Genomic DNA, 56,225 nt, shown 5'->3' with positions numbered 1-56,225 from the left:
CGTCCTTGCCCCGGATGTCGTCGAAGAAGACGACCAGGGCGCCTTCGGAGCGGACCGCGACACCCATCTCCTCCAGGAGGCGGGCGGTCTCGGGCATGCCGTCGTTGTACGCCGACTCGCCGACGATCTCGTCGTCCCGGATCTCCATGTCCAGCTTCTCGAAGACCGAGTAGAAGTAGACCTTCGACTCGTCCACGAACCGCTGCCACAGGTCCAGCGTCTCCTTGTCGCCGGACTGGAGGGCGACCACCCGCTTCCGCGCCCGCTCCTTGAAGGCCTCGTCCGCGTCGAAGACGGCCCGGGACGCCTTGTACACCCGGTTCAGGTTCGACATGGCCTGCTCGCCGTCCGTGTCGGTCTCCGCGGACAGCTCGTCCGGGTTCTCGATCAGGTGCTGGATCAGCATGCCGAACTGGGTGCCCCAGTCGCCGATGTGGTGCCGGCCGATCGTCCGCTCGCCGGTGAAGTCGAGCATGCCGCGCAGGGCGTCGCCGATCACCGCGGACCGCAGGTGGCCGACGTGCATCTCCTTGGCGACGTTCGGCTGCGCGTAGTCGATCACCGTGACGCCCGGCTCCGCCTTGGCGGGTACGCCGAGCCGGTCGCCGTCCGCGTACCGCGCGGCCAGGTTCGCGGTGATCGCCTTGTCGGAGAGGGTGATGTTCAGGAAGCCGGGGCCGGAGACCTCGACGTCCTGGATCAGGTCCGCGCCGGTGGTGATGTGGGAGACGACCTGCGTCGCCAGCTCCCGCGGGTTCGCCTTGGCCTTCTTGGCGGCGGCGAGGATGCCGTTCGCCTGGTAGTCGGCCCGGTCGCTGCGTCGCAGCAGCGGGTCGACGGAGGCCTCCGGCAGGGTTGCCGAGAGGGCGTCGGTGAGCTGCTGGTTGACGGAGGCGCTGAGGGACGTGACCGGGGCCATGGGGTGGGAGCCGTTTCTCCTCGGGGAGCTTGGTAGACGGCTCCAGTATTTCACGGGGGGTAAAGGGGTTTTTGCGGCTACGAGCTCGGGGGGCCCGGTGCGTGGCCGGGTGCGGCGCCGTGTGCGCTGGTCGCGCAGTTCCCCGCGCCCCCAAACGGCGGCTGCGCCGCCGAGCGGTCGCGCAGTTCCCCGCGCCCCCGAGCGGCGGCTGCGCCCCCGAGCGGCGGCTGCGTCGCCGGTCCGAGGGCGGGCTGGTAACCCGTTTTCGTGGATTCGGCCTCGGCTGGGAGAATGGAGCGGTCAGCCGTGCGACCGTACCGGCTGCCCCGTGCCAGAAAGAAGGACGTGCCGATCGTGGCTCAGAGCACCGAGACCACCGACTGGGTCTCCCGTTTCGCGGATGAGGTCATCGAGGAGTCGGAGCGTCGGGCCCCGGGCAAACCGGTCGTCGTCGCGTCCGGGCTGTCGCCGTCGGGCCCCATCCACCTCGGCAACCTGCGCGAGGTCATGACCCCGCACCTGGTCGCCGACGAGGTCCGGCGGCGCGGGCACCAGGTCCGGCACCTGATCTCCTGGGACGACTACGACCGCTACCGCAAGGTGCCCGCCGGTATCGCCGGGGTCGACGAGAGCTGGGCCGAGCACATCGGCAAGCCGCTGACCTCCGTGCCCGCGCCGAAGGGCTCCGCGTTCCCGAACTGGGCCGAGCACTTCAAGGCCGCGATGGTCGAGTCGCTGGCCGAGCTCGGCGTGGAGTTCGACGGGATCAGCCAGACCGCGCAGTACACGTCCGGTGTGTACCGGGAGCAGATCCTGCACGCCATGAAGCACCGGGGTGACATCGACGCGATCCTGGAGCAGTACCGGACGAAGAAGGCCCCCAAGAAGCCTCAGCAGAAGGCCGTCGACGAGGCCGAACTGGAGGCCGAGGAGGGCTCGGGCGCGGCGAGCGAGGACGACGGCTCGTCCGGCTCCGCCGGCTACTTCCCCTACAAGCCGTACTGCGGCGGGTGCGGGAAGGACCTGACGACCGTCACCGCCTACGACGACGACACCACCGAGCTGACGTACACCTGCAACGAGTGCGGCTTCTCCGAGACCGTCCGGCTCAGCGAGTTCAACCGCGGCAAGCTGGTCTGGAAGGTCGACTGGCCCATGCGGTGGGCCTACGAGGGCGTGATCTTCGAGCCCAGCGGGGTCGACCACTCCTCCCCGGGGTCGAGCTTCCAGGTCGGCGGGCAGATCGTCGGGATCTTCGGCGGGAAGCAGCCCATCGGGCCGATGTACGCCTTCGTCGGCATCAGCGGCATGGCCAAGATGTCCTCGTCCCGGGGCGGCGTACCCACCCCCGCCGACGCGCTGAAGATCATGGAACCGCAGATCCTGCGCTGGCTGTACGCCCGGCGCCGGCCCAACCAGTCCTTCAAGATCGCCTTCGACCAGGAGATCCAGCGCCTCTACGACGAGTGGGACAAGCTGGACGGCAAGGTCGCGGACGGGTCCGCGCTGCCCGGTGACATCGCCGCGCACGCGCGTGCCGTCCGCACGGTCGGCGGCGACCTGCCCCGGACGCCGCGCCCGCTGCCGTACCGGACCCTCGCCTCCGTCGCCGACATCACCGCCGGACACGAGGACCAGGCGCTGCGCATCCTCAGCGAACTGGACCCCGCCAACCCACTGGGATCGCTGGACGAGGCCCGCCCGCGGTACGACAGGGCCGAGGCCTGGATCAACACCCAGGTGCCCGCCGACCAGCGCACCATCGTCCGCGACGAACCCGACGCCGAACTGCTGAAGTCCCTCGACGAGGCGTCCCAGCAGTCGGTACGACTGCTGCTCGACGGCCTCGCCGAGCACTGGTCGCTCGACGGGCTCACCCACCTCGTCTACGGCGTGCCCAAGGTCCAGGCCGGGTTCTCCGCCGACGCCACGCCGAAGGAGCTGCCGCCGGAGATCAAGACGGCCCAGCGGACGTTCTTCGCGCTGCTCTACCACCTGCTGGTCGGGCGGGACACCGGGCCCCGGCTGCCCACGCTGCTGCTGGCCGTGGGGCAGGAGCGGGTGCGGGCCCTCCTCGGGGCGTGACACCGACGCAGGCATGAAGAAAGGGGCCCTCCGCCGAGGAGGGCCCCTTTCTTTCACGCCCCGCGGGGCCTACGCGATGTGGTCTTCCTGGAGCTCGGCCGTGTGCCGGTTCGTGAAGCGGTTGACCATGCGCTCCGCGTCTCGCTGCGCCAGCGTCATGCCGAAGGTCGCCTCCACGTCACCCCTGAACTGGCTGGAGCTGGGGTAACCGCCGTCGATCGACTTCTTGAAGACCAGGTAGAAGTCGTCCTCGTTCGGCTCCGGCGGGCCACCGCCCTCACCGAGCTCACGGGTGCGGCCCGGGCCGGAGGGAATCGGGAAGCTCCCCGTCGTCTCCGACGGGGACTCCTCCGGCAGAGGCTCCTGCTGCCCCTGCGGCACCTGCTCCGGCGGGAACTGCTGCTGCAACTGCGCCTGCTCGTACTCCCGCAGCTGACGCTGGTACTGCTCCTGCTCCTGCTGGTACTGCCAGGCCGCGTACTGCTCCTCCGAGTACTGCGGCTCGTACGTCGGGTCGTAGTCGCCGTGGTACTCGATCTGCTGCGGGTTCCTGGCGTGCAGCCAGGGGTTGACCTCCGGGTCGGGCTGCGGCGGCTCCGAGGCGTACCCCGGCTGCTCGGGCGGGGGGCCGGGGACCAGCTCCGGGCGCTGCCCGGCGGGAGGCGCCGCCTGCTGGGGGACGGGCGCCACCGCGGCGGCACGACCGGGCGCGGCCGGCTCGGCGGCCGGCAGCAGCGCCGGGAGATCGATGCCCGCCGCCGCCAGGCCGTCCGGGGCCGTGTCCGCCAGCGGCACGCCGTACTTGGCCAGCCGCAGCGGCATCAGGGACTCCACCGGAGCCTTCCTGCGCCAGGCCCGCCCGAAGCGGGACCTCAGCCGCGCCTGATAGACGAGACGTTCCTGCTCCAGCTTGATCACCTGGTCGTAGGAGCGCAGCTCCCACAGCTTCATCCGGCGCCACAGGAGGAAGGTCGGCACCGGGGAGAGCAGCCAGCGGGTGAGGCGCACCCCCTCCATGTGCTTGTCCGCCGTGATGTCCGCGATCCGGCCGATCGCATGCCGGGCGGCCTCGACCGCCACCACGAACAGCACCGGGATCACCGCGTGCATGCCCACACCCAGCGGGTCCGGCCACGCCGCCGCGCCGTTGAAGGCGATCGTCGCGATGGTCAGCAGCCAGGCCGTCTGCCGCAGCAGCGGGAAGGGGATGCGGATCCAGGTCAGCAGCAGGTCAAGGGCGAGCAGGACGCAGATACCCGCGTCGATACCGATCGGGAACACATAGGCGAAGTTCCCGAAACCCTTCTTGATGGCCAGCTCACGGACGGCCGCGTACGAGCCGGCGAAGCCGATGCCGGCGATGATCATCGCGCCGGTCACGACCACGCCGATGAGAACGCGGTGCATCCGAGTCAGCTGCATTGGCGCGGCCACCGGTACTCCCCTCCCCTTGCGTGTTGTTGCGCGCAACAGGGTGGCACATCAGTGCGGCGCACGTGTGGCCGGTCAGCCCTTCTTGGCTGACGACTTGGAGGGCGACGCGGACGGCGAGGCCGACCGGGAGGCCGACTTCGAAGGCGTCGCCGCAGGTGAACTCGGCGCAGAACCAGAGCCGTTGGCGGCCCCCACGGACACCACGGCCTCCTTCGCCGCCTTCTCCGCAGCCTTCGTCAGAGAGTCCGCGTCGGGCGCCTTCCCGCCCGCCAGACCCGCACCGTTGTAGTCGAGGGTGACGACGACGTTCGCGACACGGGCCACGACCGTCTGCTGCTTGAAGGCGCCCTCCTTCTTCTTCAGGTCGTAGCGCATGGCCGTCGCCTGGTCACCGGCCCCGGAAACCGGCTCCGACTTGGTGTTCTTGGCACCCGCCACCGACTGCGCACCCTGCACCTGGCTCGTGTAGTACGCCTCCGCCTGCTTCTCCCCCGAACCACGGCCGGCGTCCGAGTCGAACCGAAGGAAGGAGATGTTGAGCCAGCGGAACTGGGAACCCTTCACCCCGTTGCTGTCCAGACTGCTCCAGGAGCAGCTGCCCCGCGTGGCCACGTCGTCCGACGCGCCCTCCTTGCCCGACTTCACACCCTTCGGCACGAGCGCGGTGAGCGTCTCCTTCGACAGCACCGCACACGGCTTCGGCAGCTTCGCGTACTTGGCCGCCTGAACCGTCGGGGAAATGGCCGCGGAACTGCCGGGGCCCGCGGACCCCGCGGCGGAACCCGAACCGCCGCCCGTCCCCTGCGCGGCGGCGTCCGAGTCCGAGGAACAGGCCGTCGCGAACAGTGCCACGGCGGGGACGGCGGCCGCACAGACGAGGCCCCGGCGCAGGCGCCCCGCCCGTCGCTGTACGTTCCGCCCGTTCCGGGCGCGCTGGTCGTCTGACTGGACTGCTACTCGCTGCATGGTTCCTTCACTCACACGTTCGGGGTTCCTGCGGTCGGATCGGGTCCGAGGGGCCACGGTACGCGGTGAGGAAGCTGTGCGGTTTCGGTTCGCGCCCTTTGCAGGCGAGGTGCGCAGGGCGTGCCGGAGCCCTCAGCCGTTGAGGGCCTCGGCCAGCTGCCCGGCCAGATTCTGCGCCCTGTCCTGCATTTCCTTGCTGTCCGGCACGGTCCCGGTGGCCATCGGCTGCTCCTCGTACACGATGGTCACCACGACGTTGGACGTGCGGAACACCACAGTCACCGTCCGCTGTTCGGCGGTCGAACCCGAGCCGCTGAGCTGGTCGTCGAGATACGCCTCGTCGCCGAGATCGGCGAGAGTGCGCGGCTGCAGACCGGCCGGGGTGGTCGAGGGCGAGCCGGAGACCGAGGTGGAAGCGGAGGCGGACGCCGAGGTGGAGGAGGACGGGTCGGCGGCTCCGGTCGGCGACGCGGAGTCCGACGCGGACGCGGAGTCCGACGGTGACACGGAGTCCGACGGCGACGGCGACCCCGTCTCGGCCGGGCTCGGGGGCGCGGACTCGGGGATGTCCGCCGCCGACTTCAGCTGCGTGTAGATCGTCTGCGCCTCGCTGTCGTCGCTGACCGCGTTGTCGTACGACACCACGCGCTCGAAATCGACGGACAGCCGGTCCGTGGCGTCGCTGGACTCGATCTTCCAGTGGCAGCCGACCTTGCGGTCCGTGTCGTAGGTGAGCGCGGCCTCGCCCGCGTACGCCTTCTCGTGCTGCTCCTCGTCGGTGATCTGCGCGATGCCCGGGAGCAGGGAGTCGAGGGTGTCGTGGCTGACCGCGCCGCAGGCCTCCGGGAGGGTGCGGTACTTGCCGGGCTGGGCGGCGACGGTGGAGGTGCTGGTGTCCGCGTTCTTGTCGGTGGCGTCGTCGCCACCGCTGGAACCGCTCGTGCAGCCGGCCAGCAGGGCCGCGAGAAGGGCGGCGATGCCGGTTACGTACGCCTTCCGCTGCACGGTCAGGCTCCTTCCGTTCACTGGTCCGCTCGGTCCTGCTCCAGTGTCCCCGCTGGTTAATCGCTTGCCGCAGCGGGGCGCCCCCTGGAGACAATGTCTATCGCACGCACTGCTGTGAACGCCGGTCCTCTGTCTGGTTTCCGGGCCTCTGGCGCCGCATTTGCGTTTTGTTGAAATTAAGCTTTTTGTCCTTTTGATGTGCTGTCCGTGGGGGATGAGGAAGACATGTCGTACGTCGAGATCCCGGGCGCGAAGGTGCCGATCCGGATGTGGACCGATCCGGCGACCGTCGAGGACGTGGCGCTCCAGCAGCTGCGCAACGTCGCGACCCTGCCGTGGATCAAGGGCCTCGCGGTGATGCCGGACGTCCACTACGGCAAGGGCGCGACGGTCGGGTCGGTCATCGCCATGCGGGGTGCGGTGTGCCCGGCGGCGGTGGGGGTCGACATCGGCTGCGGGATGTCCGCGGTGAAGACGTCCCTCACGGCGAACGACCTGCCGGGCGACCTGTCGCGGCTCCGGTCGAAGATCGAGCAGGCGATTCCGGTGGGGCGGGGGATGCACGCGGATCCGGTGGAGCCGGGGGACTTCCACGGGCTGGCTGCTGCCGGGTGGGGGGAGTTCTGGGGGCGGTTCGATGGGGTGGCGGATGCGGTCAAATTCCGTCAGGAACGGGCCCATCAGCAGATGGGAACGCTCGGAAGCGGCAACCACTTCGTCGAGGTGTGCACAGACACGACCGGTGCGGTGTGGTTGATGCTGCACTCCGGTTCCCGGAACATCGGCAAGGAACTCGCCGAACACCACATCGGCGTGGCCCAGAAGCTCCCGCACAACCAGGGCCTCGTCGACCGTGACCTCGCCGTCTTCGTCGCGGACACCCCGCAGATGGCGGCGTACCGCAACGACCTCTTCTGGGCGCAGGAGTACGCGAAGTACAACCGCACGCTGATGATGGCGCTCCTCAAGGACGTGATCCGCAAGGAGTTCAAGAAGGCCAAGCCGGCCTTCGAGGCGGAGATCAGCGCCCACCACAACTACGTCGCCGAGGAGCGCTACGAGGGGATGGACCTGTTGGTCACCCGCAAGGGCGCGATCCGGGCGGGGAGCGGGGAGTTCGGGATCATCCCGGGGTCCATGGGCACCGGCTCGTACATCGTGAAGGGCCTCGGCAACCCGCTGTCCTTCAACTCGGCCTCGCACGGCGCCGGCCGGCGGATGAGCCGCAACGCGGCCAAGCGCCGGTTCTCGACCCGGGACCTGGAGGAGCAGACACGGGGCGTGGAGTGCCGCAAGGACTCCGGTGTCGTGGACGAGATCCCGGGCGCGTACAAGTCGATCGACCAGGTCATCGAGCAGCAGCGGGACCTCGTCGAGGTCGTCGCGAAGCTCAAGCAGGTCGTCTGCGTCAAGGGGTGACCGCGCGGTCCGTCACTTCGCGTGCCGGACCGCGTAGATCATGACGAATGCGATGACGTGGATGCCGAAGAGGAAGTAGGCCAGGAAGTACCAGACCTGGCGCTCGTTCTTGGTCTCCTGCTGCAGGCGGGCCTTTTCCCGGTCCGTCTCCAGGGCCTTCGCGGCGTCCTCGTCCGGCATCACAGTTCCCGGTGGACCTTGGTGTTGGAGGCCTGCGCGCGGGGGCGGACGACCAGGAGGTCGATGTTGACGTGGCTGGGGCGGGTCACCGTCCAGGCGATGGTGTCGGCGACGTCGTCCGCGGTGAGGGGCTCGGCGACGCCCTGGTAGACCTTGGCCGCCTTCTCCTCGTCGCCGCCGAAGCGGGTCAGCGCGAACTCGTCGGTCTTGACCATGCCGGGGGCGATCTCGATGACCCGGACCGGCCTGCCGACGATCTCCAGGCGGAGGGTCTCGGCGAGGACGTGGGCGCCGTGCTTGGCGGCGACGTAGCCGGCGCCGCCCTCGTAGGTGCCGTGGCCGGCGGTGGAGGAGACCACGACCACCGTGCCGTCGCCGCTCGCCTCCAGCCGGGGGAGCAGCGCCTGGGTGAGGTTCAGGGTGCCGATGACGTTCGTCTCGTACATCGTGCGCCAGTCGGCCGGGTCGCCGGTGGCGACCGGGTCGGCGCCGAGGGCTCCGCCGGCGTTGTTGACGAGGACGGCGACCGTCTTGAAGGCCGTAGCGAACTCGTCGACGGCCGCCCGGTCCGTCACGTCGAGGGCGTAGGCGGTGGCCTGGTGGCCCGCGTCGTTGATCTCCTTGGCCAGGGCCTCGATGCGGTCCTCCCGGCGGGCGGTGAGGACGACGCGGTAGCCGGCCTCGGCGAGCCGGCGGGCGGTGGCGGCGCCGATGCCGCTGCTGGCGCCGGTGACTACCGCGATGCGGGACGGGGCCATGGGGGTGTGCTCCTCAGCGGGGTGCGGTGTGCGGGTTCGTCTGTGGCAAGGATAGGCGGGGGGTGGTTTCGGCTGTTCGGCGGCTGCGGGCCGGTGGGGGTTGCTCGCGCGGTGTGCCCACGCCTCTGCGGGGCGCTCGTCCCACGTCAGTTTCTGGGGGCCCACATGATCACGGCCATTCCCGCCAGGCAGATCGCCGCGCCCGTGATGTCCCAGCGGTCCGGGCGGTAGCCGTCCGCCACCACGCCCCACAGGATCGAGCCCGCGACGAAGATGCCGCCGTACGCGGCGAGGATGCGGCCGAAGTGGGCGTCGGGCTGGAAGGTGGCGACGAAGCCGTAGGCGCCGAGCGAGAGGATGCCGCCGGCGATCCAGAGCCAGCCGCGGTGTTCGCGCAGGCCCTGCCAGACCAGCCAGGCGCCGCCGATCTCGAAGAACGCGGCCACGACGAACAGGGCGGCGGAGCGGAGGATCAGCATGCGTGCAGCGTGTCACGTCCGGCGGCTGTCACCTGATGGGGGGCGCCTGTGGCGGGGGCGGGGTGGCATACATCCGTACGAGTGCGAACCGACGGACGGACGGGACGGGTGGCATGGCGATGCGTCGTGGTGGGCCGGCGGTGGCCGGTGCGGTGGCGGTGGCGGTGGGTGTGCTGGTCGTGGGGGGCGGTGGCAGCGCCTGGGCCGGGAGTGCGGATCTGGAGGTGCACGGGTCCGCGGTGCTGAACGGGGACCTGGTGGAGGTCCGGGTGACTCCGCGCAACCACGGGCCGGACGGTGTGACCGGGGCCAGCGTGCGGCTGGCCTCGTCGGCGCCGCTGGCGGACTCGCTGGAGCTGCCGGGCGGATGTGCGCGCACGGGTGACCGGGAGGTGGTGTGCGACACCGGGCCGCTGGCGGTCGAGGTGCCCGGCGAGCAGCTGGTGGTTCCGGTGCGGCTGCGGGAGCGGCCGGCGGAGGTGACGCTGTCGGTGGACGTGGTGTGGGGCGGGGGAGCGGTGGACCAGGACCGTACGAACGACAAGCAGCGGGTGCTGGTGCTGGCGACGGGGGATCCGTACGCGTTCTGACCTGGACGCCCTGGGCCGGGGTGACGTCGTCGGACGCCGGGTCGCCGTCTTCGAGTGACCCCCGGGCCGGCGGCGATCCGGCTCATGGCAGCGCTGCCACGAGCTCCTGGGCGAGGGGGCCGGAGGAGGCGGGGTTCTGCCCGGTGAAGAGGTTGCGGTCGACGACCGTGTACGGCTCCCAGGCCGGGCCCCGCGAGTACTCGGTGGGCAGCTTCTTCAGCTCGTCCTCCAGCAACCACTTGGCCCTGTCGGCGAAACCGACACCGGCCTCCTCCTCGTTGCAGAATCCCGTCAGCCGGTAGTTCGCGAAGGGCGTGCCGCCGTTCGCGTCACGGGTGGCGAGGATGGCGGCGGGGGCGTGGCAGACGATGCCGAGCGGGCGGCCGGAGGCGAGTGCCTCCCGCAGCAGCGCGCCGGAGTCGGGGTCGGCCGAGAGGTCCTCCATCGGTCCGTGGCCGCCGGGGTAGTAGATCGCGTCGTAGTCCTCCAGGCGGATGTCCGGGAGGGGGACGGCATAGCGCAGTTCCTCCGCCTCCTCGATGACGGCCTCCTCCTGCAGGGCGTTCTCCTCGCCGCCCGCCATCCGGGGCCGCAGGCTCATCGTGTCCACAACGGGTACGACGCCGTGCGGAGTTGCCACGGTGACGTCGTGTCCGGCGCTGGTGAACACGCTGTAGGGAGCCACGAACTCCTCGGCCCAGTAGCCGGTGGGATGCCGGTGCCCGTCCTTGAGGGTCCAGTAACTCGCTCCGGTCACGACACACAGAATCCTGGCCATGGGAACGCTCCTCCGGGACTTGTGCCGATGTGCCCATCAAGTCTGAGCGGGTGTTCCGGAGGCCGCAACCGGTGGCCGCCGTACGAGAAATGCGCCCGACGTGTTTCCTTGAAGTACGGCAAACCGATGGTTTCGGAGGACTGCCATGATCAAGCCCTATGGTCCTTACGACTTCCTGCCGCCCATCAGGACCTTCTCAGTGACCTCGGAGTCCGTGGCCGACGGTGGGGAACTGGCCCGCGAGCAGGTGAGCGGAATTCTCGGCGCCGGTGGGTTGGACGTCTCGCCGCAGCTGAGCTGGACCGGTTTTCCCGGGGAGACGCGGAGTTTCACGGTGGCGATGTTCGACCCCGACGTGCCCACCGCCTCGGGGTTCTGGCACTGGGCCGTGGCCAATCTGCCCGCGTCCGTGACCGGACTTCCGGCCGGGGCGGGAGACGGACGGCGGTTGCCCGGCGCGGCGGTCACGCTGGCCAACGACGCCGGCCACCGGAGGTACCTCGGTCCGGCGCCGCCGCCGGGCAACGGCCCGGACCGGTACTTCTTCGTGGTGCATGCCGTGGATGCCGAGGAACTGGAGCTGTCGGAGTCGTCGACCCCTGCCTACCTCGACTTCCTCCTGTTCAGCCACGCGATCGCGCGGGCGACGATGTACGGCACCTTCGAGCGGGCCTAGGCGCGGCCCGGAGCCGGGCGTGGCGGCCGGGGGCCGGGGACCGCGCTATTTCCACATGTAGTCCTCGGCGGCGTTGACGATCAGGTCCTTCACGGCCTGGGGGTGGGAGACGAGGGAGACGTGCGAGGAGTCGATCTCCACCGTCTTCCGGGCGTGGGCCCGTTTGGCCTCGAATCTCTCCAGGCTCGGGTTGATGGCCCGGTCCTGCCTGCCGACGAGGGCGTACACGGGTTTGGTCCGCCAGGCGGCGCCGGTGAGCTTGTCCGCGAAGGCCGACATGGCGACGGGACGCTGGGTGACTGCCATGACGGCGGTCTGGCCGGCGGGCAGGTCCGCGGCGAAGACCTGGCGCAGCTGGTCCGGCTGTATGTAGACGTCGGTGCCGGTGGTGCCGTCGGCGTTGCGGAAGGGCACCTGCTTGAGGGCCTTGGTGAGCGGGGCGGGGGCGAACTTGGCGGCGAGGACGGCCTGTGACTCGCCCGCGTCGGGCATGATCGCGTTGATGTAGACGAGGGCCTTGACGTTGGGGTTCCCGACGGCGGCCTGGGAGATGACCTCACCGCCGTAGGAGTGGCCGACCAGGATGATCGGCCCGGTGACGGACTTCAGGAAGCTCGCGAGGTAGGCCGAGTCCTGGGCGACACCGCGCAGCGGGTTGGCCGGTGCGTCCACCGTGTAGCCGTTCTGCTGGAGGCGCTGCACGACGCCGTTCCAGCTCGAGGCGTCGGCGAAGGCGCCGTGCACGAGCACGATGGTGGGCTTCTGCCGGCCGGGATCTCCGCTCGGACCGCCGGCCAGTGCCGTCGTGGGGGCGAAGGTGGCGGTGGTTCCCGACAGTGCCAGGAGGGCGGCGCCCCAGCGGACGGCGTTGACGGTGCGGCGGGATTCGCGCGGTATTCGCATGCTGCTCCGGTCCTTCGGTGCGAGGCGTCGGCGACGCCCGGGATTCCAGCGTCGAGGACCCCTGTCGGCGTGTCCTCGTGCGCGGGCCGTCCGGGTGAACGGGGCCCGCACCCCGGGGCACCCGCGCCCCGGGCAACCCGCGCTCAAGAAGGCCCGGGCTCCGGGAGGCCCGCGGTCCGCCCCCCCTGCGGTGATCAGGTCGAGCCGGCCGCGGTCCCGGGCAGTTCGGAGCCGTCGACCAGGCTCACGGCGGAGAAGTCCATGCCCGCATGCGCGTCGCAGGTGAACTCGCCGAGGGTGGGGCGGGTTGCCGCCGGTGCAGACGCCGGTGCCGTCGCCGGAGGCGCAGGGGGCCGCCGCCGTGCCGTCGGTGCAGCCGGTACGGTCCCGGATGCTGCCGTCCCAGGCCCCCGCAGGGTCGTGGTCAGGGTGCAGGGGGGCGGGGGAATAGGTGGCGGCGAAGTCTCGTTCTGCGGGTATAGTTGAATCGTAAACAACCTGGAGGGTGAGCGAGCATGCAGTTCGGGATCTTCACGGTCGGCGACGTCACGCCGGACCCCACCACGGGGCGGACGCCGAGCGAGCGGGAGCGCATCAAGGCGATGGTCGCGATCGCGCTGAAGGCCGAGGAGGTCGGCCTGGACGTCTTCGCGACCGGTGAGCACCACAACCCGCCGTTCGTGCCGTCGTCGCCGACCACCATGCTCGGTTACGTCGCCGCGCAGACGGAGAAGCTGATCCTCTCCACCTCCACCACCCTCATCACCACCAACGACCCGGTGAAGATCGCCGAGGACTACGCGATGCTCCAGCACCTGGCCGACGGTCGGGTGGACCTGATGATGGGCCGCGGCAACACCGGGCCGGTCTACCCCTGGTTCGGGCAGGACATCCGCGAGGGCATCAACCTCGCCATCGAGAACTACGCCCTGCTGCGCCGGCTGTGGCGCGAGGACGTCGTCGACTGGGAGGGCAAGTTCCGCACCCCGCTGCAGGGCTTCACCTCCACCCCGCGGCCGATGGACGACGTGCCGCCGTTCGTCTGGCACGGCTCGATCCGCTCGCCCGAGATAGCGGAGCAGGCCGCCTACTACGGTGACGGCTTCTTCCACAACCACATCTTCTGGCCCGCCGACCACACCAAGCGGATGGTCGAGTTCTACCGGAAGCGGTTCGCGCACTACGGGCACGGCACGCCCGAGCAGGCGATCGTCGGCCTCGGCGGCCAGGTGTTCATGCGGAAGAACTCGCAGGACGCGGTGCGGGAGTTCCGGCCGTACTTCGACAACGCGCCGGTCTACGGGCACGGGCCGTCCCTGGAGGACTTCACCGACCAGACCCCGCTGACGGTGGGCTCGCCGCAGCAGGTGATCGAGAAGACGCTGGGCTTCCGCGAGTACGCGGGCGACTACCAGCGCCAGCTGTTCCTGATGGACCACGCGGGGCTGCCGCTGAAGACGGTCCTGGAGCAGCTCGACGTACTCGGCGAGGAGGTCGTGCCGGTGCTCCGCAAGGAGTTCGCGAAGGGCCGCCCGGCGGACGTCCCGGAGGCGCCGACACACGCGTCGCTGCTGGCCGCCGCCGCGCAGGAGAAGAAGGCCGACAAGGCTTCGGACAAGAAGGAGGTCGGGGCATGAAGCTCGTCGTCGTCTCGGCGGGGCTGAGCGTGCCGTCGTCCACGCGGCTGCTGGCCGACCGGCTGGCGGCCGCCGTCGGCCGGCAGGCCGAGGCCGGGGTCGAGCTGGAGGTGGTGGAGCTGCGCGACCTCGCGGTCGAGATCGCGCACAACTTCACCAACGGGTTCGCCGGGCGCAAGCTCGCGGCGGCCCTGGAGGCGGTGACCGAGGCGGACGGCCTGATCGCGGTCACGCCGGTGTTCACCGCCTCCTACAGCGGGCTGTTCAAGTCGTTCTTCGACGTGCTCGACAAGGACGCGCTCGCGGGCAAGCCGGTGCTGATCGCGGCGACCGGGGGTACGGCACGGCACTCGCTGGTGCTGGAGCACGCGCTGCGGCCGATGTTCGCGTACCTGCGGGCGGTGGTCGTGCCGACGGGCGTGTACGCGGCGTCGGAGGACTGGGGCGCGGAGGGCCTGGAGGGGCGGATCGAGCGGGCGGCGGGGGAGCTGGCGGGGCTGATGCAGGGGCTTCGCCGGGCCGAGCGCGAGGAGCCCGAGGCGCTGCCGGTCGTGCCGTTCGCGGAGCAGCTGGCGAGGTTGGCCGCGAGCTGAGGGGGGCGGAACGGGGGGTTTCACCCGCCCGCGTTGGCGGGGTGCCTCCCCCACGCTCGGCTTCGCTCGCGCGGGGGACCCCCCAGGCCCTTGAGGCACTGGGGGAGGCACGACTGCCCGCAGCTATGTAGCTGAGGTGACTGCAGCGCCCCGTAAGGGGCGCGGGGAACTGCGCGAGAACCCCCACCCACCCGCAGCCGAAATCCGGCGCCCGGTTGCCTCTGCGACGGTGAGAGGCAGGTAAAAAGGGTGATCGTAGGCCCGCTCACCACGGCAGAACCGCCGGAGGCCTTGGCAGACTGGGGAGGTGCCCCAGACTGTGCTGCTCGCCGAAGACGACCGCGCCATCCGCCACGCCCTGGAGCGGGCCCTCACCCTGGAGGGTTATGAGGTGACTGCGGTCGCGGACGGTGTGGAGGCCTTGGCGCACGCCCACCGCACCAGCCCCGACGTCCTCGTCCTGGACGTGATGATGCCCGGCATCGACGGCCTCCAGGTCTGCCGCGTCCTGCGGGCGGAAGGCGACCGCACCCCCATCCTCATGCTGACCGCGCTGGTGGAGACCGCCGACCGGATCGCAGGACTGGACGCCGGCGCCGACGACTACGTGGTCAAGCCCTTCGACGTCGAAGAGGTCTTCGCCCGGCTGCGGGCCCTGCTGCGCCGGACCCTGCCCGTCACCACCGGCGCCGGCGCCGGCAGCAGTGGCGGTGGCGGTGGCGGTGTCGTCGCCGAGCCCGGCCGGGAACCGCAGGTCTCCGACCGGCAGGTCGAGGCGGCCGGCCTGCGGATGGACCTCCAGGCCCGCCGGGCCTGGCGCGGCCAGCGCGAGCTGGAGCTGACCCGCACCGAGTTCGAACTGCTCGAACTGCTGGCCCGCAACGCGGGCATCGTCCTCGACCACTCCACGATCTACGACCGCATCTGGGGCTACGACTTCGGCCCCGGTTCCAAGAACCTCGCCGTCTACGTCGGCTACCTCCGCCGCAAGCTCGACGAGCCGGGCGCCCCGCAGCTGATCCACACCGTCCGGGGCGTGGGTTACGTGCTGCGGGAGGACTGAGTGGGCCCTCTCCGGCGGCTGGAGCGGCTCACGCGGGTCCTGGCCCGGCGCCGGCCGGGCCTGGTCTCCCTGCGGACCACGTTCGTGGTCTCCTTCGCGGCGGTCACCGCCGCCGTCACGATCGTCGTGGGCATCCTGTCGTACAACGCCGCCGCCCGGCTGGTCCGCGTCGACCAGCAGTCGGTGTTCACGCAGGTCGTCTCCGACGTCCAGGACGAGGTCAAGCAGCACAAGATGGTGCCGGCGGACTTCTCCTCCTCCCAGCCCGGCCACGACCTGGTCCGGCCCGCGCGCACCGACGTCCAGGTGCTCGGCGCGCGGGGCGAGATCGTCGACCACGGCACTCCGGTGCTGCCGGTCACCGCCGCGGACCGGGCGGCCGCCACCGCCGCGGAGGCCGGGAAGACGGTCCAGCACAAGGACGTCCAGGCCGGCGAGGACCTGTTCCGGATCGCCACGGTCGCGCTCGGCGGCGGGCGGGGCGCGGTCCAGGTGGCGCAGGAGTTCAGCGACACCGAGGACCTGCTGCAGGCGCTCCAGCAGCGGACCCTGCTGCTGATGTCGGCCGTGGTGGTGGCCGCCGGGCTGTTCGGCTGGTGGCTGGCGCGGCGCATCACCCGCCGGCTGGTGATCCTCACCTCGGCCGCGGAGAACGTGGCCCGCACCCGGCAGCTCGGCATCCAGGTGCCGGTGACCGGGCTGGACGAGGTGGGCAGGCTGGGCCGCGCCTTCGACCGGATGCTGGGCCGCCTCGCCCAGTCGGAGGAGGACCAGCGGCGCCTGGTCCAGGACGCGGGGCACGAGCTGCGCACCCCGCTGACCTCGCTCCGTACGAACATCTCCCTGCTCCGCCGGATCGACGAACTTCCGCCCGCGACCCGTGACGAGCTCGTCGCCGACCTCGGCCAGGAGGCGCGCGAGCTGACCGACCTGGTCAACGAGCTGGTCGACCTCGCGGCCGGGCAGTCCGACAACGAGCCCCCGCAGCACGTGGACCTGGCCGACATCGCGGAGGACGTGGCGGGGCTGGCCCGGCGCCGTACCGGGCGCGATATCGTCGTGCGCGCGGCCGGCGACACCACGACCGACGGCCGGCCCGGCATGCTCCAGCGGGCCGTCTCCAACCTCGTCGAGAACGCCGCCAAGTTCGACCGGGACGGCAAGGCCCCCATCGAGATCACCGTCACCGGGCCCGCCCGGCCGGGCACGGTCCGCGTGGAGGTCCTCGACCGCGGCCCCGGTATCGCCGAGGGCGACCTGATCCGCATCTTCGACCGCTTCTACCGAGCCGCCGACGCCCGCTCCCTCCCCGGCTCCGGCCTCGGCCTCTCCATCGTCCGCGAGGTCGCCATGGCCCACGGCGGCGCCCCCTTCGCCTTCCGCAGGGAGGGCGGCGGCGCGGTGATCGGGTTCACGGTGGGCGGGGGGTTCTCGGGCGGCACACCGCGCGGCTGAGCGGCCCGGCGGGGAGCCGGCAGCGCTCCGGCCGACGGCGTGTCCCGGTCACCGGCGCGACCTCCACCAACGACTGCGTGTACGGCGGGGCGAACCCCACCAGCCGCGTCGATCCCGACGGCCACTGGGAGTGGCCTGCGTTCCTCCGCCCGGCGGTATCGATGAGCTCCGACGTACTGAGCGGGATCGACGGCGCGCTCAGTTCGGGCGCGGGCGCCGTCGCCGAGGGCGCGGAGGTGTTGAGCGGGGCCGTCGCGGAAGGCGCGGAGGTGGTGGCCGGGGCCGCCGCGGCCGTGGGCGCCGGCGAGGTGCTGCTCGTGGTCGGCGGTGTCGTGGTGGTCGTCGCCGCGTCCGCCATCCTCTACGACGCCGCCACCGGGACCGCGACCTTCGACCCGTCCGCCATCCGCACGCCCGCGGTGCCGCCGCCGCCGACCACCACGGTGCCGCCGCAGCCGTCGCACCCCACCAAGCCGGTCGTCACCGGCACCAAGCAGCAGACCCACACGACGAGTTGGCAGACCACCACCAAGTGGTACGACGACACGTACCTCTACACCCGCACCGACTACTACAGCTACACCACCACCCAGCAGTGGACGTACTACGACAACGGGACCCACGCCTACCGCTGGTGGCGCAGACCCACACGCCACCGCTGGGTCACCGAGCGCCAGCCCCTGTTCGACGTCGACAACCCGATCGTGGTCCCCACCACGGCCCCGGCCAAGCCGACCGCCCCCACCATCACGGCCGTCGCCGACGACAAGGCCACCTGCGGCACCCGCGGGGCGAGCGGCAACAGCTGCGCGGCAGGCAGCCGCAACACCGGCCTCCCACCGGGCGTCACTCCGGACACGGCCACCGGCAACAACGGCGGCGGCATCCCGCCCGGCTCGTCGGCGTCGCAGTGCATGCCGGATCCGGCGAACGGTTCCGAAGACGGTGACGAGCGGGAGGCCCGGGGGGTCCGGCAAGGCGACGTCGAGCGCACCCTCGAGAACTCGCTGGACAAGACCACCTACCTGTACGACGCCGCGGCGAAGTACGGCATCAATCTGCGCGGCTCCGGCCAGGACATCGGCATCATCTTCGACCCGGACCTCAACATCGGCATCATCTTCGACCCGGACCTCAACATCGGCACCAACGGAGTCACGAGAGCCGCGGACGGCGGGAACCTGATCCGTGTCGGTCCGGACGGAGTCTTCGACGACGCGACCGCGGCCAATACGATCGCCCATGAGCTGCGCCACGCCCGCTACTTCCTGAAGCACGGGACGTTCGAGGGCGAGGAGCACGGAGACGGCGACTCGCTGGACGACTGCACGCCGTACGGTTCGGGCAATGCCCTGGAGGACTGGATCAAAGGCAACAGATGAACGAGCCGACGGCATGGCGGGAGACGGACTCCGAGGAGCACCCCGTCTGGCGGAAAGTGTTCAACGAGGACTGGACCGGCTCGGACCTCGTCGGCCCGTGTCCCGTGTGCGGCGCCCGTGCGCTGCATCGCTGGTACCTGCTGGAGGACAACGAGGCGAAGGTCTTCCGGGGGATCCGGTTCAGCGGCCGCGGACGACTGTGGGAATGGTGCTCGGTGTGCCGGACCTTCGAGCACTACCCCGACGGCCACGTCCCCGAGTGGTGGATCTCTCCTTACGACGTCCAGCCAGAGTCACTCCGGTACGACCCGGCTCCCGTCGAGGAGGCACGCATGGCCGCACGGTGACGGCGCACCGGCCGCAGCGCGAAGCGGTATGTCGGGGGATCAGGTCGCTGACGGTACCTGGCGGCCTTGGCAGTCCAGAGGATGCCCCGGTTCTCCAGTCCCTCATGAATCGGTTGAATCAGTGCGTCCATCCGGTCCCGGCGCAGATCGTCGGCGTACGGCTGCGCCGTGGCCGCCGCAGCGCTGTCCTCGGCCTCGTCACGACCCCCAGGGCACCGTGAGGAACCCCTCCGCCCGCGCACTCGCCAGACCGATCCTCGGGAGGTCGCTGGTCTTCGTGAAGAGGATGTAGCGCGGTTCCCACACCGGGCGGTACTTGGCGTTGGCGCGGTAGAGGGACTCGATCTGCCACCAGCGGGAGAAGAACGTCAGGGTCGAGTGCCACAGGCGCAGGACCGGGCCCGCGCCGAGGCGGGAGCCGCGTTCGAAGACCGAGCGGAACATCGCGAAGTTGAGGGAGACGCGGTCGACCTTCAACTCGGTGGCGCCAAGGAGGAGTTCGACGACCATGAACTCCATCAGGCCGTTCTCGGAGCCGCGGTCGCGGCGCATCAGGTCCAGGGAGAGGCCCTGCTCGCCCCAGGGGACGAAGCTGAGGAGGGCGCGGGGGGTGTCGTTCGCGTCCCGGCATTCGAGCATGACGCAGCGGCCGTCCGCCGGGTCGCCGAGGCGGCCGAGGGCCATAGAGAAGCCGCGCTCGGTGGCGCCGTCGCGCCAGTGGTCGGCCTTCTCCAGGAGCGTGGCCATCTCGTCGGCCGGGATGTCCTCGTGGCGGCGGATGCGCACCGTGTAACCGGCGCGGCGGACCCGGTTGTGGGCCTGGCGGACGACGCGCATCGCGCGGCCCTCCAGGGTGAAGTCGGCGATGTCGACGATGGCCTCGTCGCCGAGTTCCAGGGCGTCCAGGCCGTGCCGGGCGTAGACGGTGCCCGCCTCCTCGCTCGCGCCCATGACGGCGGGTGTCCACGCGTGGCGCCGGGCCTCCGTCAGCCACGCGTCGATCGCGCCGGGCCAGGCCTCCGGGTCGCCGATCGGGTCGCCGGAGGCGAGGCTGACGCCGCCGACGACGCGGTAGGTGACCGCCGACTTGCCGGTGGGGGAGAAGATCGCCATCTTGTCGCGGCGCAGGGCGAAGTAGCCGAGGGAGTCGCGGGCGCCGTGCTTGTCCAGCAGGGCGCGCAGCCGGGACTCGTCCTCGGGGCTGAGCAGGCGGCGGCCGCGCGGGGAGCGGAAGCCGGCGTAGAGGACCAGGCAGAAGGCGGCGGCGAGGAGGATGTTGATGACGATGTCGGTCCAGCGCGGGGCGTGGACCGCGGTGACGTGGTCGGCGAGCGGGCCGACGCTGACGCCCCGCAGCAGGGTGTAGGCGATCTCGTCGGGGAGGGTGGCGCCGGGCAGCTTGTTCGTGGCGTGCACGAGCAGCGTGCCCAGGCCACCGGTCACCAGGACGCCGCCGACGCCCACCGCCAGCGCCGTCTTCGGGTTCGACGGGTCGCCCACCGCGCTGAACTCCCGGCGGCTGACCAGCAGCGCGGCCACGAAGAGGCCGGTGACGGCCGCCGAGACCCAGTTGAAGGCGTGGGCGCGGTACTCGTGCTGGGTGAGGGCGAGGACGTAGAGGACGAAGAGCGGGGCGGACAGCAGCAGGTTGACCACCCAGGCCGCGCGCTTGCGGCGGCGCATCACCAGGACGAAGAAGATGGCGAGGGCGGCCGAGACCAGGCCCGCCGTGGCCAGGTACGGGGTGAAGAACTGGCCGGAGTGGTGCGCGTGCTCCCGGTGCAGGTGCAGAGTGATGCGGCCGTTGTTGTGCTCGTCGACCTCCTGGCGGAAGGGGAGCGACATCACCGCCATTATGTTCAGTACGGCGATCACGCGCAGGTACCAGACGGTGAAGTCGGCGGCCCGCCTGCTCAGTGCGCCGCCGGAGGCGCCGGTGGGGGCGCGCAGGGCGGCGGAGACGCGGGACGGGATCAGGGTCGACAGCTGTGCGGGCATGGGGTCCGGTCACCTTGGGGACGGGGAGCGGGTTGGCGGAGGGTTGACCCTACAGTCTGTAGGGTATCTGTGGGGGACGCGGGAGCGGTCCACCGTCGTACGGAATACGGTGTGAAAGGGCGTCCTGCTCTTACGGACGTGCAGGGGCCTGCGCCCGTTCCCGCTCCGCCCGCCTCCGGGCGGCCAGCATCCACGCCAGGTTGCCGATCGCCGCACCCGCCGCCACCGCGGCCACGATCACCCCACCGGTCGCCAGCCCGTCGCTGAACAGGTGCGGGCGCCGGTCGAGGGCCTGCAGGCCGAAGCCGGACAGCTCGTACACGCCCACCGCCGCGACCAGCAGGCTGGCCACCAGTACCGCCACCGTGGGGGCGAGGCTGCGCCGCGCCTCCTGTGCGTCCGTGCCCTGCATGAGTACCCCCGTGAGCTGACGAGCCGCAGTGGCCGATGGGGAACCTACAATACGTAGGGTCCGGATAGCCTCAGGACGTGCGTCGTGAACGCGGCGGTACGGGGGGCGGTGGCGGCCGGCGCGACCGAGGTGCTCGTCAACGACGCCCACGGGCCGATGCGGAACCTGCTCCCCGAACACCTGCACCCCGCCGCCCGCCTGGTGCGCGGCAAGCCGAAGCAGATGATGATGCTGGAGGGGCTCACCGCGGAGCACGAAGCGGCGATATGTGTCGGATACCACTCCCGGGCCGGTGCCCTGGGTGTGCTGAGTCACAGCTTCATGGGGCACGAGATCGAGGACATCTGGCTGGACGGGAGGGCCGTCGGCGAGATCGGTCTCGCGCACGCCACAGCCGCGGCCGTCGGTGTTCCGGTCGTGGCCCTCACGGGTGACGACGCGGCGTGCGCCGAGATGACGGCCTGGGACGAATCGGTGGTCACCGTGCCCGTGAAGTACGCCCGGGACCGGTTCGCCGCCGAGCTGCGCCCGGCGGAGGAGGCCCGCCGGGCGATCGAGGAGGCGGTCCTGGCGGCCCTGACGCCCGTGCCGAAGCGGCCCGCCGCGCCCGAGGACGAGTCGGTCCTCGCCGTGCGCTGGCAGTCCGCCTCCGTCCCCGCCGTCCTCCTCGGCATCCCCGGCGTCACGGCATTGGACAGCCGTACCGTCCAGGCCCGTGGCCCGCTTCCCGCCCTCTACCGCCAGTTCGGCGTCTGGATGCGGGTCGCCTCCTCGCTCACCAACCAGCCGCCGTACTGCTGACCCTCCGCGGCGGGCTCAGCCGAACCGGCCGGCCACGTAGTCGGCCGTGCGCTGGTCCTGCGGGGAGTTGAAGACGGCCTCCGTGTCGCCATGCTCCACGATTCCGCCCGGGGTGCCCTGCTCCGCGAGGAAGAACGCGCACTGCTGGGAGACGCGCGCCGCCTGCTGCATGTTGTGGGTGACGATCACGATCGTCACCTGGCCGGCCAGGTCCTGGATGGTCTCCTCGACGCGGCGCGTGGAGGTGGGGTCCAGGGCCGAGCACGGCTCGTCCATGAGGAGGACCCGGGGACGGACCGCGAGGGCCCGCGCGATGCACAGGCGCTGCTGCTGGCCGCCGGACAGGGCGCCGCCGGGCTGGCGGAGCCGGTCGCGGACCTCCTTCCACAGGCCGGCGCGGGTCAGGGACTCCTCGACCAGCACGTCCTTCTCCCGGCGGTTCGCCTTCGTGCCGGTCAGCTTCAGGCCCGCCACCACGTTGTCGTAGATCGACATCGCCGGGAACGGGTTCGGCTTCTGGAAGACCATGCCGATCCTGCGGCGGGCGTCGGTCAGCCGCCAGGACGGGTCGTAGATGTCCTCGCCCTCGAAGAGCACCTCGCCGCCGAACTGCGCCGACGGGATCAGCTCGTGCATCCGGTTGAGGGTGCGCAGGAACGTCGACTTGCCGCAGCCGGACGGGCCGATCAGCGCGGTCACCTCGCCCGCGGGCATGGTCAGCGACACCTGGCTGAGCACCTGGTGGGAGCCGAACCAGGCCGAGACGGCACGGGCTTCGAGCGTGGCGGGTGCGGGGCCGTCCACCACGGCGGTGGCGGTGGCGGTGGGGAGTACGGCGGTGTCGGTCAGGTCGGCGGTCACGGCAGTCTCGGTCGTCTCGGTCGTCTCGGTCACTTCGGATATCTGGGTTGCTTCAGACACTTCACTCACCTCGGTCACAGCAGGTTCGGCAGCAGTTCGGTGGTCCGCGTCGCGACCTGGAGGCCGAGCACCGCGACGACCGGGGCGAAGACGATCCACGTCTGGTGGCGGCCCCAGCGGTGCCAGGTCCAGACGGCGGCCACGGCGGTGAGGAGCAGCGCCTGCAGCCACATCACCAGCGGCCACGGCACCCCGGAGGGGCGGGCCAGCGGTTCCTCGGAGCTCGGCAGGGTGCCGGCCCGGATCACGGCCGACGGGGTCTGGAACGGCGCGGAGACCAGGTCGGCGTCGACGCGCAGGACCCCGGAGGGCATGTACCTGGCACCGGTGGCGGTGATGAGGACGATCCGGCTCTTGCCCGGGGCCAGCGCCGTCGGAGCCGGGTCGCCGGCCCGCCGTACGTCGATGACCTGGAACTTCGCCTTGCCCTGGCCGGTGGTGACGGAGAACGTGTCACCGGTGGCGAGCTGGGAGAGCTTGCCGAACGGGCCGCCGTACGCCGCCGCCCGGCCCATCAGCACGCTGGTGCCGGCCTGGCCGGGCATCGGGGTGTCCCGACGGTGACCGGGGCCGTCCGTCATCACGGAGGAGTCGGTGCCCTCCAGGACGACCTGGCTCAGGCCCAGCTTCGGTATGTCGACGAGCGCGACCGGCGTGCCGGGCGCCAGCAGCCTGCCGTCCTGCCCGGTCTGCGCCACCGGAGCGGTGCCGAGCGCGAGTTGCTCGCGCAGCTGGTCGAAGTCGGCGTGCTGGGCGGAGTGTTCCTGGGCGCCGCTGAACACCAGCAGCTGGGCGGTGATGCCGAGCAGCAGGGCGGCGAGGCTGAGCAGTCCGCCGCGCGAGAGGTGGCGGACGAAGGTGAGGCTGCGGACGGGCCTGCGGGGCACGGCCGGAGCCAGAGCTTTGGGTGTCGGTACGGCGACGGTCATGGCGGCCCGCCTCCTTCGAGGTATCGGTGAGGGGCCGCCGGAAGCCTTACGAGGCTTCCGGCGGGCCCGTCAGACGGTCACTTGCTGGTGATGGTGAAGTTGGCGCCGGCCTTCGAGTTCACGGTCGAGGAACCGACGTAGAAGGCGTGCAGGGTGTGCTTGCCCTTGGCCAGCTTCGGCAGGGTGACGGTGACCTTGCCGCTGCTCAGGGTGCCGGTCGCGATGACCTTGGAGCCCTGGTAGATGCGGACGGTGCCGGTCGGGGTGGTGCCGGTCGCGGTGACCTTGACGGTGACCTTGGCCTTGGCGGTGTGGCTCACCGAGGTCGGGTGCGAGGTGGAGACCGACGCCGTCGCCTTGGTGATCTTCAGGGAGACGGTCGTCGAGGACGCGTTCAGGCTGGAGCTGCCCGCGTAGGAGACCGACAGGGAGTGCGTGGCGACCTTGAGGTGGTTCGACAGGCCGATGGTGACCTTGCTGGACGCGTCGAGGGTGCCGGTGCCGACGACGGTGGTGCCGTCCTTGACGGTGACCTTGCCGGTCGGCGTGACACCGTGCGAGCCGGTGACGGTGACGGCGACCTTGGGGGTCTTGCCGTAGGCGGTGGTGGCGGCGGTGGCGGCCGTCTTGCTGGTGTACTTGACCGCGCCGGTCGAGGTGGCCTCCGCGCCCGTGCCGCTGAGGTTGTTGGCGGTGACCGTGGCGGTGTAGGTGCCGTTGGCCAGGCCGGTGAAGGAGTACGACGTGGCGGAGGCCGCGAGGTCCTTGGAGGCGACGACGGCGCCGTCCGTGTCCTTCAGCGTGACGCGGTAGTCGGTGACCGGCAGGGCCGGGACGATGCTGCTCGGGGTCCAGCTCAGCTTCAGGCTCGCGTCACCCGCGGTGGTCTTCAGGGTGGGCGCGGCGGGCACGCTCGTGTCGATGCCCGAACCCTCCAGGCCACCCTGCTTGACGTGCTTGTTGGAGAGGTTGATGAAGCCCTTGTAGGGCTCGTTGACGAAACCGAAGGAGGCGATGACCTTCTCGGAGTCGTCGGAGGCCAGGGCGGCGGTGTGGCTGCCGCTGGTGACGAAGATGTCGTACAGGTCCTGGTCGAAGAAGATGCTGGTGGTGTCGAGCTCGCGGGTCGGGATGACGTTGTAGACGTCGCGGCCGAAGGTGGCGTTCTCGTAGTAGTCGGTGACGGGCTTGAGCTTGCCGTTGACCGTCGTCACCGGGCTGGTGCCGCCGGTGTCGCCGTCGAACTGGATCGCAGCCAGGTGACCGCCGTTGGTCACGGAGGTCTTGGTGTAGTCGGGGGCGACGCCGTTGTTCTGGGCGATCCAGCTGCCGACCGAGAACGGGGTGACGGCGCCGTCCTCGGTGAGCGCGGCGTTGCCCTGGTTCTCCTGGACGACCTGGACGCTCGAGGTGAGCTGGTCGTCCGTCAGGCCGATCGCGTTGAGGAAGAAGTTGCGGGTGCCCGAGTTCTTCTGCGGGATCTTCGGGTGCACGGTCTGGCCGTTCACCGTGGTGAGCGTGCCGTTGTAGATGTCGTGCAGCTGCTTCACCGTCAGCGTGTCCAGCCCGGAGCCGCGCACCGCCACGCCGATGGCGTCCCGCGCCATGGGGACGAAGGTGAGCGCGGTGCCCGAGCCGGAGGGGGCGCCGGAGGAGCGGCCGAAGTCGATCTGGTTCGTGATGGCGACACCGGTACTGTCCGGCCACGACTCGCCGGTCAGCGACTTGGTCAGGGCCTTGCGGCCGGCGCCGGAGCCGTTCGGGCGCGCGAAGGAGGGGCCACCCGTGCGGGTGGTGATCTTCGACGTCGTGGAGCCGGTGCCGGGCTCGATCGCGTCGTAGGAGGCGATGCGGGCACCGGAGGTCGCCTTCACGGCGGTGGTGGCGTAGCTGATGCCGTTGACGGTGTCGCCGGCGAGGGCGTTGAGGACGTCCTGGGTGGTGTCCGAGCCGACGCCGACCAGCTGGCGGAAGGCACCGGCGTCCGGGTCGGCGACCGCCGGGGTGGCGAGGGCGAGGCCGCCGGCCACCACGGCCGCGGCGACGAACGCCGCCGAAGAGCGCAGATTGCGCATCGAGAGTCTCCTGACGAGAGCTTGCTAGCTGGGTGTTGCCAGAGGATCTGGCAGGGTGGTACCGGCCGTCCGCCCCGACTGCCTTTCGGGGCGGGCGGCCGTCTGCGGGAGCACCGGGTGGCGCTCCGGTCTGTGGGGAGCGCCGGGGGCGCCCGGGGGTTAGGGGAGCAGTCGCCGCAGTCGGCGCGACAGCTCCGGCAGTTCGGGTACGACGGTCACGCTCCGCCCGCCGGGCAGCGGGAGGCGCAGCGGCAGCCGCAGCCGGTTGCCGCCCGCGAAGGGCGCACCCACCCCGGCGACCGCCCCGAGCGCGGCCCCGACCGGGACGGCGTACCGCAGCGGGTTGGCCGGGTCGGCCGGGGTGTTGCCGGCCGCGGTGGTCTGCAGGGCCTTGCCGCCGTCGAACGACGCCGACGCGCTGGGCGAGGCGCTCGCGCCCGCGCCTCCGGCGCCCGTACCGGCGCCGCCACTCGTGCCGCCGTCGGCCCCGGTGGCGCCGGAGGGGCCGCCGCCCGAGGTGTCGGTGCCGCCACCGTCGGCCGAGCCGCCGGAAGCGTCGGCGGTCGGCCCGGTGTAGTGGAGCAGCGCCTGGACCGCCTTGAGGGTCTGGGTACGGAGCTTCTGGGACAGCGGCGCGTACCCGGCCGGCAGGCGGCCCGGGTCGGCGCCGCTGACCTGCCCGGTGCCGGCCGCGTACTGCAGCAGGGCCGCGTAGTCCTGGCGGGCGGCGGACTTGATCTTGGCCGGCCGGACGGCCGCGTAGACCAGCTGGGCCAGCGGGTAGGCGTCCTTCGCCGTGGCGCCGGACGGGGTGATCTCGGCGACGTTCTTGCCGGCGGCGCTGTTCGCGGCGGCGGTCAGGGAGGCGGTGGTCGGCGCCACGAACTTCCCGTCGGCGTTGCGGAGACTGGCCGTCTGCAGGCCGTAGCGGGCCGCCGAGGCCGCGTCCGCGATCGTGATGACGAAGCGGGAACCGACCGTCTGCGGGCCGGTGCTCTTGTAGGCCGGCGGGCTGGCGAGCGAGTCCCAGCTCGACTTCCACAGGGTGTCGGCACGCCGGGCGTGCAGGGCGCCGGCGTGCATGTCCTCGACGTACGGGTGGAAGTCGGTCATGCACTGCTTCTGCGTGGCGCCGCTGCCGGGCGGGATCGTGCACCACGGGTCGCTCTTCGGGTACTCGTCGAGGTTCGACGGGTCGAAGGCGAAGCCCGTCGGGTTCAGGTCGGCGTTGGTGCTGTAGTACGGGTTGACCCGCATCCCGTCGTCGTCGGGGACGCCGGCGAGGAACTGCCGGGCGTCCTTGTCGGCGAAGATCCACTGCCAGACGGCGCGGGCGGTGTCGGAGTGGCCGAGCGCGGTCATCAGGTCGGTGTCGGTGGACGGCGTCTCGGAGACCGAGAAGTACGCGAACTCCGGGTTGAGCGCGACGAACTCGGGGTCGCTCGCCAGACCCGCCGGGTTGTTCCTCGCCCAGCCGTAGCCCTTGGCGGCGGTGCCGCTGATCACGGCTCCCCAGGGCGAGCTGCGGTACGACTCGGTGAGCAGCTTGGCGACCAGGCGGGGTGTCAGCTTGATCGACGCGACCTTGGTGCCGGCGAGTCTGTCGACCGACTCCGGTGCGCCGGCCTTCGGTCTGCGCTCGATGGTGAAGCCGATCACGGCACCGGAGAGGGCGACCGGCGCGTACGTCGTGGTGTCCGAGGGAGCGGCCGAGCTCGCGTCGGCCCCCAGCGCGCGAGTGGTGAAGGCGAGTCCGGAGGAGCCGTCGTTGCTGAGCCGGGACCGGGCGTCGGGCTCGCCGAGCTCGGTGTAGCCGAAGACCTTGCCGGACGAGCACAGCCGGGCCTGCCAGCTGGTCATCGCGTCGGCGACCAGCTCGCTGCCGACGGTGGGACGTTCGTCGGCACCGAGGGCGCAGTTGGTGCCCACGCTGTTGAAGTCCAGCTTGATCGCGACCCGGTTCGCCCAGTTGGTGGAGGAGACCGGGGAGCCCGCGTTGACCTGGCTCTTGTCCGCGTACGGCTTGCCGTCCAGGTCCAGGTGGCCCTGCGGGACGATCACCAGCCAGCATGAGCGGGGCTTGGTGACGCCGCCGGTGGTGACGGGCTCGCCGCAGCCGAGGTGGGGCGCCTCGTTGGCGGTCTGCACCTCGAAGTACTCCTGGCCCGTGCCGTTGGCGCTGGTGCGGGCGAAATCGATCTCGTTGGTGGTGTTGTAGTTGAAGAACTGGTTGTTCTGGCTGTTGGTGGTGACGGTGGTGCCGTCGACCGACTTGAAGGGGACCTCGCCCGGCGCGTTCGGGTTGGCCGCGCCGTACCGGTTGTCCTGGCCGTAGTTGGTGGGGTCGGCGCTGTAGAAGACCTGGCGGGTGTCGTCGTAGGCGTTGCCGGGCCAGCTGGTGCGGTCGGTGGTCGGGGAGCCGCCGTACTGGCACTGGGTGCGCGCCGGACCCGGGTTGGACGGGACCGTGCCGTCGTCGTCGCCCCAGCACTGCATGATCTGCACGAAGTCGGTGTTGAACTGGGTACCCGCGAACGTGGTCGGGGTGCCGCCGGTCCAGCTGACCGTGACGGCCTGGCTGGTGAGCTCCTTGGTCTGCGAGACCGTGAACTTCATGTCCTTGAACTCGCCGCGCCCGGAGACGGTCACGGCGGAGTCGGTGGCCGCGGCGGCCGTGGGAGCGGTCTGGGCGACCGCGAGTCCGGCGAGGGCGCCGACCGTGGCGCCCGCGAGCAGGCGTATCAGCGCGTTGCGTACACGGGTGCGTCTCATCGCGAACTCCCGTCCTCGGAGCGGCCGTTGCCGTTGCCGTTTGCGTTGCCGTCGGTCCTGCCGCCGACCAGGCGGGAGATCACCGAGGGCAGCAGGAGCAGGCCGAAGACCAGGACCGCGGCCAGCAGCATCAGCGTCTGGGTGCCGGTCCAGCCGTGTGCGGTGGCCACGGCGACGGGCTGGACCAGGGCCACCGTGCCGTCGGCGCCCGCGCCGGTGCCGCCGGAGGCCGAACCGGTGGTGCCGCCGGGGGAGATGGTCTGACCGGTGTCGGGATCGACGGAGGGCTGGCCGCTGTTGCCGCCGGCCGAGCCGGAGCCGCCGCCGGTGGAGCCGCCGGCGGTGCCGGTGCCGGTGGCGCCGGTCGATCCGCCGGAGGAACCGCCGCTGCCGTTGCCGGAGCTGGTGGTCGCGCCGCCGGTGCCGGTGGTGCAGGGGGCCGCACCCTTCTTGTCACAGGCGGCCGGGTAGGGCGCGGTCTGCGCGAGTCTGTTCTGGCCGGTGGTGGTGAAGGTCGGGTTGTTGCAGTTCCTGATGTTGATGTTCTGCGCGTGCACGCCCGGGATCCGGCGGATCTGGGCGAAGCCGGCCTGGACGAGGTTGATCGGGAGCGGCGAGTAGCCGAGGCCCGGCGCCTGTTGCTGGCCCTGGCACATGAAGTAGTAAGAGAACGCGCCGAGCGTCTTGCCCTTGGCCTCGGTGAAGGTGCCCTGCACCTTCAGCGGCAGGATCATGTACGAGTAGCTGGACAGCGGGTAGTTGCGCTTGTCGGAGTCGTTGTAGACGCCGTCGAGTTGCTGGGTGAGGTAGTCAGCCGAGTTCTTGTCGGTGTTGATCCGCGCCTTGAGAAGGGAGACCGCCACGTTCTGCGGGGTCGGCTCGGTGTAGTAGCCCGCGTGGTTCAGGACCTTGGCCACCGGGTAGTGCGCGTTGCGCGCGTACGAGTAGTTGACGTACCCGATCGCGCCCTCGCCGTAGTTCTGGGCGACGTAGCCGGCGACACCGAGGTCACCGGACTGGGCGATCATGCCGGAGACGGTGGGGTAGTACGACGTCTGCCCGCAGGATCCCGCGCGGCCGACCTTGGCGCAGTAGGCGTTCCACAGGGCCCGGTGCTGGTTCACCATCCACATCGTGAACTGGGCGGTGGAGCCGGAGCCGTCCGAGCGGACGACGGGGACGATGGTGCGGTGCGGGAGCTGCAGCCCCGGGTTGTCGGCCTTGATGACCGGGTCGTCCCAGGTCTTGACGACCCCGGTGAAGATCTTGGTGACCACGTCGCCGGAGAGGCGGAGGTTGGTGACCCTCTTGCCGTTGACCGTGAGGTGGTACATGAACACCGTGCCGCCGGCCACGATCGGCATGTAGGCGTACGAACCCTTCGCGGGGCGTTCGGCCGCGCTGCCGTCGGTGGGGTGCGTCTGGAACGGGATGTCGGAGACGGCGAAGTCGACGGTGCCGGAGAGGAACTGGCGACGGCCGTCCGACGAACCGCCACCGGCGTAGCTGATGCGCATGCCGTTCTTGTTGACGTCGCGCCGCCACTGGTCGATGGCGTTCTCGGCCCAGGTGGAGCCGGCGCCGGCGATGGGGGTGTAGCTGTCGGCGACGGCCGGGGTACCGGCGAGGGTGCCGAGGATGCCTATCAGTGCGGCCAGGATGCCCAGCCGTCTCAGGGCGTTGATGACAAGGCTGGACATCAGTTCGCGTCTCCTGTAGCGGGGTCTGAGTTCCCACCCGCACGGGGTCCGCCGTCGGCGGCTGAGCCGTTGGGGTGTGTCTGGTTGCCGTCGTCGGCTGCGGGGGCGTTGCCTTCGGGGGACTGCTCGCCGTTGTCGGGCGCGGGTGCGTCGTGGCTGGGCGCGCCGTTCCCCGCGCCCCCGGGTTCGTTGCTCTGGCCGGAGTCCTCCGGGGCACCGGCCTCGAACAACTCCAGTCCCGGCGTGTGGAGTTCCGCGAACCTCGTCACGTCCCGGCGGGAGGCGCGGGCCGCCCGCCTCGCCTGGCGCTTGTTCTGGTGGCCGGGGCCGCGGCCACCGATCACGCGGGCGATCACGAAGAGGATCAGGACCAGCGCCATGAGGACGGCCGCCGCGCCGAAGCCGCGGGCGATCATCGTGGGCTCGGGGGACTTGACGAAGTTGAAGACGGCCAGCGGGAGGGAGATCATCGGGTCGTTCGTCGGATCGGTGTTGAGCGCTGCCGTGAAGCCCGCCGTGAGCAGGACCGGGGAGGTCTCGCCGATGCCGCGGGCGGTGCCGAGGATGACGGCGGTGGCGAGCCCCGAGCGGGCGGTGGGCAGGACCACGTGCCAGACCGTCCGCCAGCGCGGGGCGCCGAGCGCCTCGGACGCCTCCGTGAGGGTGCCGGGGACCAGGCGCAGCACGACGTCCGCCGCGCGGATCACGATCGGCAGCATCATCACGCTGATCGCGAAGCCCGCCGCCAGACCCGACTTCTGCATCCCGAGGTTGAGGATCCAGACGGCGTAGACCATCAGGCCGGCCACGATGGACGGCAGCGCGGTCATCGCCTCGACGATCGTGCGGACGAACCGCGAGAAGCTGCCGGGAATCTGGTTGAGGTACACCGCGCAGGCCAGGCCCAGCGGCACCGTGATCGCCAGTGCGATGGTGATCATCTCGAGCGTGCCGAGCATGGCGTGCGCGATGCCGCCGTTGGTCAGCGGGTCGAGCGGGCCCGCCGCCTGCATGTCCTGGGTGAAGAAGTTGGCGTGCGGCAGGGCCTCCCGGCCGCGCCACGCGGTGAAGCCCACGACCATGGTGAGCGCGGCGAACATCAGGCCGCCCGCCGACCACAGGACGACGGTCATCACACGGTCCCGTACCGCCTGGCCGTCCTCTTCGAGCCCTGTCAACACCGCGTAGATACCCAGGAATGAGAGGTATGCGGTGAGGAAGAACCCCAGTGCGCCGGAGAACGGCGCGAGCTCGCCGAAGAGCAGGACGGCGACGCACAGCCCGGAGGCGGCGGCGCCGAACACCGACAGCACACCGGAGCGGGTGACCCCGCCGATCCGGCGCGGCACGTCGGGAAGCGCGGCGACCGCGGCGGCCGAGGCCTCCGTGGCGGCACTCACGGGAGCGCTCGCGGCGGCGTCCTGCGGGGCGTCCTGGGGAGCGCCCTTCTCAAGGTCTACGACGGTCATCGTCAGGCCTCGCTCTGTGCGCCGGACCGTGACCGCGCCACGATCGAGGAAGCGGTGAAGTTGACCGCCAGGGTGAGCAGGAACAGCGCCAGGCCCGCCGCCATCAGCGCCGACATGCCGAAGGTCGAGGCATCGCCGTAGTGCAGGGCGATGAGGGAGGAGACGGAGTTCGAGCCGGTCTGCAGGATGTGCGGCTGGATCGTGAAGACCGGGGAGATGATCAGGTAGACCGCGATGGTCTCGCCGAGGGCGCGGCCCAGGCCCAGCATGGTGCCGCCGATGATCCCGCCCATGCCGTACGGCAGCACGACCGCGCGGATCATGCCCCAGCGGGTGGCGCCGAGCGCGTAGGCACCCTCCCGTTCGCCGGCCGGTGCCTGCGCGAACACCTCGCGCATCACCGAGCACTGGATCGGCGCGACCATCAGCGCGACGACGATCCCGGCGACGAAGGTGGAGGCGGTGTAGACGCTCTGCGAGGCCAGCGGTTCGCCCGGCTGGGTGCCGTCGACGTGCAGGAACGGTATCCACCCGAACCAGTCCGACAGCCAGCGGGAGAGGCCGATGACGTGCTGCTGGAGGAAGAACAGGCCCCACAGGCCGTAGACCACGGACGGCACGGCGGCCATCAGGTCGACCATGGAGACGAGCGTGCGGCGCAGCGGGCGGGGCGCGACGTCCGAGATGAACAGGGCGGTCCCGAGGGCCAGCGGCACACTGATCGTGACGGCCACGGCGGCGATGAGCAGGGTGCCGGTGAGCACGGCCGCGATGCCGAAGCGGTGTACGTCCGGCTGCCATTCGGCGGTGGTGAGGAAGCCCCAGACCCCTCTGGTCCGCAGCGCCTGTCCGGCCCGGAGCAGCAGGAACAGCCCTACGGCAGCCATGATGGCGAGGACGATGACCCCGGAGGCCGTCAACTGGACCCGGAAGATCCGGTCCCCGAGCCCCCGGGCGGCCGACAGCTGCCTGGGCACGGGTCTTTCGGATTCCGCCCCTGCGGAACCCTTGAGCGCGGACACCACTGTGCCCCCCCCTATACGGAAACGAATGGCCCCCTACGCGGCTCCAACGGGTTGCCGCGCGGGTCGAGTCAATGGCCGGTTCCTTGCGCACCAACGCGTCGAAGGTGGAGCGCAGGTGAACCGTTCATGCCATTTCGGTGGGGGAGATGTGGGTGCCTGTGTACTGGAGGGTCAGGCGGGACGAGGCTCTTCCGGCACCCGCGCCGCCCAGGAGCCGGGCGGGCACGGCGAGTTCGGTCAGGTCGCGGTCGTCCGGGCGGGACGGGGACAGTCGTACCACCCTGTGCGGCCGGGCGTGGCCGGATATGGCCAGGTGTGAAGAACCGGGGTACGGGGCTCAGTCCCGGGCCGCCTGGTCCAGGGCTCTCCTGGCGGCCTGCTCGTCCTGTCCCAGCAGCGCCTTCTCCAGGCTGTGGTCGTCGTGCCGGGAGAAGCGCTCGCCCTCGGCGACGTCCTCCTTGCTCAGCACCCGCCCGCACCACTCGCCCTGGTCGCCGGTGCGGTCGTCGAAGGGCACGGCCCCGCCCTCGCCGAGGACCGCCCAGCCGCCCTCGTGCCAGCGCAGGGCCAGCAGGTAGGTGTGGCCCACCTGGAGGCGGGGCGCGTCGGTGGCCATCTCGGCGACGCGGGTGCCGCTGGACCGGTAGACCTCCCAGCCGGGGGCGACCAGGTCGAAGGCGGAGCCGAGGGCGTGCCGGGGCGAGGGGCGCGACCACAGCGTGCTGTCGGTCCGGAAGCTCACCAGCCGGTCCATCGCGTACGCCACGGCACCCTTGGGGTACGTCCGCCGGTTCGTCTCCCGCTCCCCGGTCGGGCCGGCGATCACCACGTGGTCGGCGTACGACACCCAGTCCTTCGCGGTCTGCGAGGGATACAGGTCCGCCGAGGTCCCGCACCCCGGCACCGACTCCAGCCCCGGCCGGCCGACCAGCACCCCGGCGACGACGCCGACGGCGGCCAGCAGCGCGGCGAACGGCCGCCCCGGCCCGCGCCGAGGCATGGCGAATCGTTCCCTCATGATGGTGAAGCCCCCCGTGTTCCCCGTCGTTCCCCGTTTCCCCTGTGCGGCGGCGGAGGTGGTCAGGATCCGCGGGCCGCGTTGATCACTTTAGGTACGGCCGAACGAAAGTGAACAAGGATCACCTTGGCCCGGCACAGAACTGTGACGCGGGCCCGGGAGGGCGGCGGTGGCCGGGCGGCTCAGCAGCCCTCGCGGGTCGCGGCGAACTCCAGCCGGGCGTGGTCGTCCGCGGCCAGGGCGTCGGCGTAGACCGAGCTGCTGACCTGGTACCAGACGTCGTCGCGCCCCCGGTCGCCGTTCACGTCGTCCAGCTCCACGCACCACTTCTCGGTGCGGACGGTCTTCCGGTAGGTCTCGGTGCCGCGGTGGACCTTGGTGCAGGACCGGTACCGCTCGGTCGTGTACCAGGTCCGGGTCCTCCGCTTGCTGCCGGACCCGCTGCTGGAGGTGTGCCGGACCCGGCGCGTGGCGGTGGAGCACTTCTTGACCAGGCGGGGGCGGGTGGCCCGGGTGGTCCTCGCGGTGACGTGCCGGACGGTGTCCTTCAGCCCGCGGACGGTGTCGTCCTGGGCGGAGGGGGTGCCGGCGGAGCCGTTCCCGGTCCCGGTGTCCGTGCCGGGGTTCGTCCCGGTGTCCGTCCCGGTGTTCGTGCCGTCCTGTCCGTAGGTGACGCCGTCGTCGACCCCGTTCCCGTCGCCGCCCCCGGAGCACGCGCCGAGCGTGCCGATCAGAATCGCGATGGCGGTGCTCACTATGAGCCGCTTTCCGAACATGAATCCCCCCTTGAGAACCGTATCGATCACCGCTCGGTGATCGCGCCGATTCTGCACGAGCCCCGGTGCGGGGGCGGGGCGGGACGGGTATAGCGTCGCGCAGTGGACTGACCTGACCCGTTTCGTCCCCGACCGAAGAAGGGTGAGCCGGATGGCCGAGCTGACTGTGGGCCGGCTGCTGACGTCGTGGCAGCTGGACGTGCCCGCGTTGCTGCTGGTCGTGGCCCTGGGCGGGCTGTACGGCTGGGGTGTGCGGCTCGTGCGCGCCGGGGGCGGGTCCTGGTCGCCGGCCCGGTCCGCGGCCTTCGCGGTGCTGGGGCTCGGGGCGCTGGTCGTCGCGACGATGTCCGGCCTGGCCGTCTACGACCATGTGCTGTTCTGGCCCGCGGCCGTGCAGAACATCCTGCTCGACCTCCTGGCCCCGCTCGGCCTGGCCCTCGGCGACCCGCTGCGGCTGGCGGTGGAGGCGCTGCCGCAGGGCGCGGCGGCGCGGGTCCGCCGTGCGATGACCGGGCGCGTGGTCCGCCTCCTGACCTTCCCCCTGGTCAGCACGGCCCTCGTCCTTGCCACCGAGCTCACGGTCTACTTCACCCCGTACTTCGCCACCGCACTGCGCGTGGGCTGGCTGCACGAGCTGATGTACCTGCACCTGCTGGTGGCGGGCTGCCTCTTCGTCGTGCCGGTCCTGACCCGTGAGGAGACCCTGCCCGCCTGGTGCACCCATCCGGTGCGGGCGGCCCTCGTCTTCCTGGACGGCGTGATCGACGCGGTTCCCGGAGTCGTCGTGATGACGCACGGCACGCTGATCGCCGGCGCGTGGTACCTGCACCACCATCCGTCCTGGGCCCCCGACGTCCGGCACGACCAGCAGATCGGCGGCGGCGCGATGCTCAGCATCGCCGAGCTGGTCGCCCTGCCGTTCCTGCTGGCGCTCCTGTTCCAGTGGGCGCGGGCGGAACGCGTCCAGACGGCCGCCCTCGACCGGCACCTGGACGAGCAGCTCGCCGCGGTCCCCGCGGCCTCCCCCGCAGCCACGGCGGCCACGGTCGCCGGCCCCGCCGCCCCGGCGGCCGACCGGGTCCGCCCCTGGTGGGAGACGGAGGAGAACGAGGTGGCCTCGAGGATCCGGCGGCAGCACGGCGAGAAGTGACGACCGGGTGCCCGCTCTCCGCCGGTGCCGACCCGCGCGGGGTCAGGCGGTGGCGAGGGACACCTCGGTCGCCTTGATGAGCGCCACGACCGGCGCACCGGCCGTCAGGCCGAGATCGCCGACCGCGTCCCTGGTGATCGCCGCGGTGAGGTCCTGGCCTCCGTCCACGGCGACCCTGACCGTGGCCATCGCCCCGCCGGTGGCCACGTCGCTGACCGTGCCGGGCAGCTGGTTGCGGATGGACACGCCCGGCACCCGGCCGGTGGCGAGCGCGACCTCGGTGGACTTGACCATCGCGCGTACCGCCGAACCCTCGGCGAGCCCCAGCTCCCGGACCGCCTCCAGGGTGATCGCGGCGGTGAGTTCCTGGCCGCCGGCGACCCGGACCTTCACGGTCGCCATCACCTCGCCCGGGGTGACGGCGGTGACGGTGCCGGGGATCTGGTTGCGGATGCTCAGGCTCATGACGGGCCGCCTAACAGAGGGAGGGGGGAGGGGCGGATTGTCGGGATTCGTCCCTACGTCGACTCCACAAGTTAGCCGTTCGGGAGCGGCGCGCCCGTCAGGAACCGCCCTCGGCCTGTTCGCCCGTGGTCCGGCGGTCCGCCTCGTCCCTGACCAGCATGGCCAGGAGGGAGGCGACGGTGAGGCCGTCACCGGCTTCGGCGGGGTGGCGGAGCACCTTGTCCGGGTCGATGCGGTACTGGTTGGTGCGGCCGTTGCGGGTGTGGGAGAGGTAGCCGTCCGCTTCCAGGTCCGAGATGATCTTCTGGACGGCGCGTTCGGTGAGCCGGCAGCGGGCCGCGATGTCGCGGATCCGGGTGTTGTGGTCGTCGGCGATGCTGGCCAGGACGCGTGCGTGACTCGTCAGGAACGTCCAGCCGGTGTGCGGCTCGGGAACTCCGTGGACTCCCACCATGGGCCACATCGTACGGCCGTCTGTTCCCGCACACAAAAACGTGAAATGCAGTACGCGTATGCGTTGACGTGTTCGGGCGGGGCGGGCGGAGGAGGAGGCGGCCCGCGGACGGTCAGGAGGCCACGTGCTGCACACGCCCTGCGCACGGCCCGCTGCGCGCACCCCCTGCGCACACCCGTGCGCGCGCCTTTGCTCCCGCCGCCGCGCACGCACCGCATCACCCCGGCTGCGCTGGGTACGTGAAGCCCATGAGAGTGGGCCTGGTGGACGCGGGATCGAACACGGTCCGGCTGGTGGTGACCGACGCGACGGGCGGGGTGCCGCTGCCGGTGCACACCGCCAAGTGGAAACTCCGCCTGTCCGAACAGGTCGGAGCCGACGGGTACTTCGGGGAGAGGGCCACCGAGCAGCTGGTCGAGGCGCTGCGCAAGGCCGTCGAGATCGCCCGCCGGTGGGGCGCCCCGGAACCCCTGGCGTTCGCCACCGCCGTCGTACGCAACGCACCCGACCGCGTGGCCGTCCTGCGGACCGTGGCCCAGGACGCCGGGATACGGCTGTGCGTGCTGCCCGGCGAGGTGGAGGCCCAGCTGACCTTTCTCGGCGTCCGGCGCTGGATGGGCTGGCGGGCCGGTCCGCTGGCCGTCTTCGACATCGGGGGCGGCTCCTTCGAGGTGGCCTTCGGGCGGGGCCGGATGCCGGAGTTCGCGGTCTCGCTGCCCCTCGGGGCGGGCCGGCTGACCAACGAGTTCCTGGGCCACGAGGGGCCGCCGACGGCGGACGAACTGCGCGAACTGCGCCGCCGGGCCCGCCATCAGCTGCGCGACGCCACCGCCCGCATCCGCTGGGAACACCCGCACACCGTCGTCGCCACCTCCCGCACCTTCCAGCAGCTGGCCCGGCTGTGCGGCGCGGCCCCGGGGCGGGACGGCCCGTTCGCCGAGCGGATCCTGTGCCGGGGCGACCTGCGCCGGGCGATCGACCGGCTGGCCGCCCTGCCGGTGACGGAGCGCGCCGGCCTGCCCGGCATCTCCGCGCCACGGGCCCGGCAGAGTCTCGCGGGAGCGGTCGTCGGCCACACCGCGATGAAACTGAGCGGGGTGAAGAAGCTTGCGATCTGCCCCTGGGCCCTGCGCGAGGGCATCCTGCTGCGCTACCTGGAGGACGGCGCCGACTGGTGGGCCGACATGGAGGCGGCGCACGGCACGAACCGGGACGCGAACCGGGACGGCGCGAACCGGGACGGGGACCGGGACGGCGCGAACCGGGACGGGGACCGGGACGGCGCGAACCGGGACGGGGACCGGTACGGCGACCGGGACGGGTCGGTCGCGAGGGCCGTCAGCCTGCTGCCACTGCGGAGCGCCCCGCAGACGACACCGACCGCCTGACCTCGACCGCCCGACCCCGTCGGCGTTTCCCGCCGTTCAGCGGCGCAACCCCAGGGCCTCGGCATCCGCGTAGCGGGCCTGGGGCCCGGTTCTCGTCCGCTCCGGACGAGTTGGTCGTACGTGGCGTGCAATCGGCGTGGGACAGCGAACTGCCTTGATCTGGCCGCAGCCGCAGCCGCAGCCGCAGCCGCAGCCGCAGCCGCAGCCGCAGCCGCAGACGGTGGCGACGGCGCCGGCGTCGAGTCGTACATCACGCCCTCGGCGGTTCGGCTGCTGCCACGAGCAACTGCCCACCCCCCGAAGGCCGCACCGGCCCCGTGCGGCCAAGTCGCCCGGTGGGCAAGGCGGATGAGGAGCCCGAGTACGATCACCATGACCTCGGTCTCTCACCGTCTCCCCGGCGCGATGGAGTTGCCATGACGACCAACCCACAGCCGTCTCTGCCGATAGACACCAGCAGGGCACACCCGGCGCGGGTCTACGACTGGCTGCTCGGAGGCAAGGACAACTACCCGGTCGACGAGGCGGTCGGTGCGAAGCTGCCGCCCGAGGCGAGGGACGCCGCCCGGCAGAACCGCCAGTTCATGCACCGGGCGGCGGCGTGGCTGGCCGGGCAGGGCGTCGACCAGTTCCTGGACATCGGCACCGGAATCCCCACCGAGCCGAACCTCCACCAGATCGTGCAGAACGTCGTGCCGTCGGCCAAGGTCGTCTACACCGACAACGACCCGATCGTCCTCCGGCACGCCGAGGCGCTGCTGATCAGCCGCCCCGAGGGGGCGACCGACTACATCCAGGCCGACGTGCGCGACCCGGAGGCGATCGTCCGGCACGCCCGGCACGTCCTGGACTTCGACCGCCCGGTCGCCCTCTCCCTCATCGCGCTGATGCACTTCATCAGCGACGAGCAGGGCGCCCACGGCATCGTCCGGGCCCTCGTCGACACGCTGCCGTCCGGCAGCTACCTGATCCTGTCGCACGCCGCGTCCGACCTGTACCCGGAACTCGTCGAACAGGTCGTCGCCGAGTACGCCCGGGGCGGCATCCGGCTCGCCTTCCGCACCCGCCCCGAAGTGGAGCGCTTCTTCGACGGCCTGGACCTCGTGTCCCCCGGCCTGGTGACGGCGACCCAGTGGCTCGGCTCCGCCCCGGCTCCGGCCCCGGAGCCGGACGCCGGCATCTACGCGGGAGTGGCCCGCATCCGCTGAGCCCCGGCGTAGGCCGACGGACCTGCGGGGCGCCGCGCCGCGCTCTCCGCAACGGGCGTTTCGACGCCGGGCCGGACGCCGCCGGATGCGTCGCGATCAGTGCGGCGACGGCGTTCCGCGACGACGCGGGATGGTCCGCGTGCGCACGCGGCGTCGAGGCGGAGCGAGGCACTGCCGACAACGGGGACGAGGCTCACCCGCCGAGTGCCGTCCGGGCCACGGGGTCACGCGGGGCTGGCGAGCGATGCCTGCGCCACGGCCGTTCCGGCCCGGAGCGCTGCGACCGGATCGGGCGCCATGTCGAGCTCGATGAGGACCGTGTCGGCTCCGGGGGTGCGGGACATGGCGGCCGCCCAGCCGCGCCAGTCCACGACACCCTTGCCCAGTTCCGTCATGTACGGCTGCTGCCGGGCGTACACGGTTTCGTCGATGGTGAGGTGCTCGTCGAGGGGGCCGACCGCGTCCTTCCAGTGCGCCAGGGCGATCCGGGGTGCGTGGCGACGGGCGACGGCCACCGGGTCACCGCCGCCGAGGGCGATATGGCAGGAGTCGGGGCACAGCCAGACGTACTGCGGGTCGGTGAGGGCCATGAACAGGTCGATGTCCCGCTCGTACCAGAGGGTGCTGTTGGACTCGGTGTGCAGGGCCAGTCTCACGCCGTGCCGGGCGACGGCCTCGCCGACGGCGTGCGCCACGTCGGCCATCCGGTTCATGTAGGCGGCGTCGACGAAGAAGGGCGGGCGGGTCCCGAACGTCCTGCGCATGGGCAGTCCGGTGACGAGGAGGCCGGCCCCGGCCTCGGCGAGGAAGGCCGCGCGGCGCTCCGCGTCGGCGACGATCGTCGGGAGACTGCCGTCGTCCCGCCAGTCGGGTGCGTCGCTGCCGGCGATGAAGGCGCTCACCACCGACAGCCCGCGGGCCGCCAGCTCGTGCCGGAACGCCGACGGGCTGCCGAACGCGCGAAGCGCCGAGCCGATGTCCCCGGGCGCGAAGGTCAGCTCGATGCCGGTGACACCGGATTCGGCCAGCGCGTCCATCACCCGCTCCCAGAAGGCCACGGGGTGGGTGAGGGCCCGGTCGCGCACGGCGTCGGCGGAGTCGAGCCCCCAGAAGTCGGGATGGTAGAAGGTGATGATGTCGGTGGCGAAGCGCGGTGTCACCTGGATCCTCCTCGGGCGTTGTAGACGGCGACCTCGTCGGCGTCGACGGCCTCCCGGTAGGCGCGGAACACGGCCAGCGCCTCGTCGCGGAGCACGTCGCGTACGACCTCGATGCCGCGGGCCTCGAACTGTTCGGCCCAGTCCGCGCCGAGCGGGCCTTCGTCGAAGGTGGTGATCTCCTCCAGCTCCGGGCCCTGCCCGGCGACCACGAGACCGCGCACCCCGGACCACATGGTGGCGCCGTAACACTGGACGCACGGCCGCCAGTTGACGACGAGTTCGTGTGCCGGCAAGCCGTGGCCGCCCAGGTCCCAGCCGCCGGTCGCCGTCTGCGCGAGCCCGAGGGCGACGACCTCGGCATGGGCGCTGGAGACACCGGAGGCGAGGACGACGTTCACGCCCACCGAGACGATCCGGCCGGTGTCCTGCTCGGCGACGAGCGCGGCGAACGGACCGCCGTTGCCCTCGCGCCAGTTGCGGTCGGCCAGCCGGTGCACGAGCCGCATCCGGTCCGCCCGGTCGGGTACGACGGCGGGCACGTCGGCCAGCTCGTCGTCGATCCACGCGGGCAGCGAGACACGGAACTCCCTGGAGATGTCGATCATGTTCAGACCTTCTGTCGAGGGGTGGTGAGCGCGGACTTCCGCCGACGGGCGGTGTGCGCGGTGACGGCTTGGGCGGCCCGGACGGCGGTCACGGCGCCCGTCAGGGTGACGTTCGCGGCCATCGCCGTGGGGATCACGCCGTTGCCGGCGAGGTACAGGTTGTGGTGGCCCCAGACCCTGCCGTCCGGGCCGCACACGCTGGTGCCGTCGTCGGCGAGGCCGGAGCGGACGGTACCGGTCAGATGCAGTGAGGAGCCGGGAGGCAGCAGGGCGCTCTCGGTCGCGGGGTCGAAGGGGCCGAACTCCTCGGCCAGCGAGCGGACTTCGTCCTGCGCCCGGCGGATCAGCGTCCGGTCGGCGGCGGAATGGGCGAACTCGACACCGATCCGGGGCATCCCGGCGAGGTCCCTGTCCGACTCCGAGAACACCAGCCGGTTCTCCGGACGCGACTCGACCGGGACGTACAGCGAGATGCCGACCGAGTGGGCGAGCCGCCGGCCCGCCTCGTCCACGTACGTACGGTTCATGATCTGGCCGTGGAAGGGCTGCGCGGTGCCGTTGTGCGGCAGCCACAGGGAGTCGGTGCTGCACTCGCCGGGGCGCGGCAGCGGCAGTGCGTCGAGGCCGATGCCGAACCGGTCGAGGTCGAGCAGTACCTGGGCGGTGACGAAGGCGTGCTCGTTGAGCCGGCGGCCCAGCGCGGGCGGGCGGATGCCGGAGGCGAACAGCAGTTGCGGAGTGCGCAGCGCGTCGGCGCACACCACCACGGCGTCCGCGTCCAGGTCCGACTCGAAGCCGTCGGCGACCCGGCGCAGACGGCCGCCCGCGACCCTGCCGCCCGCGACCCGGAGCCTGGTGACGAGCGTGCCGGTGACCAGGGTGAAGGCCGGGTCCGTGCCCGTCGCGAGCGGCGGGAAGATCGTTGCGGGGGCCGTGCGCGGCATGGGACCGGCGGTCGTCGGCGTGACGGCCATGGGCATCGGCTGCGGGCTCCGGTCGGCCGGTCCGATGCCGTCGTAGCGGCGGCGCAGTACGTCGAGGACCACCTGCCCGATCCCGGTAGGGCCGATCGCGGCCGGTGCGACCGCGAGGAGCCGGTGTGCGGTGTCGAGGTCCCTCGCCCAGCCGGCCGGGTCTGCGAAGTCGAACACCTCGTGCCCGGCCGGCCAGGGTGTCGCGGCCGTCCAGTGCACGCCCATGCCTCCCACGTTCCACGCGAGCGCCGCCCGGGGCATCGCCTCGGCGTCCTCCCCGAAGGCGAGCGCGTGGTACATGCCGGGCGGCAGGGAGGCGAGACCGCCGGGTACCTCGCGCCCCACCTCGGCCCCCGTGTACATGCCCTGGATGCCGGTGGCGACCTGCTCGTTGTAGCGGGCCCACAGGGCGGGGTCGTCGAGATCGTGCAGATGCCGGCCGGGCGCGTCGCCGATCGCGGTGCCGGCGTCGACCATCGTGATCCGCAGCTCCGGATCCGAATCGCGCAGCAGCCGGGCCACGACGGCGCCCATGATGCCGCTGCCCACGATCAGGACATGGGCGTGGGGGGTGTGGGTCACAGAAGACTCCGTAGGTCGGTGGATCGGTGACGCGAGGGATCAGAGGCTCGGCACGAGGGGGCCGAACAACTCGGTGTCCATGCGGTCGAGTGCCAGCTTCACGGCGCCGACGAGGGCCGCGTCGCGGCCCAGGGCGGTGGCCCGCAGCTCGACCGCGGGGGTACGGGCGGCGCGCAGCGCCTCGCGCACCCGGGGCAGCAGCACGTCGGCCGCGTCCTCCAGACCGCCGCCCAGCACGATCAGGGACGGGGCGACCGTCCAGGACAGGGTGGTGAGGATCGTGGCGATGTGTGCCACCAGTTCGTCGACCTCGGCGAGCGCGCTCGCCTCGCCCGCCCGGGCGGCCTCGAAGCGGCCCAGCGCGATGGCGCGGCGGTCCGGCTCCGGTGAGGTGAGCCAGGCGACCGGCCGGTGCGCGACCGAGTCCGTCGGCATCGACACCGCCTCGACGATCTCGCCGGCCGCTCCGTCGAGGCCCCGGTGCACCGATCCCCGGATGAGGATGCCGAGGCCGGTCCGGTTGCCGAGCACCGCCCATACGACGTTGTCGTGGTCACCGGCCACGCCGCGCCAACGCTCCCCCAGGGCGCCGAGGTTGGAGTCGTTGTCCGCGAACCAGGGCACCCCGATCCGGCGCGTGAGTTCCGCGGGCAGATCCACGCCCTCCCACCGGGTCGTGTGCACGAGCCGCCGCACCACTCCGTCGTCGTCGATCGCGCCACCGCTCGCCAGCGCACCGGCGCGCAGCCGCTCGACCGATCCGCCCGCGTCCTCCAGCGCTTCGCGCACCAGCGTCGCCGCGTCGTCGAGCGAGGCCCGCGGGTCCAGGTAGGAGCGCAGCGGGCGGTGTGCGCGGCCGACGATACGGCCGCGCACATCGGCGACGACCGCGGACACGTTCTCCGTGGTGATCTGAGCCGCCGCCAGCAGGGCGTGCTCGGCCCGCAGTTCGTAGCGTCGCGCGGGCCGGCCCGCGCAGCCCCGGGTGGGTATCCGGTCGAGTTCGGCCACCCATCCGGCCGTCAGGAGGGAGTCCAGGATCAGCTCTATGGTGCGCCGTGACAGCGTCGTCCGCTCGGCCAGGGCGGTGAGCGTCGTCGGCCCGGCCGACACCGCCAGCGCCCGCAGGATCACGGAGGTGTTGACCCGGCGTACCGCGCTCTGGTTCATCCCCGACATCAGTACGCCTCCGCCGCTGCCGCCGGGACCACGGGGTCGTACCCGCCCGTGATGTCGGCGGCGGGCGCGGCGCCGGGGCGGCCGTACTCGCGTGCCGTATCGCCCGGCTCCCCGGTGGCCGGTGTCCAGGACGGCCGTCGTCCGTGCACGAACCCGACGAGATCCGCGTGCATCAGCGCGGCCAGCTCCCGGGGCGGCTGCGGGCCGAGTGCCGCCCTGACGCCCGGTGCGTCGAGGACGTCGTAGAAGAACGGGATGTCGATGCAGTGCGTGGCGCCGCCGGTGGTCGGGGAGGGCCATTCGAAGGAGTACAGCCAGGTGCCGGCGGTGGCCTTGCGCCGGAGGCGTGCCACGCGCGGGCAGGCGGCGCGGAAGAGGGTGTCGGTGACCCGGGTGCCCGTGGCGCGGGCCGGCCGCGGCCCGGCGCCCGTCGCGCCGGCGGGCCGCGCCGTCCGGTCCGTGACGCGCGTGAACTCCGCCGGGACGCCGCCGTCGAACTCGTCACCGGTCGCCCCGAGCAGGAGCGGTACGTCCAGCCCGTGCCCGGTGAGCCCTTGGGCGAGGGGCACCGGCAGAATGTCGTCACCCGTGACCGGCCCGAGCACCAGCGCCTCCTCGCCTCTCACATCTCTTACAGCCTCCTGCAGTTGTGCCACGCCGATCGCGCTGAATCCCTCCCTCGTCGCCGGCCCACCGAACCGGCCCCCGAGTCGTTCCAGGAAGCCGTGGACGGTGTCCCTTCCCACCTCGAAGAAGCCGCCCGAGATGCTCACCGCCCGCTCGAAGCGCCCCCGGGCGGCCGGTGACGACAGCAGCGCCAGCACCGCCGCGCCCCCGGCCGACTGCCCGGCGAGGGTGACCCGTCCCGGATCGCCGCCGAACGCGGCGATGTTCTCCTGTACCCAGTCGAGAGCGAGCAGGATGTCGCGCAGCCCGAGATTGGCCGGTACGCCGTCCAGCGGCGCGAATCCGTCCACGCCCAGCCGGTATCCGACCGTCACGGTGACGACCCCGTCGCGGGCGAAGGAACGCCCGTCGTACCAGGGGCTCGCCGGGCTCCCCGCGAGGAAGCCGCCGCCGTGGATCCACACCAGGACCGGGCAGTGCTCGGCGTCGACCGGGGCCACGACGCCCAGGTTCAGCACGTCGTCACCCGGCACGGACGGTTCTGGGATCGTGGTCGTCGCCGACAGCGGCACCGCCTGCGCGGTCGGGCCGTGGCGGGACGCGTCGTACGGCTCGGCGAACCGGCCGCGCGCGACCGGCGGCGCGAACCGCCGGGTGCCGACGGGCGCTTCGGCGTACGGGATGCCGAGGAAGCGCCGGACCCTGCCCGCACGGCGCCCGATGACCGTGCCCGCCGGGGCCCGCACCATGTCCGTCGTGATCACCGCATCCCCGTTCCCGCGATGCCCTGCACGAAGTACCGCTGGAGGCACAGGAAGAGCGCCAGCACCGGCAGCATCACCACGATCGCGCCGGCCAGCAGCAGACCGTAGTCGGTGACGTGCGCGGCGGCCTGGCTGGTGGCGGCGAGGCCCACCGGGAGCGTGTAGGTCGACATGCTCTGGGCGACGACGAGCGGCCAGATGAAGTTGTTCCACGAGTACAGGAACGACATGATCGTGATCGTCGCGACCGCGGGACCGGCCAGCGGCAGGAAGATCCGGAAGAAGATCCGGAACTCGCCCGCGCCGTCGATCCGGGCGGCTTCCAGCAGCTCGTCGGGGATCGACAGAGCGTACTGGCGCATGATGAACACCGACAGCGGCAGCGCCATGGAGGGCAGCGCGATACCGGTGAGGGTGTCTGCCAGCCCCATGTCGACGGTGATCACGAACTGGGTGATGAACACCGAGGTGACCGGCACCGTCATCGCCGCCATGACCGCGCCGAACGTGAGCCGCCGGCCCGCGAAGTCCAGTTTGGCGAGGGCGTATCCGGCGGCCGAAGCGGCCACCACGTTCCCGGCGACCACCATGACCGCGACGACGATGCTGTTGACCAGGAACCGGCCGAAGCCCTGCGTCCGGAACAGCCGGACGAAGTTGTCGAGGGTGGCGTGGTGCGGGAGCCAGGCGCCGGGGTCGGCGCGGATCTCGTCGAGGCTGCGCAGCGAGCCGCTGACCACCCACACGAACGGCAGCAGCGTGAGCAGCGCGCACAGCAGCAGCGCGCCGTAGAGCAGGGGCTGGGAGAGGGACCGGCGGCGTACGGCGGCCCGGTCGGCGGCGGTGGTGTCGGCGCTCTGGTACGTGGCTACGGCGGTCATGAGCGGGGCCTCAGCAGTCGGAACTGGACGGCACTCACCAGGGCGACGAGGACGATCATCACGAAGGACGCGGCCGAGGACACGCCCAGCTCGCCCACACCGAACTGGTGGTAGGTGTACAGCGCGACCGACTCGGTGGAACCGAGCGGGCCGCCGTCGGTGAGCAGATACGGCTCGTCGAACACCTGGAGGTAGAAGACGGTCAGCAGCACGGACACCATCAGGGTGGTGGGCATCAGCATCGGCAGGGTGATGTGCCTGAGCTGCCGCCATCGGCCGGCCCCGTCGAGGGCGGCCGCCTCGTACACGTCCCGCGGGATCGCCTGCAGCCCGGCGAGGAACAGCACCATCGCCGTGCCGAAGTTGCGCCAGACGCCGAGCGCGATGACCACGGGCATGGCCAGGTGGGTGTCGTCCAGCCAGTTCGGCCCGGCCAGGCCGACGGCGGCGAGCACGCTGTTGACGGTGCCGTTCTCGTTGAAGGCGTACCGCCAGATCAGCGCGATCGCCACGACGTTGGTGACGACCGGTGCGAAGAAGACCGTGCGGAACGTGCCGCGCAGCCGCCGGATGCCGGAGTCCAGGGCGAGGGCCAGCGCGAACCCGGCCGCCATGGTCAGCGGAACGCCTACGGCCACGAACAGCGCGGTGTTGAGGATGTCCCTCAGGAAACTGTCGTCCTGGAACAGCCGGACGTAGTTGTCCAGACCGGTGAAGTTGACGGCGAGCGGATGCCGCAGGTCCGAGCCGCGCAGGTCGGTGAGGCTGAAGCCGAGCGCGGAGAGGGCGGGGACGGCCGTGAAGAGCAGGAAGAGCAGGGCGAACGGCGCGAGGAACAGCCAGCCGACGGCCGTCCGGCGGGTCCTCACTGCGCTCCCGTGCCGAGACTCTCGGCGTAGGCCTGCACGTTCGCCGCCGCCTTCGCCGCGCTCTCGGTGCCCTTGGCCACGGCCTCCATCTCCTTGCCCAGCCGGGTGGCGACCTGCTGCCAGGTGCTCACCTGCGGGAACGCCCGCGTGTTCTTCAGCTGGGTCAGGAAGGCGTCGAGCAGCGGCTGGCCCTTGATGGACGGGTCGTCCCAGGCGGAGACGACGGCCGGCAGCGAGCTGTACGCCTTGTACTGCGCGACCTGGGTGCTGGGCTTCGTGAGATACCGGACGAACTTCCACGACGCGTCGGCGTTGCCGGCGTCGGCGAGTACGCCCCAGGTGCCGCCCGCCGAGAACGACACGTTGCCCGAGGAGCCCGCCGGCAGCGGGGCGGTGGCGACATGGGACGCGGTCCAGCCGGTCTTCTTCGCAGCGGCGTCGAGCTGTCCGACGACCCACGGGCCGGTGATCATCATGGCCGTCCTGCCGGACACGAAGTACGGCTGCGCGTCCAGGAAGGTCGGTCCGCTCGTGTCGGCGACCTTGGAGGTGAAGAACGACGCGTTGTACGTGAGCGCGTCGGCCATGGCCGGGGTGTCGAGCGTCCACTTCCCGCCGGAGAGCAGCGAGCCGCCCGCCTGCCAGGCGTACATGGCGGCGTCCTGGCCGTTGAAGACGTCCCAGCCGATGTCGGCCCCCAGTCCGTGCGCCGCCCCGGCGCCCTGGAGCGCCTTGAGGAAGGGCACCATCCCCGCCCAGGTCGTCGGCGCCGTGACGCCTGCCTTCTTCGCGAGGTCGGAGCGGTAGACGAGTGCGTAGGTGTACGCGTACCAGGGGACCGTGTAGGCGACGTCCTTGACCACACCGGCGTCCCACAGGCTGGTGAAGAAGGACCGGGGGTCGACCAGATCGTCCGGCACGGCCCGCAGGATCGACGGGTCGAGGAACTGTGCCTGGGACTCCGGGAAGAACTGGGCGACGTCCGGTCCCTTGCCCGCGGCGATCGCCGACTGGAGCTTCGTGTAGTACTCGGCGTTCGGGATCAGCGTGAACTTCACCGTGAGTTTCGGGTTCGCGGTCTTGAACGGCGTGATGACCTTGTCCAAAACGTCCGCGTCGCCCTGGGCGGCCCAGACGTTCAGGGTGCCGGTGGCCGGGGAGTCGTCGATGGGCGTGGCGGAGGACTTGGCGGCCGTGGTCGCGTCCCCACGGCCACAACCGGTGAGGGCGCCGGCGCCGAGCAGCGCCAGGCCGGCGGTCAGCTTCAGGGCACCGCGTCTGGAGGGGAGGGACATTCGGGGGCTCCTGGATTTCGCGGGAAAGCAGCGTTATCGCTGACTGCGAAGCTACGAACGCCGTGTTGCACGGGCGTGGCCGAGCCATCACGAATAATTTCGGAACTTGTAGCGAAATCGACGGGCGCCGGGCAGGAGCGCGATGTCGAGGAGCGCGACGGCTCTGCGCGCTGTGGTCCGCGCTGGGTGAGGTCGTGATCGCCGTGTCCGTCACGGAACTCGGAGCCACCGTCCCTCGCCGGTACCGCGAAGGGCGGGGCCGAAGGCCCCGCCCGATCCGCAGGAAACTCTGGCTCGGCGCCAAGCCGCGCAGTGCGGCCGATGCCCTGCCTCATGCGGCCGACGTCGGGTCCGATTCGTCGCGTCGGGGCAGGGCGGCGGAGCGGGAGCCGACCAGGAGCAGGCACAGCACCGCGACCCCCGCGACGACGCCGGTGAGGATGAGCAACGGGTCGAGGGGACGGGCCGTGGCGGCGGTGGTCCGTGTGTCCACAGTGGTGGGTGTTCCGATGGCGGTGGGAGAGGGTGAGGGGGAGGGCCGGTCGTCCGTGCCGGGCGCTGCGGCCTTGCCGCTGCGGTCGGCGTGAGCGGCCGGTGCGGCGGGGGCCGTGGACCGGGGCTCGGTGGTGTGCAGAGCGGCCGGGGCGGAGGCGGCGTGCTGGTGGGCGGTGGGGTGGCTGCTGGGGGCGGGGGTGGCGGGGGCCGCGGCCTTGACGACGAGCACGGCGGTCATGCCGGGATGCACCGTGCACTCGTAGTCGTACGTCCCCGGTGCGCTGAACGTGTGGCTGAAGACGCCGCCCCTGTTCAGCATCGAGGACTGGAACGAGGCGGGGCCGGAGACGGTCTTCACGTTGTGCGGGGCCTGGTCCCGGTTGACCCAGGTGACGGTGTCCCCGGCGGTGACGGTGAGGGAGCGCGGGCTGAAGGCGTAGCCGGACATGACGATCTGGTGCGTCGTCGTCGCCCGTGCCATGGCGGCGGGCAGAACGACGCCCGCTGCCGTGAGGAGCAGGCCGGTCAGGACGGCGCGCAGGGCGTTCCGGGCGGTCAAGGCGGTCAGGCGGGGCATGTGAACTCCGCGGCGACGAGCAGACGGACGCGGTCTGCGGGGCGGGTGCGGGGGAGGGTCAGGCCGGTCGCGCGGTGCAGCGGACGGTACGGCAGGCGGAGGACGCCGAGGACGAGGAGCGCGTCGTCCGTGCGCTCGACGACGCGCAGGGTCAGCACGGCCGGGGTGGGGGGCCCGTCCCGCAGGGCGAGATTTCCGACCGCCTTCAGCCGGGAACCGTGGTCCTCCGACGCGACGGTCGTGCTGACGAAGGTGAACCGCGCTCCGTGCAGCGGGCGCCCGGTCAGCTCCAGGCTCAGCGCCCAGTGTTCAGGCTCCGGCGTGACGGTGAGGCTGGCGTCCGCGGCGACGAGCCGACGGCGCAGGGTGACCAACGGGCCGATCCTGCCGGTCAGTTCGACGATGCAGCGGTCGGGCGCGGCGGTGTAGGCGCCGGGGCGCGGCAACCGGTCGGGGCCGGCCGGGGGCGGGGGCAGGACGGCGGTGGGAAGGGCTTTGGTGGTCATCTCGGGCACCTCGGTGGGCGGGCGGAGTGACGGGAAGGACAATGGAGGGGTGGCGGGCCGGCCGACTGCGACTCGGCCGGCCCGCCACGCCCTGCCGACCGTGGTCAGCAGGAGTTGGTGACGTAGTCCTCGGTCGGGGCGAGCAAGTGCTCGGCCCACACGGTGTGCATCTTGACGTAGGCGTCCGGGTCGAGGAGGTCCGTGACCTGCTGGCTCAGCGACTCCTCCAGATGGGCGGAGTTGATGTGCTGCAGAAGCACGGTGAGGGTGTCGTCGCCCACGGAACCCACTCCGTTGATGGCCGGAGTGAGGATGGATTCGACCCACACGGTGTGCATCTTGAGGTAGCTGTCGAGCTGGAGTGCGTCCTGGATCTGCTGGCCCGGCGACTCCTCCAGGTGTGCCTTGTCGATGTGCTGGAGGATCGGCAGCAGGACCTGCTGGATGCTGACGCACTGCTCGGAGCCGCCGTCACCGCTGCCGCCGCTGCTCCCGCCGCTGGAGCCGCCCGAGCTGCTGCTTCCGCCGCTGGAACCGCCGGAGGCCGAGCCGCCGGTACTGCCCCCGGTGGAACCGCCGGTCGAGCCGCCGGTCGAACCGCCTGTGGAACCGCCGGTGGAGCCCCCCGTGCTGCCGCCGGTCGAACCGCCGGTGGAGCCCCCCGTGCCGCCCCCGCTGTCGGCGGCCACCGTGATGGAGGCGGTCATGTCGGGGTGGACGGCGCAGTAGTACTCGTAGGTGCCCGCCTTGGTGAAGGTGTAGGACCAGCTGTCGCCCTTGTTCAGCGTCCCGGAGTCGAACTTCGCCGGGCCACTGGTGGTGGTGACCGTGTGCGGAACGGAGTCCTCGTTGATCCACTCCACGGTCTGGCCGACCTTGACGGTCAGGGACGGCTGGGCGAACTTGTAGCCCGTGATCTTGATGGTGTAGTCCGCGGCCTTGGCCGCCGTGGTCTTGGCCGCGGTGGGCTGGTCCATCGCCATCGAGTGTGCCTCGGCCGCGGGCGCGGCGGTCTGCGGAGCCGCGGCCCTCGCGGATGCCTGGAGCAGGCCGAGGCAGGCGACCGCGGCTACGCCCGCGCCCACGCCGGTGGCCAGCAGCACCCGGCTGCCGACCCGGGAGCGCCGGTGACGCGGCGGGGGAGCGGCGGTGGTGCTGTCAGTGCTGTCAGTGATGTCAGTGCCCATGGTGGTGCGTCTCCTTGCGAGATGGGGGCGGGAACAGCGGGTTGTGCGGGAAGGTGCCGATCAGCGCCCGGGGGCGGATGTGACCAGCACACTCGTCGCGGCGAGGACGGCGAGGACGAGCCCCGTCTCGGCCACGACCGAGTAGACGAAGGGCCGTACGGTGGCGCGGTCGCCACGCAGCAGGACGGCGATGTCCAGCCGGGTTCGCACCCAGGCGCGGCTGCTCTGGGCGATCAGCAGCACCACGGCCAGGACGGCGAGTTTCAGCAGCAGCAGGCGCCCGTACCCGGTGTCGACGAGTGCGCCGAAGGAACCGACGATCTGCCAGGTCAGCACCGATCCGGCCGCCACGATCGCGGTGACCGACACGCCTGCCAGCGTGGAGTAGCCGGAGACGGCGGCGGACAGCTCCTTCGGGCGGCGACGGGGCAGCACGCCGATCAGCAGGAGGGCCAGGCCGCCCAGCCAGAGCGAGACGCCGAGCAGATGGATCAGGTCGGCGACCTCCCCCCAACCCGGGTGCGTGCCCTCGGCGTTGTGCCCGGTCATGCCCGTCGTGCGCAGCAGGCCCAGGGCGACGGCGAGGAGTCCGACGCGCCAGCCCGGGGAACGGGCGGCCCGCTCACCGCCCTGGAGCAGGGCGGCCAGGACGATCGCGGCCAGCACCCACATCAGGACCCGGCAGGCGGCCACGATGCCGATCTCCGAGCCCAGCAGGTCGGTGTAGGTGGCCGACTTGAGCACGTCACCGAGCGTGCCCATGGCCCCGTAGGCGCCCTGCAGCCCTGGCCCGAGCAGGCTCGCCGTGAGTCCGGCGGCCCAGGCGAGGGTGAGGAGCCGGCGGGTACGGCGGTCCCCCGCGCCCTGTGGCCACAGCAGCGCGCAGAAGGCGAGCCCACCGACGTAGAGGGCGAGCGAGAGGTAGCCGACCCAGCGGGTCACGGTCCAGGCGGTGTACACGGACTCCGAGGGGCGCGGAGCGGCCTGGACGCCGGTCGCGTCGGCCTGGTCGACTCCGGACGCGGCGGAGTCCCCGGGCTTCGCCACCAGCGCGAAGGACAGGCTCCCCGACGTGGGATGACCGTCCTCCATGTCATGCACCCGCCATATGAGGGTGAGCCGGTCCGCACCGGTGTTCTTCGGGACGGTCACCTCGACGACATTGCCCTCGGCGTCGCCGTGGGCCGGCCGGGACAGGTTCAGCTGCTTCCGGTCCGCGGTGATGTGGACGTCGGCAAGCTCGACCTGCTCGCTGAAGGTCAGTCGGACCGTGGCGGGAGTGTGCGCGATCCGGTCGCCGTTCTCCGGTGCGGAGGAGGTCAGTTCGGTGTGGGCGGAGGCGGCGGGCGCGGCGAACAGCAGGGCCGCGAACGCCAGGAGAGCGGCGAGGGCGAGTCGGGGACCGCGCCGGCCTCTCACGGGAGCACCTCCGACAGCACCGAAGGTGACGGCGCCAGGCCCACGCACACCGACGACCGATCCCTGGTCGAGGACGGCGGCGCCGGCGACGGCGACGCCGCTGGTGAGGCGGCCGTGCCGAGCAGGCCGTCCAGCAGACCTGTGACCTGGCTGACGGTGCCGGTCAACAGCGGCCGCAACAGCCGCACTTCGCCCGTCGTGCAGCCGTTGGACGAGGACGGAACCGGGGACGGGGCGGGCGTGGGGGAGTCCGAGGCCGAGCCGGAGGGGGCAGGGGTGGGCATCGGCATGTCACCGGTGCTGCCCGTACCGCCCGTGCCATGACCGCCGGCGCCGGTGGAGGTGGTGCCGTCGCCCGCCGGAAGGACGTAACCGCCGCCTCCTGGCAGGCTGATGCCTCCCGAGCCTGCGCCCGAGTCCGCGCCGGAACCGGAGCCGCTGTCCACCGGACCGGAGCCGCTCGCCGCGGATCCCCCGGAGGGGCCGGCCGACGGCGGCGCGGCGGTGTCGACGGTTGAGGGCTGGGGTGTGCCGATGCCGGAGGCGTACCCGAGGACGACGATCACCGCGGCGACGAGTGTCCCTGCGACGATCTCGTCGCGATGGTCTCCCGGCCAGGCCGCTCTGGCGAACAAGGGCATGAGCCCCTCCTGACGCTGTGTGTGTACGGCAGTGACCAGGAGTGCACCAGAGTCGACGATTCCCGTCGGCTACACGTCAGTTAATCGCCCGTTTCCATGCCTCCCCATCAATCGGGTGTGACCTGTGAGGACGGACGTTCCCGCCGCAATGTGCGCATTGCATTCCGTGAAGAAAGCGAAGGCGCCGTGAATGCGAACATGCTTGGCATTTCGTTACTTCGCCGCACGGGACTTCGACGCGTCTGCCGTAGGAGGCGGCCGGCGGTCCGGCCAGGGACCGCCGGATCGTGCTCAACGCCACCGAGGCCCTGATCCCCCCACACCCGTGACCGTTCCCGCCGCCCGGGCGGCCGTCCCCTCCTCCCGCGCGGCACCCGTCCGCAGGTCGGCGGCGCCTTTCGACGAGGGCGCCGGGTCGATCCGTATCGTGGCGGCGTGTGCCGCGGGGCTCACGGCGAGGGCACCGGCCGCCTGTCCGTACTTGTTCCGATAGGCGGCGTCGATCGCGGAGGCGGGTCTGGTGTCACGGGTGTCCAGGAGGACGTCGCGGGTGACGGCCCCGACCCGGATCTGTCCGTGGCTGTGCCTGCGCGCCGCCTGGTACCAGCTGGAGCGGACCCCTCGGTAGGCGCGGACGTACAGCTCGCCGTCGACCAGGACCATACCGATCCCCACGCCGAGGTGACCGTCGTCACCGGCGGTCAGGACGAGGGATTCGGCCTCTGTGAGAAGGGCGAGATCCCCGGGTGTCCAGGTGGTCATCGCGGGAGGTTCTCCGTCCGGTCGCTGGTCGGCTGCCGGGTGGTCCATGAGGTGAGGATGCGCAGGGCGTCGTGCGAAGGGCTGCCGGATTCGGCGGTCAGGATCATCAGTCGCTGTCCGGAGCCGTCGGGGCTGGTCCAGGTGTCGCAGTCGAGGGTGAGGTCGCCCACCAGGTGGTGGCGGTAGTGCTTGGTGCCGTAACTGGCGCTGTTGACCCGGTGTTCGGCCCACCAGGTGCGGAAGTCGGGGTCCTGCACGGAGAGTTCGCCGACGAGCTGGGCGAGGTCGGGATCGTCGGGATCGGCCGCGGCCTCCATGCGCAGCGCGGCGACCGCTTCCCGGGCGTCGTGGGCCCAGTCCTGGTGCAGTTGCCGGACCACCGGGTTCGTGAACAGCAGCCGCAGGTAGTTGCGCCGGTTCGCCGGGAGGACGGCGAAGTCGGTGTAGAGGGCTGTGGCGGCGGGGTTCCAGGCCAGGATGTCGAGGCGTTTGCCAAGGACGAGCGCGGGAGTTTCGGTGAGCTGGTCGAGCAGACGCCGCATGGCCGGACGCAGGCGTTGGGCGGACCGGCGGCGGCGCGGGTGGGCGTCGCTTCGGCCGGCGAGTTCGTAGAGGTATCGCTGCTGGTCGTCGTCGAGGCGCAGGGCGCGGGCCAGGGTGGTCAGCACGGGTACGGAGGCCCGGACGCGGCCCTGTTCCAGTCGTGTGTAGTAGTCCACGCTGATGGCGGCGAGCTGGGCGACCTCCTCACGGCGCAGTCCGGCGACCTTCCGGGCGGAGTCCGTCTCGGGAAGGCCGCACTCCTGCGGTGTCAGCTGGGCCCGGCGGGCCTTGAGGAAGGCGCCCAGCGCCCGGGAGTCGGAGTCTGCGGTCATGCTCTCAAGTGTCAGTGCGCCGCGACGGTCACGGCACACGGGTGAGGGGGCAAGTTCTTTCCCAGGCAGAAACCTGGCTCTCCCGCGCGTGCGGAGACTGGCAGAACGTGGATGTGTGCCCGGCAGGGCGCGGGCCCCGAGTCCGCCGCGCCGGCGCGTTACACACGTCATCACGTCTCAGGGAGAGCTCCCATGGCCCGGACCACCGTCAGCTTCGACAGCGCCGGCATCCCGCTCGTCGGCCACCTCTACACCCCCGACACGCCGACGTCGGGTCCGCGCCCGGCGCTCGTGGTCGGTCACCCGGGCACCGGTGTGAAGGAACAGACCTCCGGCACGTACGCGCGGCGGATGGCCGAGCGCGGTTTCGTCACCCTCGCCTTCGACGCCGCCCACCAGGGCGAGTCCGGCGGCCTGCCCCGTGGCCTGGAAGACCCCGCCCAGCGGGTGGAGGACTTCAAGGCCGCCGTCTCCTACCTCGCCACCCGCGACGACGTCGACGCCGACCGGATCGGCCTGCTGGGCATCTGCGCCTCGGGCAGCTACTCGCTGGCCGCCACCGGCGGCGACCACCGCGTCAAGGCCGTGGCCACCGTGTCCACCGCCGAGCCCGCCCGCCAGTTCCGTCTCGGCGCCGACGGCACCCAGGACCCGGCCGTCTTCCAGGCCCTGCTGGACGCCGCCGCAGCGGCCCGCAACGCCGCCGCACGCGGCGAGGACCCCGGTACCATGGCCATGTTCCCGGAGACCGCCGAGCAGGCCCGAGCTCTCGGCGGCCGGCACGGCGTCGAAGGCTTCGAGTACTACTGCACCCCGCGGGGCCGGCACGAACGCTCCGCGAAGACCCTCGCCTGGGAGAGCATTGACAGGATGGCCTCCCACGACGCCTTCTTCGCCGTCCCGCTGATCGGTCCCCGCCCCATCCTCCAGATCATCGGCGACCGCGCCGTCACCGCCTGGATGGCCGTCGAGGCCCACCAGCGCGCCACCGGCCCCAAGGAGATCCACTGGATCAAGGGCGCCAGCCACGTCGACCTCTACGACAAGAAGGAGTACATCGACCCCGCCGTCGACAAGCTCACCGACTTCTACACCGCCCACCTCGTCACCGGCTGACGAGCACTGCGCGACGGGCATGGACCTCGTCGAGGACACCGACCGTGTCTCGGACGTTGCCAGGGCGTCGACGGTCGCCCCGCCCACCGCGCTGGACCGAAGGGGTGAGATATGGAAGAGCGTCGACGCCCACGGCATCCGGGTGCTGCCCTTCCACACCCCTGTGGACACGGGCGACCCGCTGCGGCGGTGGGCCCGCCGGACCAGCAGCCTCTGGGCGATGAGCAGCCGGGGGCCGGCGGCCTTCGGGGAGAAGCTGAGCGAACATCGACCGGCTGTTGCCCTGGGAGGCCGCCGGGTGCGGGTGCGCCCTGGCCGCCTGACGGCCCCTCCCGGCACCCAAAAGGGCGAGGCCCGAAGACCCCGCCCGATCCGCAAGAAGCCCCAGCTCAGGGCCACACCAGGCAATACGGCTGATGCCCCGCCTCATGCAACCGATGGCTGAAGTCCTGCCACTCGTGCAGCGATTGGGGGCGGGAGG

At 71.6% G+C, this 56,225-nt stretch carries 52 protein-coding genes (1 of these 52 running past the window's edge); 15 read left to right on the top strand and 37 right to left on the bottom strand.

Translation table 11 applies throughout. The features are described from left to right. Positions 1-919, bottom strand: partial view of an arginine--tRNA ligase gene (gene argS, locus JF597_RS32765; RefSeq protein WP_294003579.1) — the 5' portion only. It extends 839 nt beyond the left edge of the window; the window shows 919 of its 1,758 coding nt (coding positions 1-919); it begins with the start codon at positions 917-919; the stop codon falls past the left edge of the window. A gap of 345 nt (positions 920-1,264) precedes the next feature. Here argS and lysS point away from each other — a divergent pair, with 345 nt between their 5' ends. Next, the gene (gene lysS / locus JF597_RS32760) at positions 1,265-3,004 is read left to right on the top strand and encodes a lysine--tRNA ligase (RefSeq protein WP_294003668.1); all 1,740 of its coding nucleotides are present in this window, start codon (positions 1,265-1,267) and stop codon (positions 3,002-3,004) included. A 69-nt stretch (positions 3,005-3,073) separates the two neighbouring features. Here the strand turns inward: lysS and JF597_RS32755 are convergent, their stop codons facing one another. From JF597_RS32755 to JF597_RS32745, 3 genes are all read right to left on the bottom strand, one after another. Continuing rightward, positions 3,074-4,411 (bottom strand): DUF2637 domain-containing protein, encoded by a 1,338-nt coding sequence (locus JF597_RS32755; RefSeq protein WP_294003577.1) that lies wholly within the window; start codon positions 4,409-4,411, stop codon positions 3,074-3,076. Positions 4,412-4,510: 99 nt separating this feature from the next. Continuing rightward, the gene (locus JF597_RS32750) at positions 4,511-5,404 is read right to left on the bottom strand and encodes a DUF3558 family protein (protein ID WP_294003575.1); all 894 of its coding nucleotides are present in this window, start codon (positions 5,402-5,404) and stop codon (positions 4,511-4,513) included. A 132-nt stretch (positions 5,405-5,536) separates the two neighbouring features. After that, positions 5,537-6,409 carry a DUF3558 domain-containing protein gene (locus JF597_RS32745; RefSeq protein WP_294003573.1) on the bottom strand — a complete coding sequence of 291 codons (873 nt, stop codon included), beginning with the start codon at positions 6,407-6,409 and terminating at the stop codon, positions 5,537-5,539. A gap of 225 nt (positions 6,410-6,634) precedes the next feature. On the opposite strand from JF597_RS32745, the gene JF597_RS32740 reads away from it, so the two are divergent. Then, a complete protein-coding gene (locus JF597_RS32740; RefSeq protein ID WP_294003635.1) occupies positions 6,635-7,828 on the top strand; it encodes an RtcB family protein in 1,194 nt (397 codons plus the stop codon). A gap of 12 nt (positions 7,829-7,840) precedes the next feature. On the opposite strand, the gene JF597_RS32735 is transcribed toward JF597_RS32740, so the two are convergent. The 3 genes from JF597_RS32735 to JF597_RS32725 form a co-directional block, all read right to left on the bottom strand. Beyond that, positions 7,841-8,008 (bottom strand): hypothetical protein, encoded by a 168-nt coding sequence (locus JF597_RS32735; protein ID WP_294003571.1) that lies wholly within the window; start codon positions 8,006-8,008, stop codon positions 7,841-7,843. Further along, positions 8,008-8,766 (bottom strand): SDR family NAD(P)-dependent oxidoreductase, encoded by a 759-nt coding sequence (locus JF597_RS32730; protein WP_294003569.1) that lies wholly within the window; start codon positions 8,764-8,766, stop codon positions 8,008-8,010. Before JF597_RS32730 ends, JF597_RS32735 begins: the two co-directional genes overlap by 1 nt. A gap of 146 nt (positions 8,767-8,912) precedes the next feature. Then, a complete protein-coding gene (locus JF597_RS32725; protein ID WP_294003567.1) occupies positions 8,913-9,245 on the bottom strand; it encodes a YnfA family protein in 333 nt (110 codons plus the stop codon). 113 nt (positions 9,246-9,358) lie between these two features. Between JF597_RS32725 and JF597_RS32720 the strand changes: the two genes are divergently transcribed. Beyond that, positions 9,359-9,835, top strand: coding sequence for a hypothetical protein (locus JF597_RS32720; protein WP_294003565.1), 477 nt, complete (start codon positions 9,359-9,361; stop codon positions 9,833-9,835). Between the two features lie 82 nt (positions 9,836-9,917). Here JF597_RS32720 and JF597_RS32715 read toward each other — a convergent pair whose 3' ends face one another. Then, positions 9,918-10,613 (bottom strand): type 1 glutamine amidotransferase domain-containing protein, encoded by a 696-nt coding sequence (locus JF597_RS32715; protein ID WP_294003563.1) that lies wholly within the window; start codon positions 10,611-10,613, stop codon positions 9,918-9,920. A gap of 145 nt (positions 10,614-10,758) precedes the next feature. Here JF597_RS32715 and JF597_RS32710 point away from each other — a divergent pair, with 145 nt between their 5' ends. Continuing rightward, positions 10,759-11,289 (top strand): YbhB/YbcL family Raf kinase inhibitor-like protein, encoded by a 531-nt coding sequence (locus JF597_RS32710; RefSeq protein ID WP_294003561.1) that lies wholly within the window; start codon positions 10,759-10,761, stop codon positions 11,287-11,289. Between the two features lie 45 nt (positions 11,290-11,334). On the opposite strand, the gene JF597_RS32705 is transcribed toward JF597_RS32710, so the two are convergent. Beyond that, the gene (locus JF597_RS32705) at positions 11,335-12,192 is read right to left on the bottom strand and encodes an alpha/beta fold hydrolase (protein ID WP_294003559.1); all 858 of its coding nucleotides are present in this window, start codon (positions 12,190-12,192) and stop codon (positions 11,335-11,337) included. Positions 12,193-12,707: 515 nt separating this feature from the next. Here JF597_RS32705 and JF597_RS32700 point away from each other — a divergent pair. The 6 genes from JF597_RS32700 (at position 12,708) to JF597_RS32675 (ending at position 18,669) form a co-directional block, all read left to right on the top strand. Then, the gene (locus tag JF597_RS32700; RefSeq protein ID WP_294003557.1) at positions 12,708-13,829 is read left to right on the top strand and encodes an LLM class flavin-dependent oxidoreductase; all 1,122 of its coding nucleotides are present in this window, start codon (positions 12,708-12,710) and stop codon (positions 13,827-13,829) included. Then, the gene (locus tag JF597_RS32695; RefSeq protein WP_294003555.1) at positions 13,826-14,422 is read left to right on the top strand and encodes an FMN reductase; all 597 of its coding nucleotides are present in this window, start codon (positions 13,826-13,828) and stop codon (positions 14,420-14,422) included. Before JF597_RS32700 ends, JF597_RS32695 begins: the two co-directional genes overlap by 4 nt. A 307-nt stretch (positions 14,423-14,729) precedes the next feature. After that, positions 14,730-15,485 carry a response regulator transcription factor gene (locus JF597_RS32690; protein ID WP_294003553.1) on the top strand — a complete coding sequence of 252 codons (756 nt, stop codon included), beginning with the start codon at positions 14,730-14,732 and terminating at the stop codon, positions 15,483-15,485. After that, positions 15,486-16,940, top strand: a complete 1,455-nt coding sequence (locus JF597_RS32685; RefSeq protein WP_294003551.1) for a HAMP domain-containing sensor histidine kinase — start codon at positions 15,486-15,488, stop codon at positions 16,938-16,940. 161 nt (positions 16,941-17,101) lie between these two features. Continuing rightward, positions 17,102-18,322: a hypothetical protein gene (locus tag JF597_RS32680; protein ID WP_294003549.1), complete on the top strand. Its 1,221-nt coding sequence runs from the start codon at positions 17,102-17,104 to the stop codon at positions 18,320-18,322. Next, positions 18,319-18,669, top strand: a complete 351-nt coding sequence (locus JF597_RS32675; RefSeq protein ID WP_294003547.1) for a hypothetical protein — start codon at positions 18,319-18,321, stop codon at positions 18,667-18,669. Before JF597_RS32680 ends, JF597_RS32675 begins: the two co-directional genes overlap by 4 nt. A 198-nt stretch (positions 18,670-18,867) precedes the next feature. On the opposite strand, the gene JF597_RS32670 is transcribed toward JF597_RS32675, so the two are convergent. Both JF597_RS32670 and JF597_RS32665 read right to left on the bottom strand, forming a co-directional pair. Then, positions 18,868-20,667: a phosphatidylglycerol lysyltransferase domain-containing protein gene (locus tag JF597_RS32670; protein ID WP_294003545.1), complete on the bottom strand. Its 1,800-nt coding sequence runs from the start codon at positions 20,665-20,667 to the stop codon at positions 18,868-18,870. A gap of 130 nt (positions 20,668-20,797) precedes the next feature. After that, positions 20,798-21,079, bottom strand: a complete 282-nt coding sequence (locus JF597_RS32665) for a hypothetical protein (protein ID WP_294003543.1) — start codon at positions 21,077-21,079, stop codon at positions 20,798-20,800. 84 nt (positions 21,080-21,163) lie between these two features. On the opposite strand from JF597_RS32665, the gene JF597_RS32660 reads away from it, so the two are divergent. Further along, positions 21,164-21,880, top strand: coding sequence for a M55 family metallopeptidase (locus tag JF597_RS32660; RefSeq protein ID WP_294003541.1), 717 nt, complete (start codon positions 21,164-21,166; stop codon positions 21,878-21,880). Positions 21,881-21,895: 15 nt separating this feature from the next. Here the strand turns inward: JF597_RS32660 and pstB are convergent, their stop codons facing one another. The 9 genes from pstB to JF597_RS32615 form a co-directional block, all read right to left on the bottom strand. Further along, positions 21,896-22,687, bottom strand: coding sequence for a phosphate ABC transporter ATP-binding protein PstB (gene pstB, locus JF597_RS32655; RefSeq protein WP_294003633.1), 792 nt, complete (start codon positions 22,685-22,687; stop codon positions 21,896-21,898). Between the two features lie 128 nt (positions 22,688-22,815). Next, on the bottom strand, positions 22,816-23,730 hold the full coding sequence (locus JF597_RS32650; protein ID WP_294003539.1) for a sortase: 915 nt from the start codon (positions 23,728-23,730) through the stop codon (positions 22,816-22,818). A 77-nt stretch (positions 23,731-23,807) separates the two neighbouring features. Continuing rightward, the gene (locus tag JF597_RS32645; protein ID WP_294003537.1) at positions 23,808-25,805 is read right to left on the bottom strand and encodes an Ig-like domain repeat protein; all 1,998 of its coding nucleotides are present in this window, start codon (positions 25,803-25,805) and stop codon (positions 23,808-23,810) included. 159 nt (positions 25,806-25,964) lie between these two features. Next, positions 25,965-28,577 carry a hypothetical protein gene (locus tag JF597_RS32640; protein ID WP_294003535.1) on the bottom strand — a complete coding sequence of 871 codons (2,613 nt, stop codon included), beginning with the start codon at positions 28,575-28,577 and terminating at the stop codon, positions 25,965-25,967. Next, complete coding sequence (gene pstS / locus JF597_RS32635) at positions 28,574-30,277, bottom strand: phosphate ABC transporter substrate-binding protein PstS (protein ID WP_294003533.1); 1,704 nt, start codon at positions 30,275-30,277, stop codon at positions 28,574-28,576. The genes JF597_RS32640 and pstS overlap by 4 nt, the downstream gene beginning before the upstream one ends. Further along, the gene (pstA, locus tag JF597_RS32630) at positions 30,277-31,746 is read right to left on the bottom strand and encodes a phosphate ABC transporter permease PstA (RefSeq protein ID WP_294003531.1); all 1,470 of its coding nucleotides are present in this window, start codon (positions 31,744-31,746) and stop codon (positions 30,277-30,279) included. The genes pstS and pstA overlap by 1 nt, the downstream gene beginning before the upstream one ends. Before the next feature lie 2 nt (positions 31,747-31,748). Next, a complete protein-coding gene (pstC, locus tag JF597_RS32625) occupies positions 31,749-32,723 on the bottom strand; it encodes a phosphate ABC transporter permease subunit PstC (protein ID WP_294003530.1) in 975 nt (324 codons plus the stop codon). Positions 32,724-33,108: 385 nt separating this feature from the next. After that, positions 33,109-33,771 (bottom strand): hypothetical protein, encoded by a 663-nt coding sequence (locus tag JF597_RS32620; RefSeq protein WP_294003528.1) that lies wholly within the window; start codon positions 33,769-33,771, stop codon positions 33,109-33,111. A 200-nt stretch (positions 33,772-33,971) separates the two neighbouring features. Continuing rightward, positions 33,972-34,565: a hypothetical protein gene (locus JF597_RS32615; RefSeq protein WP_294003526.1), complete on the bottom strand. Its 594-nt coding sequence runs from the start codon at positions 34,563-34,565 to the stop codon at positions 33,972-33,974. 151 nt (positions 34,566-34,716) lie between these two features. Between JF597_RS32615 and JF597_RS32610 the strand changes: the two genes are divergently transcribed. Beyond that, on the top strand, positions 34,717-35,715 hold the full coding sequence (locus tag JF597_RS32610) for a cytochrome c oxidase assembly protein (protein WP_294003524.1): 999 nt from the start codon (positions 34,717-34,719) through the stop codon (positions 35,713-35,715). Positions 35,716-35,757: 42 nt separating this feature from the next. Here JF597_RS32610 and JF597_RS32605 read toward each other — a convergent pair whose 3' ends face one another. Then, positions 35,758-36,180 carry a TOBE domain-containing protein gene (locus JF597_RS32605; protein ID WP_294003522.1) on the bottom strand — a complete coding sequence of 141 codons (423 nt, stop codon included), beginning with the start codon at positions 36,178-36,180 and terminating at the stop codon, positions 35,758-35,760. Positions 36,181-36,277: 97 nt separating this feature from the next. Next, positions 36,278-36,634 (bottom strand): helix-turn-helix domain-containing protein, encoded by a 357-nt coding sequence (locus JF597_RS32600; protein ID WP_294003520.1) that lies wholly within the window; start codon positions 36,632-36,634, stop codon positions 36,278-36,280. A gap of 248 nt (positions 36,635-36,882) precedes the next feature. On the opposite strand from JF597_RS32600, the gene JF597_RS32595 reads away from it, so the two are divergent. Together JF597_RS32595 and JF597_RS32590 are read left to right on the top strand one after the other, a co-directional pair. Further along, complete coding sequence (locus tag JF597_RS32595; protein WP_294003631.1) at positions 36,883-38,022, top strand: Ppx/GppA family phosphatase; 1,140 nt, start codon at positions 36,883-36,885, stop codon at positions 38,020-38,022. Between the two features lie 416 nt (positions 38,023-38,438). Further along, positions 38,439-39,230 (top strand): SAM-dependent methyltransferase, encoded by a 792-nt coding sequence (locus tag JF597_RS32590; protein ID WP_294003518.1) that lies wholly within the window; start codon positions 38,439-38,441, stop codon positions 39,228-39,230. Between the two features lie 224 nt (positions 39,231-39,454). On the opposite strand, the gene JF597_RS32585 is transcribed toward JF597_RS32590, so the two are convergent. The 15 genes from JF597_RS32585 to JF597_RS32515 all read right to left on the bottom strand — a co-directional run bounded on the left by JF597_RS32585 (position 39,455) and on the right by JF597_RS32515 (position 54,628). Further along, positions 39,455-40,390 (bottom strand): sugar phosphate isomerase/epimerase, encoded by a 936-nt coding sequence (locus JF597_RS32585; protein WP_294003516.1) that lies wholly within the window; start codon positions 40,388-40,390, stop codon positions 39,455-39,457. After that, positions 40,387-40,995, bottom strand: a complete 609-nt coding sequence (locus JF597_RS32580; protein WP_294003514.1) for a nucleoside deaminase — start codon at positions 40,993-40,995, stop codon at positions 40,387-40,389. Before JF597_RS32580 ends, JF597_RS32585 begins: the two co-directional genes overlap by 4 nt. Before the next feature lie 2 nt (positions 40,996-40,997). Then, a complete protein-coding gene (locus tag JF597_RS32575; RefSeq protein WP_294003512.1) occupies positions 40,998-42,551 on the bottom strand; it encodes a GMC oxidoreductase in 1,554 nt (517 codons plus the stop codon). A 39-nt stretch (positions 42,552-42,590) separates the two neighbouring features. Beyond that, entirely contained in the window at positions 42,591-43,721 is a 1,131-nt protein-coding gene (locus JF597_RS32570; protein ID WP_294003629.1) for an ROK family protein, read from the bottom strand. An 8-nt stretch (positions 43,722-43,729) separates the two neighbouring features. Next, on the bottom strand, positions 43,730-45,121 hold the full coding sequence (locus JF597_RS32565) for a carboxylesterase family protein (protein WP_294003510.1): 1,392 nt from the start codon (positions 45,119-45,121) through the stop codon (positions 43,730-43,732). Further along, positions 45,118-46,002 (bottom strand): carbohydrate ABC transporter permease, encoded by an 885-nt coding sequence (locus JF597_RS32560; protein ID WP_294003508.1) that lies wholly within the window; start codon positions 46,000-46,002, stop codon positions 45,118-45,120. The genes JF597_RS32565 and JF597_RS32560 overlap by 4 nt, the downstream gene beginning before the upstream one ends. Then, positions 45,999-46,871, bottom strand: a complete 873-nt coding sequence (locus tag JF597_RS32555; protein WP_294003506.1) for a carbohydrate ABC transporter permease — start codon at positions 46,869-46,871, stop codon at positions 45,999-46,001. Before JF597_RS32555 ends, JF597_RS32560 begins: the two co-directional genes overlap by 4 nt. Then, a complete protein-coding gene (locus JF597_RS32550) occupies positions 46,868-48,166 on the bottom strand; it encodes an extracellular solute-binding protein (protein ID WP_294003504.1) in 1,299 nt (432 codons plus the stop codon). The genes JF597_RS32555 and JF597_RS32550 overlap by 4 nt, the downstream gene beginning before the upstream one ends. 331 nt (positions 48,167-48,497) lie before the next feature. Next, positions 48,498-49,238, bottom strand: coding sequence for a cupredoxin family copper-binding protein (locus JF597_RS32545; RefSeq protein WP_294003503.1), 741 nt, complete (start codon positions 49,236-49,238; stop codon positions 48,498-48,500). Beyond that, a complete protein-coding gene (locus tag JF597_RS32540) occupies positions 49,226-49,744 on the bottom strand; it encodes a hypothetical protein (RefSeq protein WP_294003501.1) in 519 nt (172 codons plus the stop codon). The genes JF597_RS32545 and JF597_RS32540 overlap by 13 nt, the downstream gene beginning before the upstream one ends. 104 nt (positions 49,745-49,848) lie before the next feature. After that, entirely contained in the window at positions 49,849-50,931 is a 1,083-nt protein-coding gene (locus JF597_RS32535; protein WP_294003499.1) for a cupredoxin family copper-binding protein, read from the bottom strand. 60 nt (positions 50,932-50,991) lie between these two features. Beyond that, entirely contained in the window at positions 50,992-52,350 is a 1,359-nt protein-coding gene (locus JF597_RS32530) for a copper resistance protein CopC (protein ID WP_294003497.1), read from the bottom strand. Beyond that, positions 52,347-52,991: a hypothetical protein gene (locus JF597_RS32525; RefSeq protein ID WP_294003495.1), complete on the bottom strand. Its 645-nt coding sequence runs from the start codon at positions 52,989-52,991 to the stop codon at positions 52,347-52,349. The genes JF597_RS32530 and JF597_RS32525 overlap by 4 nt, the downstream gene beginning before the upstream one ends. A 291-nt stretch (positions 52,992-53,282) precedes the next feature. Beyond that, positions 53,283-53,753 carry a DUF2255 family protein gene (locus JF597_RS32520; RefSeq protein WP_294003493.1) on the bottom strand — a complete coding sequence of 157 codons (471 nt, stop codon included), beginning with the start codon at positions 53,751-53,753 and terminating at the stop codon, positions 53,283-53,285. After that, positions 53,750-54,628, bottom strand: a complete 879-nt coding sequence (locus JF597_RS32515; protein ID WP_294003491.1) for a helix-turn-helix transcriptional regulator — start codon at positions 54,626-54,628, stop codon at positions 53,750-53,752. The genes JF597_RS32520 and JF597_RS32515 overlap by 4 nt, the downstream gene beginning before the upstream one ends. Positions 54,629-54,820: 192 nt before the next feature. Between JF597_RS32515 and JF597_RS32510 the strand changes: the two genes are divergently transcribed. After that, positions 54,821-55,744 (top strand): alpha/beta hydrolase, encoded by a 924-nt coding sequence (locus JF597_RS32510; RefSeq protein ID WP_294003489.1) that lies wholly within the window; start codon positions 54,821-54,823, stop codon positions 55,742-55,744. Positions 55,745-56,225 lie beyond the last annotated feature (481 nt).

The sequence above is a fragment of the Streptomyces sp. genome, assembly GCF_019510245.1.
In the GTDB taxonomy this organism is placed as follows: domain Bacteria; phylum Actinomycetota; class Actinomycetes; order Streptomycetales; family Streptomycetaceae; genus Streptomyces.
Note: the sequence above shows the minus strand (reverse complement) of the source record. Positions and strands in the feature narration are given on the sequence as shown.

Bases quoted from the DNA above. Each gene is read 5' to 3' on its own strand.
- JF597_RS32560 (WP_294003508.1), bottom strand. From the start codon at position 46,002: ATGACCGCCGTAGCCACGTACCAGAGCGCCGACACCACCGCCGCCGAC.
- JF597_RS32725 (WP_294003567.1), bottom strand. From the start codon at position 9,245: ATGCTGATCCTCCGCTCCGCCGCCCTGTTCGTCGTGGCCGCGTTCTTC.
- JF597_RS32705 (WP_294003559.1), bottom strand. From the start codon at position 12,192: ATGCGAATACCGCGCGAATCCCGCCGCACCGTCAACGCCGTCCGCTGG.
- JF597_RS32640 (WP_294003535.1), bottom strand. From the start codon at position 28,577: ATGAGACGCACCCGTGTACGCAACGCGCTGATACGCCTGCTCGCGGGC.
- JF597_RS32515 (WP_294003491.1), bottom strand. From the start codon at position 54,628: ATGACCGCAGACTCCGACTCCCGGGCGCTGGGCGCCTTCCTCAAGGCC.
- JF597_RS32535 (WP_294003499.1), bottom strand. From the start codon at position 50,931: ATGGGCACTGACATCACTGACAGCACTGACAGCACCACCGCCGCTCCC.
- JF597_RS32720 (WP_294003565.1), top strand. From the start codon at position 9,359: ATGGCGATGCGTCGTGGTGGGCCGGCGGTGGCCGGTGCGGTGGCGGTG.
- JF597_RS32595 (WP_294003631.1), top strand. From the start codon at position 36,883: ATGAGAGTGGGCCTGGTGGACGCGGGATCGAACACGGTCCGGCTGGTG.
- JF597_RS32680 (WP_294003549.1), top strand. From the start codon at position 17,102: ATGAGCTCCGACGTACTGAGCGGGATCGACGGCGCGCTCAGTTCGGGC.
- JF597_RS32570 (WP_294003629.1), bottom strand. From the start codon at position 43,721: ATGAACCAGAGCGCGGTACGCCGGGTCAACACCTCCGTGATCCTGCGG.
- pstS (WP_294003533.1), bottom strand. From the start codon at position 30,277: ATGTCCAGCCTTGTCATCAACGCCCTGAGACGGCTGGGCATCCTGGCC.
- JF597_RS32645 (WP_294003537.1), bottom strand. From the start codon at position 25,805: ATGCGCAATCTGCGCTCTTCGGCGGCGTTCGTCGCCGCGGCCGTGGTG.
- JF597_RS32750 (WP_294003575.1), bottom strand. From the start codon at position 5,404: ATGCAGCGAGTAGCAGTCCAGTCAGACGACCAGCGCGCCCGGAACGGG.
- JF597_RS32710 (WP_294003561.1), top strand. From the start codon at position 10,759: ATGATCAAGCCCTATGGTCCTTACGACTTCCTGCCGCCCATCAGGACC.
- JF597_RS32715 (WP_294003563.1), bottom strand. From the start codon at position 10,613: ATGGCCAGGATTCTGTGTGTCGTGACCGGAGCGAGTTACTGGACCCTC.
- JF597_RS32730 (WP_294003569.1), bottom strand. From the start codon at position 8,766: ATGGCCCCGTCCCGCATCGCGGTAGTCACCGGCGCCAGCAGCGGCATC.
- pstA (WP_294003531.1), bottom strand. From the start codon at position 31,746: ATGACCGTCGTAGACCTTGAGAAGGGCGCTCCCCAGGACGCCCCGCAG.
- JF597_RS32755 (WP_294003577.1), bottom strand. From the start codon at position 4,411: ATGCACCGCGTTCTCATCGGCGTGGTCGTGACCGGCGCGATGATCATC.
- JF597_RS32700 (WP_294003557.1), top strand. From the start codon at position 12,708: ATGCAGTTCGGGATCTTCACGGTCGGCGACGTCACGCCGGACCCCACC.
- JF597_RS32650 (WP_294003539.1), bottom strand. From the start codon at position 23,730: ATGACCGTCGCCGTACCGACACCCAAAGCTCTGGCTCCGGCCGTGCCC.
- JF597_RS32620 (WP_294003528.1), bottom strand. From the start codon at position 33,771: ATGCCTCGGCGCGGGCCGGGGCGGCCGTTCGCCGCGCTGCTGGCCGCC.
- JF597_RS32520 (WP_294003493.1), bottom strand. From the start codon at position 53,753: ATGACCACCTGGACACCCGGGGATCTCGCCCTTCTCACAGAGGCCGAA.
- JF597_RS32615 (WP_294003526.1), bottom strand. From the start codon at position 34,565: ATGTTCGGAAAGCGGCTCATAGTGAGCACCGCCATCGCGATTCTGATC.
- JF597_RS32610 (WP_294003524.1), top strand. From the start codon at position 34,717: ATGGCCGAGCTGACTGTGGGCCGGCTGCTGACGTCGTGGCAGCTGGAC.
- JF597_RS32550 (WP_294003504.1), bottom strand. From the start codon at position 48,166: ATGTCCCTCCCCTCCAGACGCGGTGCCCTGAAGCTGACCGCCGGCCTG.
- JF597_RS32525 (WP_294003495.1), bottom strand. From the start codon at position 52,991: ATGCCCTTGTTCGCCAGAGCGGCCTGGCCGGGAGACCATCGCGACGAG.
- JF597_RS32540 (WP_294003501.1), bottom strand. From the start codon at position 49,744: ATGACCACCAAAGCCCTTCCCACCGCCGTCCTGCCCCCGCCCCCGGCC.
- JF597_RS32675 (WP_294003547.1), top strand. From the start codon at position 18,319: ATGAACGAGCCGACGGCATGGCGGGAGACGGACTCCGAGGAGCACCCC.
- JF597_RS32580 (WP_294003514.1), bottom strand. From the start codon at position 40,995: ATGATCGACATCTCCAGGGAGTTCCGTGTCTCGCTGCCCGCGTGGATC.
- JF597_RS32605 (WP_294003522.1), bottom strand. From the start codon at position 36,180: ATGAGCCTGAGCATCCGCAACCAGATCCCCGGCACCGTCACCGCCGTC.
- JF597_RS32665 (WP_294003543.1), bottom strand. From the start codon at position 21,079: ATGCAGGGCACGGACGCACAGGAGGCGCGGCGCAGCCTCGCCCCCACG.
- JF597_RS32695 (WP_294003555.1), top strand. From the start codon at position 13,826: ATGAAGCTCGTCGTCGTCTCGGCGGGGCTGAGCGTGCCGTCGTCCACG.
- JF597_RS32600 (WP_294003520.1), bottom strand. From the start codon at position 36,634: ATGGTGGGAGTCCACGGAGTTCCCGAGCCGCACACCGGCTGGACGTTC.
- JF597_RS32590 (WP_294003518.1), top strand. From the start codon at position 38,439: ATGACGACCAACCCACAGCCGTCTCTGCCGATAGACACCAGCAGGGCA.
- JF597_RS32510 (WP_294003489.1), top strand. From the start codon at position 54,821: ATGGCCCGGACCACCGTCAGCTTCGACAGCGCCGGCATCCCGCTCGTC.
- JF597_RS32545 (WP_294003503.1), bottom strand. From the start codon at position 49,238: ATGCCCCGCCTGACCGCCTTGACCGCCCGGAACGCCCTGCGCGCCGTC.
- JF597_RS32740 (WP_294003635.1), top strand. From the start codon at position 6,635: ATGTCGTACGTCGAGATCCCGGGCGCGAAGGTGCCGATCCGGATGTGG.
- JF597_RS32670 (WP_294003545.1), bottom strand. From the start codon at position 20,667: ATGCCCGCACAGCTGTCGACCCTGATCCCGTCCCGCGTCTCCGCCGCC.
- JF597_RS32735 (WP_294003571.1), bottom strand. From the start codon at position 8,008: ATGCCGGACGAGGACGCCGCGAAGGCCCTGGAGACGGACCGGGAAAAG.